Source organism: Peptostreptococcus porci (assembly GCF_009695815.1).
Taxonomy (GTDB): Bacteria; Bacillota; Clostridia; order Peptostreptococcales; family Peptostreptococcaceae; genus Peptostreptococcus; species Peptostreptococcus porci.
Genome location: NZ_VUNE01000003.1, coordinates 173015 through 230685 on the forward strand (window position 1 = coordinate 173015; position 57671 = coordinate 230685).

Sequence of the window (57671 nt, forward strand, 5' to 3'; positions counted from 1 at the left end):
TTCCCAATTTTCCGTAAAAACCAACTACTCCAAGTTTCATAAGTTCCTCCTTCGAAATATAATATTTAATATCTTATACTATCTACCATATATTATATAATATTTGTCCCACTTAATAAATGAAAAACCTTTCTTTTATATAAAAACGATACTTTTAAAAAAAAATAGCGAGGCAGCCTAGCTGTCTCGCTAATAAAGTCTAACTTTTTGGGTTCACATCATTCGTGGATAATGTGGGTATACCTTTTTATTTGGGACTCTTATGAGTCATCCCTTTTTTAAGTCACTATTTGAGATGAACAGCCTTGCAGATGCCATTCTTCAATTCATATTTAATATTTTTTATACACATTTGACCAACAAATTTTTCTTTTCCAACCAAATACGAGCATACTTCTCCGTATCTCATAGACGACGGTAACTCAATATCAACAAATTCTGCTTTTTCGGTTCCAATAAGTGAAAGCGTCGTCTTTGGACATAGTAATATCAATGCTCTATCTCCAGTTATCTCCTGCATTTTCTTTAGGTATTCATATGTAAATAATTCTACAACCTGTTCAGCCATCTTTGGTCCCAAAATGTTCACTCCACCTGAGGAATCAGCATAGCTTATCATGGTTACACCTCTATTCACTGCCTCCTCTATAATTTTTAGAACCTCATTACCTAGTTTCCAAAAAACCTCTTTCATCAAATCTGGTTTTTTTCTCATTGCTTTAAATACATAAACAGGATCAATTAATACATTCATTATTGTAAATGGACCTGCAACCTCAAGTACAACGTCTTCACCTTGCTCCCTAAGTATTTTACAAGCCTCAAGTACCTCAAAAATTCTACCAGAATTAAAGTCTATTTCCTTTAAGCCCAAAATTTCCTCTGGCTTTGTACAAATATACTCTTTGGCTCTAGGTCCTGCCTTTTCATCACCATAGTTTACAATTCCACCCATTGCCTCTGCTTCTACAGTATGACAAAATGGTAATTCACAAAACGTCGCCTCATCATATTCTTTTATTGCTTTAGCAATCTCAACCATTGATTCTCTTTTCATATAGGCATCAGGAAACTTCAAATCCAAGCTTTTTGTCACATTCTCATTTATACCAACAGAATTTTGAAAAGTACATTTGAAGTCGACAATCTTTGCCATAAAACCACTACCTTTCTAAAATCAATCCACAATTTCTAATAAATTTTCAATATTCTCTTATACGCAAGCAGCAAATTGCTATGAAAAAAATGAAAATTTATATAGTAGTATCTTTTTATCAAACTTTTGGGAATATCAGGCAATCAGAAAATAATCTTTCGTAACCTTTAACTGCACCTAATTCCATATAATCCATATTTATGGATAATTTTTCCATATTTTCTTTAACATCTTTTGACATAAGCGCCATATATGCACCGACCTTGGATGAATTACCGACATATTCAAGCTTGTCACTGATATCATCGGGCAGTATTCCAGTTCCAGTCAAACTATCTGCTGGCAAATGTGCCCCAAATTGACCAGCTATTACTACTTTATCCAATTCATCCATTGTTATTTCAGCTTTTTCCAGCAGTGCCAAAAATCCAGACAAAATTGCCCCCTTTGCCAATTGAACTTGTCTGACATCTCCTTGGGTAATGAGTATTTTCTCGTCTGATTTTCCATTTGAGTAAACTATAAACTCTCTCTTTTTTCCATTCATCTGTATCAGTTTGTTTCTAAAGTCATCTTCTTCCAATTTTTCTAGCTTAATAAAGGCTCCATCTTTTTTTATAATCTTAGACTTAACAAGCTCTCTGACGGCAGCAAGAATACCACTTCCGCAGATTCCAATTGGCTCCTTATCTCCAATAACCTTTAACGAAATATTTCCCTGTTCATCAATTTCAATATCTTCTATTGCTCCATCAGCAGCCCTCATTCCAGAACTGATATTCATTCCTTCCAGTGCTGGACCAGCAGCACACGAACAACACAGCAGTCGTCCAGATTTCGATAGTACGATTTCTCCATTTGTTCCAATATCTATAAATAAAATATTACCTTTTCTATTTTCCAAATTACACACATATGCACCTGAAACTATATCTGCGCCAATATAAGCAGACACTGAAGGTAGGCAATGAAGTCTCCCAAATCTAGAAATATCTATTCCAATATCATTAGCTGGAATATTTTTTGAAGAAGTGAAAATAGGTGCATATGGAGATTTTCCAATAGTTTTTGCACTCACGCCTAAAAGCATATGCATCATCGTGCAGTTTGCACTTACAACCATCTCATATATAGATTTTCTAGAAATCCCCTCTTTATTGCAAATATCTTCAATCATATCATTAATAGACTTCACAATTGCCTCTTGTAACTTTTCTTTTCCATCGGCTTTATTTTCTATCTCATAAGTAATTCTAGTCAAAACATCAAGCCCAAAATGTTTTTGAGCATTTATCATTGAAGAGTTAGAAAGCTCTTTTCCGGTATTCATATCTACAAGCTCGCACACAACAGTTGTAGTACCAATATCTACAGCTAAACCGTACAAGCTTTCCGTAGTATCTCCCACTTCAACTCCAATTACTTTCTCATCATACAGAACAACAGTATAAACCCCGTCATCATACTCAATTGATTGTAGATTATCAAACTGTATAGATTTTAACCCAGTAGCTTTTTTTAATTGTTCTTCAAATGGAGTCTGATTTTGCAAGCTCGGCTTCTCTATTTGAACTAATACCTTTTTTATATTGGTATTGAAATCAAACCTTGGTTTGTATCCTGCCGTCAAAACCTTATGCTCTCTTTCCTTTTGCAAAAGTTCAACTTTCAAATTTCCACTTGGTTTAACCATGCATGAAAGCCTTACTCCACTTTCAAGCTCACCTTCACTCAAAAGTTTCCTTTCAGTAACGGACGGTGATTCTACAGCACCATCGATAATTTTTACCTTACACTTTCCGCAAGTGCCTTTACCATTACATGGGTTATCCACAAAGTGACCCGATTCTAGCAGAATATCCAATAAATTTTCATTAGGACGGTATTCAATTTTTTCTTTTACATTTTTTACTTCGATACTAGGCATTATCTAGCTCTCCTCTTGATAATCTTCTTGCATAATCGCTTTAATTAGCGATTGTATATTCGCTATAGGTGATCTCGTTCCAAGCCCACAGGCAGGCGAAATAATATTTGAACCGCTCCTAATGCACGCCCTAGTCAAAGCCTGAACCTTTTCTTCAGTTGCAAATTCAAGAGCATATGTACTTACATTGCCCATCAAAACTCTATCACCCAAATGTTTTCTAGATTCCTTGATGGAAACTATGGAATCAAAGCTCAGCGCATCACTTGTAATCTTACCAACTTCATTATAGACATTTTTCATCTGACCACAAATATGGACAATCGTGCCTACATTTCTGTCCTTAATACCATCCAAAATCCTATTGATATACCTTACCACAAATTCATCAAAAAACTTTGGACCCAATATTTCACCTGTTCCACTCGGATCAGAAATAGCAATAACATCGGCACCGGCATCAATCTGAGCATTTGCAAATTTTATTATTTCATCTGTTACAAATTCCATATATTCATGCACTGTCTTGTTATCTTTTCTAAGACTCTTGTAAAAACTTACTGGTTCTATCACAGAGCTGGCAGTACTTATTGGACCTGTGATATTTCCAACAATAGGAGCGTCCAAGTTTTTTGATTTTAGAATTTTTATCGCATCCAAAACTACCCTTGCTCTTCCATTACTCAAGTCTATTGGTTTTAATTTTCTCCATTCGGATACGGAATCATATGCATAACCAGTTACGTGAGGTTCAAAAACCTTCGATCCCATTGTAACCTCTGCCCCCATTTCTTCAGCTTCTATGGTCATGCAAAATGGAACGCCAATATTTTCGAAGCATCCATTTTCATAGCTAGCCAAAGCTAAATTTGCCATCATCACTGGATCAAGATGAGCCTCAGGCCATGATATTCCAGATATGTCCATCAAATCTGTAGTTATCATATTCATCATTCCTCCAGGACAAATACAGGCGACCCTATCCGTTTTTTCTTTATTTAGTATTTTTAACAATCTTTCCTTGTCTGTAGTCATAAAAATCTCCCCGAAGCTCTAAGCTATCCCCACAAGCCTCTTGGCAAGCTTTACAGCTTCCACAGCATTTGATGAATATCCATCTGCACCTATTTCATCTGCAAATTTCTGTGAAATAGGACTTCCTCCTATCATGATTTTTATATCATCTCTAATTCCTCTATCTTTAAGCTTTTGAATGACAGTACTCATTCCATCCATAGTTGTCGTCATCAATGTCGACATACAAATAATTTTTGCATCGACTTCAATAGCTTTTTCAACGAAGCTATCCAATGGCACATCTCTTCCCAAATCATACATTTCAAATCCAGCAGTATCAAGCATTATTTTTACAAGGTTTTTTCCTATATCGTGAGTATCTCCTTCAACAACTCCTATCACTACCTTTATCTTATCTCCTTCATTATCTTGTGAAGGAATATGTGGCTTCAATATTTCCAGCCCTGCGTACATCGCATCTGAGCAAAGAAGTAAATCTGTAACAAAATACTCTTCTTCATCATATAGTACTCCAGCCTTGTTCATACCGTCTACCAAACCATCCATAATTCCCTCTAATGCAGGATATCCAGCTTCTATATATTCATTTGAAATATCGACAACATCTTCATCTTCCATTTCCAAAACACAATCTGATAATAATTTCAATAATTCTTCTTTTGATCTTGTCATAATAATTTCCTCCATTTAATTAAAAAACAATTTCTTATAGTTAAAAACAATAAAGATTATTATTAGTTTTTTCGTCACACTCAATCAAAAATCAGCCTTTAACAGCTAAATCTCAACTGCAAATAATGCGTCAAAAATCACTATTCCCAATTGCTCGAATTTAATGGATATTTTCCATATTTTCTCGCAGCATCCATAAATGCCTCCAGGTTTTCTAATGGAATATTCCCATTTAAGTCGCAGCCTGTGCACAAAATATATCCATTTTTACTATCATATGCTTCCTGAATACATTTTTTTACCGAATTATCAACATCCTCTGGTGTTCCAAGTATCATAGTTCCCACTGGATCTACATTTCCTACTAGCGGCATATATGGTTCAATCAATTCTTTTGCATAGCCTATTGGAACTCTATTGTCAATACTTATCATATCAGGCTTGGTTAATATCATCTCAGAAATAATTTTTTTAGTATCTCCGCAAATATGGTAACAAACTATACCATTATGTGCATGAATATTATCCATTAATTCTACAGTGTATGGAAGGACAAACTCCTTATATGTTTTAGCAGATATAATAGATCCCGATGCAATAGGCTCACAAAATAATATCATTGATCCAACAGAGATAAATTCGTTATGTATCTCTTTAAGTACATCTGTACAAAGCCTCATCAATTTATGAATATCATCAGGTCTTTTTATAGTACCCTTAAGCAGCTTTTCAACAGGATAAATACTTGCTGCGGCAGTAAATGGACCTGAAATCAAGGTTCCTGTTGGAACTTCTTGTCCCATTTTATCTACCAATATTTTTGCACAATCAAGATGTTTTCTGAAATCTTCACTATTTTCAAGCTTTGCCTTATTAAAATCAAGTGAATCTATATCAGACAAATCCTTTAATACATGATCGATTATTGCCGGAACAGCATCCTCTGGATCACTCATCTTGCTACCAAGTGCTTTTCCAACTGTGTGTAAACCATATTCTGCAATCAAAAGGTCGTTTCCAAATTTTCTATAGGCTTCTATTTGACATTGCGCCTCGCTTTCCGCAGTAGCTCTTTTCTGCCTGTGAGTCATACCTGCACATTTTCCAGACATCGAGCATATTAGTGGCATTGCCAAAATTCTGTCCATTTCTTGACCATTTAAAAAGCATCCCAATCTTTCAATAGGTGTCATTTGATCCCCTTTATGCATAACCATATCCTCCTAATTAGTAATAAATAGTTAGTAATAATAAAAAAGTGAAAAAAAGCGACTCAAAAATATAAAGTCATAATTATTCTCAAATCAGTCATTTATCCAATAACAAATATTAAAAATATATAACATAGCCTTATATTTTCGTATCATCCTTTTCCCACCAAAAGATCATGACAGTTATTATATAGCAGGTCTCCTGACTTAACTTCAACCTCTGATTTCGCCTTCCCCGAACACAGGTGGCATTTGAAATCTTCGTCTGTAACACAGTAGAGTGAGCTGTTCCGGATTCAAACCGTATTCCCTTTTCAACATCGTTCAATGTCACTATATAAAATATGAAAACAATTAAAACAACGTTTTCAATAAAATATCAAAATATTTACTAAACTTCTTTTCACGTTAATATTATCACACTAAAGTGTTCTAGTCTAATTGTTATTATCTATAGTGTAATATACGAATTATCAGTTTTTTCAATGGAATGTATTCTTTGATCAGTATTATTTTCATATAAACATCCCTAGGCTCAGACTCTATTTTAGAAAATTTATTTTTTTATTTACATTTCGTATTTACAAAACTCAAAATATACTTTATAATGAATAACTAACCGATAGATAGATAATATCTACCTATTAATATAACTAAATACGATTGGATAGAGGCGCAAATGACATCAGTAGTTTCAAACAATGAGAGCAATCAGTTTGATTCGAAAGGGGATTTTGCCGAAATGATATTGGTATTGCTCGACTGATATCGTTGGAATACTTGTTAACAGCAAGTGTTTTGTCATTATCATAAGATAATGGAGTGCTAACCACATTTTGACTATAATTGTATCAGCCCTATAGGATTTATTAGACGAATGTTTGGTTAACCACATTTGTCTTTTTTAACATAATGGAGTGCTAGCCAGATACATTGTCATAATTGTCGATAAAAATATACACGCTAAATCAAAGGACAAATGTAGTGAGCTGCTACACTTGTCCTTTTTCAGTATAAATTTTGTTTGGAGGTAATCATGAATAAAACAACGGTACTAAAATTCGGTGGATCATCAGTGAGCACTATCGAAAAAATCAAGTCAATTTCGACCAGTCTAAAGGATAGGGTTGAAAAAGGAGAAAAGCTTATAGTTGTCGTTTCAGCAATGGGAAAAACCACTGATTCACTGCTAAATCAAGTAAATCAAATAACCTCAAATCCCGATGTCAGAGAGCTAGATACTCTTCTAGCAATAGGTGAACAGACCACCATTTCACTAATGGCAATCACCTTAAACGACATTGGTGTTAAATCCAGATCTTTAACAGGTTTACAGGCTGGAATAAAGACATTTGGTCAGCATACAAAAAGTAAAATTGCCGATATAGATTCAATATTTTTGAAAAATGAATTAAACGAATTTGATGTTCTTGTAGTAGCAGGATTTCAAGGGTACAATGAAAATTTAGAAATAACAACTCTTGGTCGTGGCGGTTCTGATACGAGTGCCGTTGCATTGGCGGCATCATTAAACGCACCATGTGAGATATACACCGATGTTACCGGAGTTTTTAGCACAGATCCTAGAATTTTTCCGAATGCAAAGAAGCTTGAACAGGTAAGCTATGAAGAAATGTTGGAGTTGTCTGCTCTGGGCGCAGGCGTCTTAGAAACTAGATGCGTTGAAATTGCGAAAAATTACAACGTACCACTATATTTGGGAAAAACACTATCAGAAGAAAAGGGGACATGGATAATGGAAAGTTCAAATTTATTAGAAAAGAAAATAGTTACAGGAGCGGCTTTGGATAAGGATATTTTACACGTTACCCTGTCTTGTAAAGACTGTTCGACAATGTTTGTAAAGGATTTATTTGACAAGCTTGATGAGTTTGGAGTAAATATAGATATGATTAGCCAAGTAATTTCAAATAATATTATCAATATTTCATTCACTTGCAAGGATACAGATAGAAATTTCTTAAATAGATCGCTGGAAAATCTATCTACTAGCTATCCAAATATAGACTGTTCCATCGATTCAAGCTGTTGCAAGGTATCTATAGTTGGATCAGGTATGAGAGATGTAAGTGGTGTGGCTGCAAGAGCATTTAGAACTCTTTGTAAAAATGGTATAGAATTTTTACAGGTGACAACTTCAGAAATATCAATATCATTTGCACTAAAAAAAGACGATGGAAAAGAAGCAATCAGACTTCTGTGTTTAGAGTTTAATATATAAAAATCAATCAGCTTTGAAAGGAGAAAAAATATGGCAATATTTGCAATAGTAGGTGCTACAGGCGTAGTCGGAACAAAAATGATAGAAAGATTAGCAGAGAGTGAGTTAAAGGTTGACAAACTATATCTAATGGCTTCTGCCAGATCAGTTGGAAAGAAAATAAAATTTAGAGATATTGAAATAGAAGTAGAAGAATTAAATGAAAATTCTTTTGATAAAGATATTGACTATGCACTATTTTCAGCAGGAGGAAGCACATCTCTAGAGTTTGCTCCTATAGCAGAGAAAAATGGTGTAATCGTAATAGACAACTCTAGTGCGTGGAGGATGGATCCAGAAATTGATTTGATAGTGCCGGAGTGTAATAAACCGACTCTTCAGAGAAAAATTATTGCAAATCCTAACTGCTCAACAATTCAATCAGTTGTTCCTCTTAGACCACTTCACGACGCTTTTGGTCTATCACATATTACATACACAACTTATCAAGCAGTTTCTGGCTCTGGTAAGGGTGGTATAGATGATCTTTTAAATGGACAAGAAGGAATTGAGCCAAAGAAATATCCACATCCAATTTACAACAATGTGTTGCCACATATTGATGTATTTCTTGAAAATGGATATACAAAAGAAGAGATGAAAATGGTAAACGAAACTAAGAAAATTCTATCACTAGACGACTCTGTAGGCATTTCGGCAACTTGCGTTAGAGTTCCTGTATTAAATTCACATTCAGTTGAAATCGATGTAGAATTCAAAAAGGAAACTACTGTTGAAGAAATAAGAGAAGTATTAAAAAATGCCCCTGGTGTAATTTTGGTGGATAACGTTCAAGAAAATGAATATCCAATGCCTATCAACGCAACAGGAATTGATGAGGTCCTAGTAGGAAGAATAAGAAGAGATATCTCTAGACCTAATGGATTCCACATATGGTGTGTGGCAGATAACATTAGAAAGGGAGCCGCTAGCAATGCAGTTCAGATTGCAGAGATGATAGAAGCAAGCAAATAAAAAGAAAATATACTTGTAGAAAAGGAGAATATTATGACAAAGTTATTTTCGGGAGTTGCAACCGCACTTGCGACGCCAATGTTGACAAATGGTGATATAGATTTTAAAGCATATGAAAATTTAGTAAAATTTCAACTTGAAAGTGGAATAAATGGATTGGTTGTTTCAGGAACAACTGGGGAAGGATCTACTCTTACAATAGATGAAAAACTAGAGCTTCTGAAAATGACTCTGGCTTTAAGAGGAGATAAGTATGATTGTCCTGTTATTTTGGGAACTGGTGCGAACAACACTAAATCTGCAATTCAACAGACTATTCTAGCAAAAGAAAATGGTGCAGATTTTGCCTTGGTTGTTACTCCATACTATAATAAGACAAGTCAACAAGGATTAATCGCTCACTACTATGCAATTGCGGATGCAGCTGATATTCCTATTATTCTATATAATGTTCCTGGTCGTACTGGAATGACAATACAACCAGAAACCGTTGTGGAACTAGCAAAGCATAAAAATATAGTGGCATTAAAGGATGCAACTGGCGATATGAAGTACCTTTCAAAATTAAAAGCTTTACTAGGTGAAGATTCTGATTTCGTTCTTTACAGTGGCGACGATGGTACTTTCTTCGATTTTCTTACTCATGGTGGAAACGGAGTAATAAGCGTCGTTTCAAACTGCACGCCAAAAGCCTTTATAAATGTCTTTAAGCAATACAACAAAGGAAATATAGTCGATAGTAGAAATCTACAAAATGCATTAAATCCTTTCATCTCTGCTCTATTCTCGGATGTAAGCCCTACTCCATTGAAGGCTGTCTTGAAATATATGGGCTATGGCGATGAAAACTTTAGATTACCGCTTATTCCAACTAATGAAAAAGTTAGAAATAATGTAATTGCCGAATATAATTCGTGTTTAAAACATGAAAATAACCTTTAATCGGAGGAAAAAATAATGAAAATAATTTTGAGTGGATATGGCACAATGTCAAGAATTGTTGAAGCTCTTGCAATAGAAAAAGGTCACGAAATAGCTGGCATATTTTCACTTCAAGAAATAGAAAACCCACCATATCCTGTTTATAACAAGGTTGAAAATATTCATTCTGCAGACGTAATAATAGATTTTTCTCATCCAGACAATGTTGCTCCACTTCTTGAAGGTGCTTCAATTCACAAGACGCCTATTGTTGTAGCAACGACTGGTGCCAGAGAAAGACTACAAGATTTGATGGACGAAGCATCAAAGAGTTGCCCTGTGTTTTTCAGTGCCAATATGAGCTACGGAGTTCACGTATTGACAAAAGCACTTGAGTTTTTAACTCCTCTATTGTCAGATGGGTTCGATATAGAGATAATAGAAAAGCATCACAACAAGAAGATTGACGCTCCGAGTGGTACCGCAGTGAAGCTACTTGAAGCAATACAAAATTCATATACAGCAAGCAAAAAAGATAGTTCAGATACAACAGGAAAAACTTACTCACCTATCTATGACAGATCTACTGGCGAACACAAGAGAGATAAAATGGAGATAGGAATGAGCGCAGTTAGGGGCGGAACGATTGTCGGTGAACATGAGGTTCTTTTTGCAGGAACTGACGAGGTTATTGAAATAACACATAGAGCACAGTCGAAAAAGCTGTTTGCTGATGGCGCAATTAAGGCGGCAGAAAGTATCTCAAATAAAAAACCGGGATTCTATACTTTCGACACAATATAATAATCAATAAATAAGGAGAATAATATGGCAAGAAACTTTACTTCAGAGGAAATAATTAATTATATAGCAACATCAACAAAAACTACACCCGTAAAAGTATACATTAAGGGTGATTTGGAAAACATATCTTTACCAGTAGGTGTAAAGGATTTTGGAGATGAAAACTCAAAAACTCTTTTTACAGACTTAAAAACATGGGAAGAAATACTTGAAAATAATAGAAAAATCATTGTAGATTTCGTCGTTGAAAATGATAGACGTAATAGTGCTATTCCACTAATGGATCTAACAGCTGTCAATGCAAGAATTGAACCAGGCGCATTTATCAGAGAGCATGCCGTTATCAAAGATAATGCTGTGGTAATGATGGGTGCAATAATAAACATCGGTGCAGTAGTTGGAGAAGGAACAATGATTGACATGGGTGCTGTTCTTGGTGGACGTGCGACAACTGGAAAAAATGTTCATGTTGGAGCTGGAGCTGTATTAGCCGGAGTAATAGAACCGGCAAATGCAAACCCTGTTGTTATAGAAGATAACGTACTTATCGGAGCAAATGCAGTTGTTCTTGAAGGAGTTAGAGTTGGGAAAAATTCAGTAGTCGCATCTGGTGCGATTGTAACAGAGGACGTTCCAGAAAACTGTGTAGTTGCTGGAGTTCCTGCGAAAATAATCAAGAGAACTGATGAGGTTAATAGTGAAAAAATAAGTATTGTCGAAGCGTTGAGAAGCTTGGACTAAATAAAAATAAGGTTATAAATACTTAGAATAAAGGTTATATATTTAAGAAGAAAAGTGATATAAATGAAATTTACAAAATTAGAACAGATAAAAAATTGGAGAAGATTTCTACACGAAAATCCTGAGCTATCTCTTAAAGAATACAAGACTACAGAATTTATACGCAATGAGCTGGATAAAATGGGATTGGAATATGAAGCCCCGATGGATACAGCAACAGTGGTAAAGCTATATGGAAAAGGCGAAAAATACATTGTATTAAGGGCCGATATAGATGCTCTACCTATCAAAGAAATGAATGATATAGAGTTTCGATCAAAGAATGATGGAGTCATGCACGCTTGTGGTCATGATGCCCATGCAACTATGCTATTGGGTGCGATAAACGAACTATCTGAAATATCTAAATCCAAAGACTTAGATATTAATATACTAGCAATTTTTCAACCATCTGAGGAGTCCTTTGGCGGCGCCAACCTTTTGATAGAAAACTACAATTTTGACAAATACGAGATAATCGGTTCCTTTGCTCTTCATATTAATCCAGACTATGAAGAAGGTACAATAATTTCTAGGATAGGACCAATAATGGCTAGCTGTAATGAATTTGCAGTCAATATAAAGGGAAAGTCTGCTCATGTCGGAAAAAGAGAAGAAGGCATAAATGCACTGAATGCTGCGATTCAAATTTATAGCCAAGTACAAGCAATACCTACTTACGATTTGGATAGCAAGCACACGAATATAATACATACTGGAATTGTGAGAGCTGGAGAGGTTATGAACTCAGTTCCTGAAAATGCATTTTTAGAGGGTACAATAAGAACATACGATAAAGATGATTTTGAAATTATCGAAAAAAGGATTGTTGAAATATGTCAGGGTGTATCACTATCCACAAAATGTGAAGTAGTGCCTGAAATACGAGCTGGGTATCCCGCCGTAATAAACTCAGAAATCTTGTATGATAAATCCGTCAATGCAGCGAAAAAAGCAAAAGCAAACCACATCACGAGAAAAGATCCGTATCTTCTAGGTGAAGACTTTTCGTTTTTTGGTAAAATTGCTCCGATTAACTACTCCTTTATCGGTGTCAGAAATAACGAATTGGGATATACAAGTGGATTACATACACCAACACTTCAGTTACGTGAAGAAGCTCTAATATTTGGTATCGATTACTTTGTAGAAATAGCTAAAAGCTTCGGAAAGGAATAAAATATGAAAGGTGCGAAATTGACCATAAATCTCTTGGCCCTTCAGAATAACGCAAAATATCTCGTCGACAATATAAAAAGAAATTCCACAGAAAACAATAATGGTGTGATTGCAATGGTAAAAAACAACGCATATAATCTTGGATTATGTGAGGCTGTCGAAAGTTTTTACGATGGTGGAATTAGGTTTTTCGCAACAACCTCTATTAAAGAATGTAAGGCTATTAGAGATATGTATTCTGACGTCCATATACTATGTGTAAATCCAAATACCGAATTCGATTTTATAAGGGAGTATGGTATTACAGCTACACTCCCTTCATTCGAATACATTCAAGAAAACCATGAGAAAATGAAAGATATTTCCTGGCATATTGAATGGGCTGGTCATATGAGAAGATCTGGCTGTAGAAGCGAAACAGAGCTTAGAAATATTCTTGAATTTGCAAAATCAAAAGACATAGAAATAGAAGGCTTATGGACTCATTTTTCATGGGCAGATACATTTGACGAGGAAAAAAACTACGAAAAAGAAAGAGATGAATGGATTGCTCTCTTAAAAAATATTACGAAAGACTACAGTTTCAAATATATTCACTCTCAGAACAGTGCATCTTTTTCGAGAGATGGCATCCTACCTAATCACACTCATATCAGACCTGGTATACTGTTGTACGGATACTATCCACATGACAGATATGAAAATGACAAAATCATACCTTCCATTGAGCTTTCAGGAGAAGTTATTTCAATAATTAAGCTATCTGCTGGAGAAAGCATTGGATACTGTTCATCATTCGTTCCAACAGAGGATACTTTGGTTGCAGTTGTGAATCTTGGATATGGAGATGGATTACTTAGAAAGCGTGGTATAGGTCATGATGTAATAATTAACGATAAAAAATACAAATTAGTCTCTTTTATGATGAGCCACACTGTAGTGAAAATTGACGAATACGTGCATATGGAAGATAGCTTTGATGCATCGGAGAAAATAATAAGTGTAAACATTGAAAATTCAGAAGTGAAGATCGGCGACACTGTATATTACTACAACAAAGAACTTCCATTACATGAATTTACAAAAAAAGGAGTGGGATCATGCTCTGAGCAAATGAGTCCACTCAACTACTCTACTCTTGAAGTTGAGTATATTAGGTAATGCTAAATTAGGGTAGTATGTTTGACATTGAACACAAAATAAAAGTCATGGCATATATCTAAATCGATTATATACCATGACTTGGGATTTTCCCTTAAAAACACATTCATTTTTCTATTCAGAAATGTACAGCTCTTTCTTATAGTGATAATATAAAATGAATGATATCACCAGACACATAAAAAACAAAAGTACAGAACGTAGTTTCGGATTATGAAATCTATTTTTAAAAGCATTTGGAATAATATATAGCAAAAATACTATGCTTACTTTATCTTTGTATACACTTATTTTATTTTTGTCTATTTGTTTTTCCACCATGTACTTTTTAATATAAATCCATGTATTAACAATAAATAAGTGACCTACACTTATTAGTACCAAAAAAAACGATGGATAAATTATATTAATGGATAATGCTATTAGAATGGACAATACAGAATAATGCTTTACGAGATATGTATTATTGCTATCGATTCTATTGTTAAATAATATTGCTGCAATGGCAATCGATAATAAAATAAATACGTGTAGAGTGAAGCTATCGTAAATATGAACATTGAATCTATATAATATTGACACGATTACTGCTATTAATCCAATGATATAGATTTCTAGTACTGTTTTTTTACCCTTATTCATAAGAAATCCCTCCTAAAAGCATAAAAATATATCTACATACTACAACGATATCATAATGGCAAAGCGTTGTCAATCAACATATAAATCAAATGAATTGAAAGGATACAAAATGAAACTAAACGGAACTGCAAAAATTGAAAAAAATGGCATTTTGTCAATTGGCGGATGCGATTCTATAGATTTGGCAAAGACTCATGGAACTCCATTGTTTGTCTATGATGAAGAATTAATCAGAACTCAGTGTAAAAGATTTCACAATGCTCTATCAAGCACAGGCTTAAAATACCATATTTCATATGCAAGCAAGGCATTTTTATGCAAGGAAATGGCAAGGCTGGCAAAGGAAGAAAATCTTGGGCTAGATGTCGTTTCAATCGGAGAAATATATAATGCATTATCTGCAGATTTTCCTGCTGAGAATATGCATTTTCATGGAAACAATAAAACTGATCAGGAAATAATGTACGCTATTGAAAAAAATATAGGATTGTTTGTAATTGATAGCTTTTCCGAAATAGATAGGATTGAAGCAATTGCAGAAAACAACAATAAAAAAATAAAAGCTCTATTAAGAATTACACCAGGTGTTGAGGCTCACACTCACGAATTTATTACGACTGGAAATACTGATTCAAAATTTGGTCTAAACATCGACAATGGACAGGCTAAAATCGCAATTGAAAAAATATTACAGACAAAAAATATTTCTCTACAAGGTGTCCATTTCCACATAGGTTCCCAAATATTTGGAACAGAAGGAACAAGACACGCAATTGACAAGGTATTTTCCTGGCTTAATACTCTAAAATCGGAGCTAGGCTTTTCAGCGAAAGTTCTAAACATCGGAGGTGGATTTGGAATTAGGTATACAGAGGAAGATGTGTCATATCCAATTGAAGATGCTATAAATGAAATCGCTGAATCGCTAAAATCGTCATCAGAAAAATTCGCACTTGATATCCCTGAAATTTGGATTGAACCCGGTAGATCAATTGTCGGTGAAGCTGGATACACATTATACAAGGTTGGAACTATCAAAGAAATTCCAAATGTTAGAAACTATGTTTCCATCGATGGAGGTATGAGCGATCATATAAGAACTGCCTTGTATGATGCAAAATACGAGGTTGCCATAGCAAATAAAATGGATTCCTCAGCCAACTATTTGGCAACAATAGTCGGTAAGTGCTGTGAATCTGGTGATATTATTGCAAAGGACGTATATATTCAAAAAACTGAAATAAATGATATTGCCGTTGTAAGCTGCACAGGAGCTTACCACTACTCAATGGCATCAAACTACAACCAAATGACTAGACCAGCAGTTATATTTGTAAGAGATGGCAAAGATAAGGTTGTCATAAAAAAGGAAAGCTTGGAAGATTTGCTAAAAAATCAAATATAGCAAATAATATTTAGATTATTTCGAAAATTATTATAGATATTATACTAATCTGTAATTAAATTGTAGAAAAATAAATAATCAAATTATGGCATTTATTTGTTGTAATAAGCTTTAAAAAGTGGTAAAATATCAAATAACTCAAGTTTTCTGAATTTCAGAAAACTTGAGAATATGCCAAATAAGGAGGTAGCAATTTGAAAGCATTAAAATTAGGAATATTTGGACTAGGGACAGTTGGGTCCGGTACCATGGATATTTTGACAACCAACGGCGATACCATTGAGCGAGAACTTGGTTGCAAAATCCAGACAAATAAAATATGTGTGAAAGACTTAGGTAAGAAAAGAACGATTGACGTTGATACCTCCATGTTGACCACGAACCCTGACGACATTCTTAAAGATCCAGATATAGATATTGTAGTTGAAGTTATGGGTGGTATAGATGAAGCAAAACGAATTGTTGAATCTGCACTCAATAACAAAAAACATGTAGTTTCAGCCAATAAAGATTTGGTTGCCCTCTACGGAAAAGAATTAACAGAATTAGCTAAGAAAAATAATTGTCATTTCTTTTATGAAGCCGCCGTTGCTGGTGGAATTCCAATATTAAAATCATTACAATTTGCTCTAACTGGAAATAATATCAAAAAAATAAGTGGAATAGTAAATGGTTCCACAAATTATATTCTTACAAGAATGGAAGTCGAAAAATTATCACTAGAAGAAATAATTGAAGATGCAAAGCGATTAGGATTTTTAGAAGCTGATCCAAGTGCTGATTTAGAGGGGCTTGATGCAGCAAGAAAATGTGCGATTCTAGCAAGCATCGGTTTCCATAGTTTGGTCACAACAAATCAAGTTTATGTATCAGGAATTACAAATATTACATTAAAAGATATCGAATACGCATTAAAATTAGGCTATAGAATTAAGCTACTAGCCGTTGCAGAAAATAAAGAAGATGGAATAGTAGCAAAGGTCCATCCTACAATGCTACCGCTTGATCATCCATTGTCATCAGTTAAATACGAATTGAATTCAGTATACGTTGAAGGCGATATGGTTGGAGAGACGATGTTTTATGGTAGAGGTGCCGGTGCACTACCAACGGGTTCGGCTGTTGTGAACGACATAATAACAATTATAAAGAGAATATTAAATGGCACAAAACCTGAATACGCATACAACTTATTTGAACAAAAGAGCGTACTACCAATAGAATCACTAGATTTTTCTTATTATTTAAGACTGCAATTTAAATCTGGTGAAATTGAGGGTACAAGATTATTGAAATTATTTGAAGATAATAATATTGAAATTGAAGAAATAAATAAATATAGCTTCATTGAAAACAACACAAACGAGCAAATAGATGAGTTTGTTTTAGTTACAGAGCCTTGTGTAGAAGAAAAATTCAATGAAACAATAGAAAAATTATCAAAATTGGAAAGCGAACTAAGATTGATAAGAACTATTAGAATAGAAAGTGGGTTATAATATGGCATGGAAAGGACTCTTAAATCAATATAAAGAATATTTACCAGTAAATGAAAACACTCCAGTAGTAACTTTGTACGAGGGAAACACGCCTCTCATTAAAAGTGAAAACATTGGTAGAGATCTAGGCATTGACCTATACTTTAAATACGAAGGTCTTAATCCTACAGGCTCATTCAAGGATCGTGGTATGGTAATGGCAATAGCAAAGGCACTAGAAAGCGGTTCAAATACGATTATGTGTGCAAGCACAGGCAATACCTCTGCCTCTGCAGCCGCATATGGAGCAAGATATGGATTAAATTCAATCGTACTTATTCCAGATGGATACGTTGCACTAGGTAAACTTGCACAGGCACTTCAATACGGTGCGAACGTAGTAGCAATTCAAGGAAACTTTGATGATGCTTTAAATCTGGTAAAGGAGATTACTACAACTCACCCAATAACACTTGTCAATTCTCTAAATCCATTTAGATTAGAGGGTCAGAAAACAGGAGCATTTGAGATTGTCGATGCTCTTGGAGATGCACCCGACTACTTGGCAATTCCAGTCGGAAATGCAGGAAATATTACTGCGTATTGGAAAGGATTCAAAGAGTACAAGCAAAATAGCAAATCTACAAAGCTACCAATTATGAAAGGTTATCAAGCTGAGGGAGCCTCTCCTATCGTTCAAAATAGGATATTTGCCGATCCTCAAACTGTCGCTACTGCAATTAGAATTGGAAACCCAGCATCTTGGGAAAAAGCCTTAAAGGCAAGAGATGAATCAGGAGGAACTATAAAGGCTGTTTCAGACGAAGAAATTCTTCAAGCATACAAGCTTCTATCCTCACAAGAAGGAATATTTGCAGAGCCAGCCTCATCTGCTTCACTTGCAGGAATAATAAAATCAGTAGAAAACGGAGATATAAAGAAAGGATCGAAAGTGGTTGCTATCTTGACCGGAAATGGATTAAAGGACCCAGATACTTGTTTGAGTCTTGCAAACAAACCTAAATCCATTCCAGGAACTTTGGAAGAAGTTCTTAAATTAATAGAAAGATAGGTGACACTTATGTACAGAATCACAGTACCAGCAACAACAGCGAATTTAGGTCCAGGATATGATGTGCTTGGAATGGCATTATCACAATACTCAGTTTTTGAGTGTGAATTATCCGATGAAATTGTCATAGAATTGGATGGTTTAGAAAAAGAGAAATTAACCATTGAAAATAACCTGGTAATAAACTGTATGAACAAGCTTTTTGAAAAAATTGGAAAATACCCAAGCGGATACCATATTAAAATCACAAATGGAGTACCTCTCGCAAGGGGAATGGGCTCAAGTGCAACAGCCATTATAGGTGGATTGCTTTCGGCAAATGCCTTGATAGATTTTCCACTTTCCAAGGACGCTATTCTAGAACTGGCTACTGAAATCGAGGGACATCCCGACAACGTTGCTCCAGCACTTCTAGGTAATCTAATCGTTTCGACAAAAATAGATAATGGAGAAATTGTATACAAAAGCATAACTCCTTTTGATGAATTGATGTGTGTGTTGTTTATACCAGATTATGAAATTTCAACAAGCAGTTCAAGAGGTGTTGTCCCAAAATCTTTTGAGATAAGGGATGCCATTCATAATATGTCTCATTTGACACTGATGATTATGGGATTTATGACTGGTGATACAAATATCATATCTAAAACTATGAATGATGTAATTCATGAACCATATAGAAAATCATTGATACTCGGATTTGATGAACTAAAAAAATCCGCATTAGATGCAGGGGCATTTGGATTTGCTCTTAGTGGAGCTGGATCAACAGTAATCGCATTTTGTGACAAAGCCGATGTCGAAAGGGTCAGCGAATCACTACAAGAAACAAGAAATATGCTAGGTATTGCAGGAAAAGTAAAAAAAATAGAACCTTGTAGAAATGGAGCTACCTGCGAAAAAATAGATTAACCACCTGATAGAAAAATAAAGTCATGAAAAGATATAAGGAATTTTAAATAATATTATTATTTCTCATATTTTTACATAACTTATAAACATATTAAAAGCAAATAACTATTGATATAAAAACATCTATAGCTATTTGCTTTTTTGTATTATATATTGGCAAATATCCTGCACCTTTTATGCCAATAACTTATTTAATAAATAATAGATTTCATACAACATCTCAAAGATAACTATAATCCTAAATATCGCCATATTCTTGGCAAAATAAAGCATATAAAAACAATCAAACACAAATACACAAGAAGCAAATAAGTGTTGCTAAAAAACACTTCCTTAAAACTCTTTCTATAAAGAATAGAATATGCAAAAATAACTATGATAAATACTATCAATTGAATAGAAAATGTAAAAATAACTCTAAATACTTCATTATTAAACATAAGTCATCTTCCTTTCAGTAACCATAATTATTTTAAACCTATAAATATATCATTTTTAATGCAATTATTTCATCCCAATAATAACATAAACTTTAATTTTTGTAAAGTTTATGTTATTTTAATAAAATGATATTATTTTATAATTTTGGCTAAATAATATCATTTTATAATACAAATCATTGACACAGAATAAATAAAAATATATTTATATGAAAAAAACAAAAAACTTCAATATAAAATGTCAATAAGCATATGATTCTGGCTTTAGTAAATTTATTATATAAAAAATAGCTTCTTAGATAACTATTACAATTATTCTAAGAAGCTATATGTTGATATTAATAGCATCTTTTACAAGAGTAATAAATAAAGTTACTCCCAATTTACCTAAAATTTAGTAAATCTAAAAATCTGGATACTATTAATTCATTTTCTGTTAACTCTGCATTTTCTTTTAGCTTATCTTTTACATCAAGTGGATTGTCGGTGATGACCCCATCAATCTCCAGCTTTGTCATATTTTCAATGGACTCCTCTGAGTTTACAGTCCAAGCAATTACCTTTTTCCCAATTTCATGTATTGAATCAACGTTCTTGTCAGTAATCTCATTTTCCTCCAACATAAAATAGTCTACATTGATATTTGTATAGTCACCTATTTTTAAATAATTAATCAAACCTGTATTAAAAGTCACATCCTTATTTTCAATATATTCGACATTTGATTTTGTCAAAGATGTAAAAATTACCTGCTCCTTCATTCCTTTCTTGTCGACAATATCCATTAGGTCGTCCATCATTTTTTGATCGACATTACCTTTTAACTCCAAATTTATTCCTATTTTGTCCTTGCATAGATCCAATACCTCTTCAATTGTTGGAACTTTTTCATTCTTGTATTTATCTCCAAAACCCTTACCAAGTCTTATTTCTTTGATTTGGTCATATGTCAAATTCAAAACATCTTCATTTATGAAAGTATTATTAGAACTAGCAACTCTTGCAAAATTTTTATCGTGATTTAGTACATATGACCTATCCTTAGTTCTTTGAACATCTATTTCAATATAGTCTATTTTTTCTGATATAGATTTTTTTATCGAACTAATACTATTTTCTGGAACTCCATCTCCGAAGCCTCTATGTCCCATTATCATTATTTGACTGTTGTATCCAAGAAATTCCCTTGTAAAAACCCCCAGAAAAACTGATATCGGAATTAAAACAACTAGGCAAATGGCTATGAAGGTTTTTTTTCGCATAAATAGTTTATCCAGAATCGATTTTTTCTTTTTTTCTTTTATCTGCACAAATACATGCTCTTCACTCGGAACTAATTGGTAGAATATCTTTGTAAAATGTAAGCATTCGAATGGAACTACAAGCATGGATATCAATAATATCACTATACTATGAAGCTGAAGCAGAAATATCGCCAATGACTTACCAAAAAATCCACTAGATGAACTAAAAAATAACATCAATGCAAGTGCCCAAATTAGCAATCCCAAGGTTATTACCACTGTATTTATAATAGTTATTCCGACAATATCAACGAAAAACTTCTTTTTATTTTTCACAACTAATTCAAAGCTCGACTTGATTGCCTTCGTTGAATTTTGTCCATAAATAATCATAAAATGGAATGTAAATATCATAAATACACTAGATATAAGCACAATACCTACAATTATGTAGTATATCGTTTTAAAAGTGCTGTTTGTCTGTATCACACTCATTACGAAATTGGGAACATAAAAACCTTTCAAGAAAGAAAGCTTTAATCCAAACCCGCTGAGTGGAGCAAGTATTAGCAAATATATTACTATCAGTACTCCACCAAAAGACATCATCTTTGGAAGCATATTCCAGTTATACTTCAATAAATCTAAATACCCCGACTCACTTTGTCTGTCTTCAATTTTCGAACTTATCGCAATGTATCCACCAATTTCTAACACTATTTCAACTACAACAGTAAAAACCATCATCATAAGAAAAATAAACCCTCTAGCTGAAAATAGAAAATTTAACACATCTCCATTACTAAGTAAATTATACCCCTTGCTTTTTATCAAAAATCCACTTATCAACCCATACGAAGGGATTATAATCATAGATAATATGAACTTTGTAACAAGTTGATATTTTATAAATTGAGTCACATTAGAAAAAAAGCTTCTAATAAACTCAAAATATACCCTAAATAAACGCCTCAATTAAACACCCTCCTAAATATCTTATTAAATTATTCCAAAAACAGACAATATCATAGGTATGAACACAGCCGGTGCAATATTTGCAACCCTAATATTTTTGTCCAATACCAAATTTATTGCTATGCCCAAAATCGCAATGCCTCCTATACTACTGACAGATGCAATGACTGGATCACCCAAATATTGACTGATAATTGTCGCCAACAACACAAATAGCCCTTGATAAATAAATACGCTTACTGATGAAAAAGCGACACCAATCCCCATTGTCGCTGCAAACACTGCACTGATGATACCATCTATTATACCTTTGGCAACTAATGTATCTCCATTCCCTGTCAAACCCGCATCCAATGCTCCAACAATTCCCATCGCACCAGCACAAAAGAGAATGCTCGCTGTTACAAAACCCTCGGCAAACCTAGATTTTTCTCCCTTGCTAAATCTACTTTGTAAATAAGCTCCCAGCCTATTCACCTTTGCATCAAAATCAAAAAATTCACCGATTACAGTTCCTATAGCAATAGAAATAATAATCAATAAGGTATTTTCGCCCTTAATGGCAAGTGTAATTCCAATGTAGAATACACATAACCCCATAGCCTTAATCAAGGTTTCCCTTATCCTATCAGGTATTCCCTTCTTTAGAAAAAGACCAATAATCGCACCTGCTGCGATGCATAATGCATTTATCAAATTGTAAAGCATCAAATTTCCTCCCATATTCGAAATTATTTTCTTCTTTATTTATCAAAAATCTTTCTGTCCATCAACTTCAGATTTTCTGATATTCTTGTTCTGAAATCCATTACACCAAATATTTCACTTTCTATATCAATTCCTGGAGCGACCTCAGTTAAGATTAAGCCTTCATCATCATATTTGAACACACATCTTTCAGTAACTAAAATAACATTTTGCCCATTGATCCTGCTCTGATGTGCACTAAATGTAACTTCATCAATACTATTTTTAAATTTTTTAGTCTTACCTTCACTCAATATTACAAGCTTTCCATTTTCAAATTTCGTTTTTAATCCATTGGAAGTCATCGTTCCGCAAAATACAATATTCTTTGTCGATTGCGTTATATCAATAAATCCTCCACAACCACCAATTCTATCTCCAAACCTACTTACATTAATATTGCCATTTGAATCAATTTGTGCGAAGCCCAAGAAAGATTTATCCAATCCACCACTATTATAAAAATCAAACTGAGATGCCATAGGTAGAGATGCCCATGCATTCACAGCAGAACCAAAATTCGAACCACCCAAAGGTATTCCTCCGATAAGCCCACTTTCAACTGTCAAAACTATATCAGAAATTCCTGCTTCGACTGCTGCAGAAGATACGGCTTCCGGTATTCCAATTCCCAAATTGACAACAGATCCACTCTTCAATTCCTCTATAGCTCTCCTCGCAATTATTTTTCTCTCATCAAAAATCACGCCTGATATTGAAAATTCATTGGAGTTGTACTTTCCTGCAATAACTGGACTATAGAAGGTGCCCGGTGTCTGTCTATGATATATCTCAGGCTCCTCAGATATGACGACAGCATCTACAAACACACCTGGAATTACAACATCTTTTCTATTGATAGATGCAGAAGACACAATATTTTTTACCTGAACAATAACCTTTCCTCCGCTGGCCTTGACCGCCATAGCGATATCTAATGAATCGATTATTGAAGACTCGTCCTCCATCGTAATGTTTCCATGCTCATCTGCAGTCGTACCTCTTATTATACCTATATCGTACTTGGGAACTTTGTACTTTAGATATTCAACATCATCTATATGTATCAGCTCCACTAAATCTTCCTTTGCAGCCTCGTTTACCTTTCCACCCTTAAGTCTCGGATCGCAATATGTATTCAAACCTATCCTCGTTATTTCAAAAGGCTTTTTCCCCGCCGCTTGTCTATACAGATGGGATATTACACCCTGAGGAAAATTATATGCCTCAACCTCATTATTCAACGCCATTTTTATCATTGGCTGATTGTTCGCAAAGTGTGCTGTAACATACCTCTTTATCAAGCCTGGAAAACTCATTTCACATACACCTTGATCTCTGTTATTTCCTATTCCAGCACCTTGATAAACAGTTAAACCTCTGGGGCTTCCAGTATTTTTAAACCTTTCACCAATGCCCACCATTATTTCTCTGGCTGCAGTCGCCAACATAAAACCAGACAGCGCAACTGTATCACCGTCTTTTATAAGATTAATAGCCTCATCCAACTTCACGTTCTTATTCATACTTCCCCCAAAAATAATAGAGTGAGAAATTAAATTCTCCCACTCTATTTTATCATACTTTTAACTAAAAAAATAAATATTTATTATTCTAATGTCAACTATTTTAAATCTGAAAAACAAATAATATCATCGCTTTTATTTCTCAAATTCCGGTAATGGATATTTCTCAGTTAATCCCACAACAATTTTCTGTGCAGCTTCTATATCTCTATAAGTTATTACCAAATCAATAGCTTCAGCGATCTTTATCATATCATCGCCATTCATACCTCTTGATGTGACAGCAGGTGTACCAATTCTAATTCCACTAGTTTCTACAAAGCTTGCCTTATCAAATGGTATGGAGTTTTTATTCACAGTTATATACGCCTCGTCCAAAAGAGTTTCAGCCTCTTTTCCAGTCATCTTCTTTGAAACTAAATTCAGCAGTATCAAGTGATTGTCCGTTCCTCCTGAAACCAAGTCAAATCCTCTCTTTTTCAACTCATCAGCTAGGATGGAAGCATTTTTGACGATATTTTTCTGATATTCTATAAAATCATTCTGCAAGGCTTCTTTGAAACACACTGCCTTTGCCGCAATAATGTGTTCCAGAGGACCACCTTGAATTCCTGGAAAAATTGCCTTATCAACTTTTTTTGCATATTTTTCCTTACAAAGTATTATTCCACCTCTTGGTCCTCTCAAAGTTTTATGAGTAGTACTAGTCACAAAATCGGCAAATTCGACTGGATTATTATGTAATCCAGCAGCAACCAAGCCTGCAATATGAGCCATATCCACCATAAAATATGCATCCACTTCCCTTGCGATATCAGATATCTTCTTGAAATCAATCTCTCTCGGATAAGCACTGGCTCCAGCTACTATCATCTTTGGTTTTTCTATAAGTGCGATTTCTCTTAATTTATCATAGTCTATCATTTCAGTTTCCGGATTTACTCCATAAGCGACAAAATTGTAGTTAACACCAGACATATTCACTGGAGAACCATGTGTCAAATGCCCACCCTGAGACAAATCCATGCCTAAAACCTTATCTCCATAATCCAATACAGCAAAATACACTGCTTGATTTGCTTGTGATCCAGAATGAGGTTGAACATTGGCATGCTCAGCACCAAAAATTCTTTTCAATCTTTCTATTGCAAGATTTTCTAACTCGTCGACGTGTTGGCAACCTCCATAGTATCTTTTCGAAGGATACCCCTCTGCATACTTATTTGTAAAATAGCTTCCCATAGTTTCCATAACAGCGTTGGACACAATATTTTCAGAAGCTATCAATTCAATATTTCTCTGTTGCCTATCGTATTCCTTGACCAAAGTTTCATAGACTTCTTGATCTGCTTTCTTTAGATACTCAAATTTCATGGTACATAACCTCCTTCATAAACTACTATTTCACCATATGAATCTACCATATAGTCTTTTTTTATGACCTTTTTATTATTATACCAAAAAAATCTCTATTATAACACATTCTATTAGTCTGCAATGATTAAATTTATCCCCATTTTATTTATAATCTCTACCCACTCGTCACTGATTCCTCTGTCGGTTATGATATTATCTATGTAATCAAGCTCACATATAAAAGCAGATGCCACATTGCCAAATTTGGAAGAGTCTACTAGCAAAAATACTTCTAGTGAATTATTAATCACCTCTTTTTTCAGCAATATTTCGTAGGAATATGCACATGTTATTCCTAGCTTTTCGTGAACGCCCGCAGCCGACAAAAACAATTTATTAGTCCTCGTATTCTTTACAAGCTCCATATCTATTGATGGTTCAAACATTCCTGTATCCCTATGAAATTTTCCTCCAGATACAATTATTTCTGCATTTGGCTTTCCAAGAAGGTGAATCAGGTTATTTGCACTAAACACCAACGCCGTAAAGCTCAATTCGTTATCTATGTTTTGTGTTAATTTTTCAGTTGTAGTTCCTGTATCAATCACAACAACATCGTTTTCACACACAAATTCAGCCGCTTTTTTTCCAATACAGTTCTTTTGATATTCCATTTTATGAGAATTTATACTTATACTATATGAAAACTCATCAGACTTATTTACTGGATTGTCTTCTCTGGGATTAAAAACAGCCGCACCATAAAAATTATCTATTATATTTTTCTCTTCAAGAGTTTTTAAATCTCTTCTAATTGTCATTTCAGATACATTTAGTTCATTTGCCAAATCTTTTACCGATGAACCATTTGAACTTTTTAAAATAGATATTATATTATTAATTCTATCTTCTCTTTTAGACAAAATGCCACCTCCGTTCCTGTGTATAAAATCAATTTTAGATAATTATATCATAATATCAAAAAAAAATCTAAATATAAAGGTAATTTTTGTTACTTTTTGAAAAAATCTATAAAGAACACCCCATTTTATGATTGAATTATAACATTTTTGATATATTTTTGAAAAAATATAACCTATTTTTGATTGATAACTAACAAAATCGTTGACAAAAAATGTTTTCAAGTGTATTATTATAGTCATAGAGTTAAAATGTTCGAGAAAGAACATAAAAAACAAAAATCTAACTCATTTGAAAGGAGTAATAATGGAAAAAGAATTTATACTAAGCCATATTGACCACACGCTTCTAAAGGCGTATTCAACGTGGGAAGACATCGTAAAATTGTGTGATGAAGCCGTAGAATTTAAAACTGCATCGGTTTGTATTCCACAAGCATACATCAAAAGAGTACATGAACGCTATAATACAAAGATAAATATTTGTACGGTAGTTGGTTTTCCTTTGGGATATAACTCTACCGAATCAAAGCTGTTAGAAGTAAAAAATGCGTTAGAGGATGGTGCCAATGAAATAGATATGGTAATCAACATCTCAGATGTAAAAAATGGAGATTACAAAAAGGTAGAGTCCGAAATCTGCGAACTGAAAAAAGCTTGTGGAGATAAGGTTTTGAAAGTAATTATAGAAACTTGTTATCTTACTGAAGAAGAAAAAATAGAAATGTGTAAGGCCGTAACAAATGCAAAAGCCGACTATATTAAAACTTCTACAGGATTCGGCACTGGTGGCGCAACAATGGAAGATATTTTATTGTTCAAAAATCACATCGGACCAGAGGTAAAAATCAAGGCTGCAGGCGGTGTGAAAAGTATCGATGACCTAGAAGCATTTATCGATGCCGGATGCTCAAGAATAGGAACTAGCTCGGCAGTCAGTATGCTAAAAGGAGAAAAAAACGATTTAGGATATTAAAAGCTTATAATTATTGAGGGATGAATTATGAAAAAGAATAAAGTAAAAAGAGTTTTTCTGATCGTGTTAGATAGCTTTGGAATTGGAGAAATGCCTGATGCAGAAAAATATGGGGATAAAGGTAGTAATACACTTTCGGCAATAGTTAAGTCTGAAAAATATAACACTCCTTGCTTACAGAAAATGGGACTTTTTAATATTGAGGGTGTACAAGATCTCAATATGGCAACAAAATCTCCAATAGGCAGCTTTGCAAGATTAGCAGAAGCTTCTAATGGAAAAGATACGACAATCGGCCACTGGGAAATATCTGGGATAATTTCAGAAAAACCACTACCAACCTTCCCAGATGGCTTTCCGAATGATTTTTTGGAGGAATTTTCTAAAAAGGTTGGAAGAGGTTATCTTTGCAACAAACCATATTCTGGAACTGATGTTATCAGAGATTTTGGTGAGCAACATATTAATTCTGGTGACTTGATAGTCTACACTTCAGCAGATTCAGTTTTTCAGATTGCGGCTCATGAGGAAATTGTTCCTCTGGACGAATTGTATAGCTACTGTGAAACTGCTAGAGAAATGTTGAAGGGCGATAAACTGGGAGTTGGAAGAGTAATTGCCAGACCTTTTGTTGGCGATATTGGCAATTTTACTAGGACATCAAACAGACACGACTACTCTCTACTACCTCCATCAAAAACAATTATGGACGAATTGATAGAAAATGGATATCAGACAATTGGAGTTGGAAAGATTTTTGATATTTTTGCCGGCAAGGGAATACAAAAAACATATAAAATGAAAGATAATTCTGATGGCATGAATATAACTTTGAGCTTGATGGACGAGGATTTCGAAGGTCTATGCTTTGTCAATCTTGTTGATTTCGATATGAAATATGGTCATAGGAACGATGTCGATGGATATGCAAATGCCGCAACTGAGTTCGATATTCAGCTCGAAAAAATGATAAAAAAAATGAACAAGGATGATGTTTTGATTGTTACAGCTGATCATGGCTGCGATCCATCTACACCTAGCACAGATCATTCAAGAGAGTACGTACCAATGATGATTTATGGAGACACCATCAAACCAGGAGTAAATCTTGGAACTAGAGATAGTTTTTCAGATATAGCAAAAACAATCTCAGAAATTTTGTCTACAAAAGGTGATTTTTGTGGAAATAGTTTTCTAAATAAAATAGTCAAAAACTAGGAGGACATATGAAAATTTTATTAAACATTTTAGGAATTATTGTTATCTTGGCATTAATGTTTGCCATATCGTACAATAGAAAAGCCATCGACAAAAAGCAAATAATAAAGGCTTTGATTGTACAATTTATTATCGCAGCACTTATCGTAAAGCTTCCCGCTGGTAGAAGTGTTATTTCAAGCGTAAGTGATGCAGTTGCAAAGGTATTAGGTTACGGTAGCGAGGGAATACAGTTTGTTTTCGGATCTCTTGGTCTGTCTAGTGCACCAACAGGATTTATTTTCGCATTCCAGACTTTGGGTAATATAGTGTTTATCTCTGCGTTAGTAGGAGTATTGTATTATTTAGGAATTTTGGGATTTATCGTTTCAAAAATAGGTTGGGTTCTTGGAAAAGTATTTAAAACTTCTGAGGTGGAAAGCTTCGTTGCAGTTGCAAATATGTTCTTGGGTCAGACTGACTCTCCAATATTAGTAAGTAAATACCTTAATCTAATGACTGACAGTGAAATAATGTTGGTTTTGGTTTCTGGTATGGGAAGTATGTCAGTTAGTATCATAGCTGGATACGTTGCGTTGGGCATACCAATGGAGTCGTTACTTATTGCATCTACTCTAGTACCAGTCGGATCAATAATCATTTCAAAGATTGTATGCCCTCAGTCAGATAAAGTCAATGAAATTGATGAAGTTAAAATGGACAGAAAAGGTAATAACGAAAATGTAATCGATGCACTTTCTGCAGGCGCAATGGACGGTATGCAGATGGCAATGGCTATCGGTGCTGCACTTATCGCCATAATTTCAATAGTTGCACTTATCAACGGTATTTTGGGTAACTTTGGTCTATCACTTGAGGGAATTTTATCATATATATTCGCACCAATTGGTTATATGATGGGACTTGATGGTGGAAATATACTAAAAGCAGGTGAACTATTAGGTTCAAAGCTTGTTTTAAATGAATTCGTAGCATACGGAAAACTTGCTCCAATCTTGGCTGGAATGGATCAGAGAACAGCCCTTATGCTTTGTATCTCATTGGCTGGATTCGCCAATGTAGGAAGTATAGGTATGTGTGTTTCTGGTATTTCTATACTTTGTCCAGAAAAAAAATCTACTCTTGCCAGACTTGGGGTCAGAGGAATGATAGGCGGATTCTCAGTTAGTTTATTATCAGCACTAATAGTTGGATTATTGATGTTGATATAACCACTTCAGAATTCGATCTACTCTACAGAGATTCGATTATATCAAATAAAAAACATAGCTACTATTATGTATTTTGACAAGTAAATTTAAGTTTTAGAAAGAGGCAAATTATGAGATTTTTAGATATTATAGAGAAGAAAAAAAATAAACTAGCTTTGACTGATGAAGAAATTCAATTTTGGATTGACGGTGTAACAAATGACACAATTCCTGACTATCAGACTAGCTCACTATTAATGGCGATAGTATTGAATGGAATGGATGAAAAAGAGACTGCAAAGCTTGCTGAAGCAATGATGAATAGTGGAGATGTCCTTGATTTATCAGGCATACCAGGTATTAAGTCTGACAAACATTCCACTGGTGGTGTTGGTGACAAAACCTCTTTGGCACTTGGAGCCATGGTTGCAGCTTGCGGCTTGAAGGTTGCAAAAATGTCAGGAAGAGGGCTTGGACACACTGGTGGTACATTGGATAAACTAGAATCTATAGAAGGATTCAATATATTCCTTACTGAGGATCAATTCAAGAAACAGGTTAGCGAAATCGGACTTTCAATAATTGGTCAAACTGGTGAATTAGTGCCTGCTGACAAAAAGTTATATGCACTTAGAGACGTAACAGCAACAGTAAACTCTATTCCACTGATAGCATCCTCAATTATGTCTAAGAAGCTTGCATCTGGTTCAAATACTATTTTGCTAGACGTGAAATATGGTGAAGGTGCTTTCATGCAGACAATTGAAGACGCAAAAACTCTTGCTAATGCCATGATTTCTATCGGAAATAGACTAGGAAGAAACACAATGGCGATGATTACAGATATGAATCAGCCGTTGGGAAATACAATCGGAAATGCACTAGAAGTTGAAGAAGCAATCGAAACAGTAAAAGGAAATGGTCCAAAAGACTTTACAGAGCTTTGTATGTGTGCTGGCGAAATAATGCTTATGCAGGGAAAAATAGCAAATTCTAAAGAAGAAGCAAGAAAAATGCTTCAAGAGGCAATCTCTTCTGGAAAAGCATTTGAAAAACTACTTCAGATGGTTGAATACCAAGGCGGAAATGTAGAACAGATCAAAAACACAAAGCTTCTTCCGCAGGCAAAATTTGTAACTGAAATGAAATCTAGAGAAGCTGGATATGTTGAACATATTCACTCTCAGCAGTTGGGAATACTTGCAATGCATCTTGGTGCTGGTAGAGCAACAAAGGAAGACTCAATAAACTACGCAGTCGGCTTGAGAATGAACTCTAAAAAAGGTGACAAAATAGAAACTGGAGACCTACTTTGCACTGTTTACCACGACGAAGAATTAAAGCAAGAATGGATAGAAAACTTCTACAAAACATTCTCATTTACAGATAATAAGGTTGATCCTATACCAATAGTTGAAGAAATATTGGGATAATATATAGAATTAAACGACCCGTATACTCTTAAAATTAATAATAAGAGTATACGGGTTTTTGCATATGAAAAAACCATAACATACATTGATATACTGGAGTTAGGATAGTTATAATGCTATTCATTTCAGTTGCTAAGAATAGCCCTTCGAGGTTATTCTTTTTTTACAAAAAATTAGAGGAGCTATTGCCCCTCACTTTTAATAATTTTATTTTAGACTTTATTTTTTTATTTTCTTTTATTCTTTATTTCATCTACAGCATAAGTTCCTGATGCCACTAACATAATAGCATATAATGCCCTTCTCAGAATATCGCCTTTTATTTCTGGATCACTTAATGCTAAAGAAAAGAACGCAAAACATAACATAAAATATACTATTTTCATATTTTTTTTCATAAACTCATTCACCTTTTATTAGCCTGAAGTGTTAAAAGTGACGCTAAACAAATTGGTATGATTTTTTTCTTTTTCATTTTTCCCCCTATATTATCTAAAATAAAATTAAAAAAACACTAATAAATATACCTAATATTAAGAAAACATTTTTCTTTGTTAAATTCTAACATTATAGAAATTGAAAATCAATACTTTTTTCATAATATTTAGATTTATTAGTATTTTATTTTGATTTTGTTTTTTTCCTCTTTATTTTCCTTTTAATATCTCTTTATTTTCTCTTTAAATCCCACTTGTTTAGACAAGGATAACGTCCTATCTTTGTCTATTCAATTGTCAAAGATTAAATCGAAAAACCCCGAATACATTGCTGTATCGGGGTTTGATAATTGTCTTAAAATTGGATATTCCCTATTTTTTTAATAAAACACATAATATTTTTCAAAATATTATACTAAAAGTTAGAATTAATTACCCTCCAAAACATAGTTATAAAAGTCTTTATACAAATCATTACTACTGTCATAATTTAACGACAACTCGATATAATAAGTCGAAAGAAAAACGGACATTGGTGGAGTCCATAAAACAAATATAAAGTAAGAAATTAAAAACGAAATTTTAGCAACCACTCTACTATTATTCATTTTTTTATAATAAATTAAGTTACTTAATAATAAAATATAAACATCATGACAATTAAAATCATCATAAGAAAATAAATCACCCAAATCTGTTTCATTGAAAATTAAAATATCATCTTCATCGATAAAACAATCATTGGAATAATCACTAGTCATAATATCTAAATAAGTTTTTAATGTCTTCATTTTCTCACCACCCAAGCAGTACTAAGAGCCTGAACTAAACCTTTAGAATCTTTTATAAATCTGACAGAAATTTGTTCACCCTTATAATATATAGTTCTTAAATAAACATTCGATTTTTCATGTTTCTCTGAACCCTCTTTTAATGCTTTCGCAATCAATGGAGAAACGTTTGACCAACTAGGCTTTTTAAAAAATTCATTCCAATCATCCTTTTGTTTTAATATATGACCTTTCTTATTACAATTGCACTTAATAATAGCATTATCAACTGACTTATTCCAATTATATTTAACTATAAAGGAAGTTATTTTTTTCCATAAAATAGTGCCAACAGAAACAACAGTTGAACCAATAATTATAGTTTTTGCAGCTGTAACAACAATTTTTCCGATACCTACAACATAATATATACCAGGAAGAAGAAGTAGTATATCAGGAGCAACTCTAGGAGTAATTGTTGCGTATTCTAAATTACTAATCGAATCAAATTCAGAATAATCAACATTATTAGAAATTAATTCAATATTTTCTAAAACTGAATCAAGTTCTTCATCTTTGTATACATATCCATCAACTTCAATACTACTATCATCGACTATGACATTATTATCTGAATAAGAATGCTCAGAAGAGTATTCAATATCTAAAGCATGAATAAGTGGGGAAGAAAAATTAAAAAACATAACCAAAGATAAAGCAAAAAACAAAATTCTTTTTTTCATAAAAGTACCTCCAAAATTTATAATATTTATAAAAATATTTTTCTTTCCTAAATTCTAACATTATAAAAATTAAAAACCAATACTTTTTTCATAATTTTTAGATTTCTTAGTGTTTTCTTTCAATTTTATTTGTTTTTTCTTTATTTTCCCTTTAATATTCTAACTTATTTATAAATAGTATTCTTAGAGGTACTATTATCCAAATAATCGAAATAAATATAAAATTAAATATACTTTTATTGTCGTATATAATCAAAAATTATTAAATATAAAAATATCTGATAACTAAAAAAGAGGGGAAAATGCCCCTCCATTCATTTACAATAAATTATCCTTCTTTGCTATCTGCATAAAACTGTCCCATATATCTTTTCCAGAGCCAACATAGACAATCTCATACTTATCCTTACCGTCGTATTTTTCAGTGTGAATTGTACCATCATCCGATATCATCTCACAGTTTAACTTCCATGCAATCAAACTAGCGCCATCTTTGTCGCCTTGTGATTTGTATATTACGATTTTAGGCTTATTTACTTTATTAGACTCCTTAATTGTTTCTTTATTTTCTTTAACGTTTCCAACCAGACCATAATATATTGCTTTGGCTATTTTCTCATATCCTAGCTCATTTGCTAAATCACAGTCTTTTTTATTGTCACAGAAAAACGATTCAAATAATACTGCTGTTGGATTAGTTTGTGCAATAATATACAAATCTCCCCTAGATCTTTGCCCCTCTATTTTTAAATCCTAGCTTAGATAAAGCACTAACTCCCCTAACAGCTATCTCAGAGCCCTTTTTATCTCCAGAATAATATAAATCTGTCCCTGTCCATTAGAAGCGTTTAGGTATAGTTCACATATCAAATCATATTTAACTGAATTTGCTATTGGAAGTTTATAGCTTTTTTCTTGTGTCCAGTTGGTAAATCTGCCTTCAGGGCAAACTACTGCATCACAAGTGCACTCTAAATTTCTCTTTGCAGTAATTTAGATATATCTTTTAAATAAATGGCAAATACCAAAAAAATATCGCATTATGATAAAGGCAGCTAAGTATTCAAAAGAAAATGGGTATATAATAGAGCTAAAAGATGGTTACATTAATAATATAACTAATACAAAAATAATTCATGTTAGAAAACTTGATGAACTAAGATTAGCAATAAACAAGAGCAAAAAAATTTAAAAAATTTGAGTAAAAGTGTTATCCGGATAACACTTTTTTTCTATAAAAATTTTGTTACTAACGTGTTACTAACGTAAATAAAAACAGGCGCTTTTATACGAACGTATTCAAAGATTGCAAATACCTACAACCATTGAAAAACCCCGAATACATTGCTGTATCGGGGTTTGATAATTGTCTTAAAATTGGGTATTCCCTATCTCTTAGAGAACTGTGGAGCTCTTCTGGCAGCCTTAAGACCATATTTCTTTCTTTCTTTCATTCTTGAATCTCTTGTCAAGAATCCTTCTGCCTTTAAAGTTCCTCTTAATTCTTCATCAGCTTTTAACAAAGCTCTTGAAATTCCGTGTCTAATTGCACCAGCCTGTCCAGTGAATCCGCCACCTTCAACCTTTACGATCGCATCATACTTGTTTTCATTTCCAGTCAAAACAAGTGGTTGCTTTACGTCTCTTATCAAAGTTTCATAGTTGAAGTATTCTTCAAGATCTCTACCGTTTACTTTTATGTTACCTTCTCCAGCTACAAGTCTAACTCTAGCTACAGAATGCTTTCTTCTTCCTGTTCCGTAATATTGTACATTAGCCATTAATTAATTCCTCCTCTCGATATCCTACTTAACGTTTAAAACCTGTGGGTTCTGTGCTGCATGTGGATGTTCAGCGCCTCTATAAACTCTTAGTCTAGTCATCATTCTAGCTCTTAGTTTGTTTTTTGGAAGCATTCCGCTAACTGCATGAGCAACAACTTCTTCTGGCTTCTTTTCCATCATTTCTTTGTAAGAAATTTCCTTTAATCCACCTACATAACCAGTGTGATATCTGTAGAACTTCTGAGTAAGCTTCTTTCCAGTAAGAACAACTTTATCAGCATTCAATACTATTACAAAATCTCCACCATCAACGTGTGGTGTAAATGTTGGTTTATTTTTTCCTCTTAATACTAGTGCTATTTCACTTGCCAAACGACCTAATGTCTTTCCTTCAGCATCAACTACATACCAGTCTCTCTTAACTTCAGCTGGCTTAGCTATAAAACTCTTCATAAAGACCCTCCTTAACTTTTCCATTGTCTAATCTTATAATGTCTATGTAAAGTCCGGGGCAAAAGTGGACTTATTAACGCATTCTTGTATATTTTACTATCCAAACGTGTATTTGTCAATACTTATGGCTATTATTTTAAGAATATTTTTCCATCGAATTTATATCCAAAATATCCGCTATTCCAGATAACAATCTTCCACTACGTCATAAAGCCCGTTTGTCGTTATTCTAACTTCCGGTATAACTGGTAATGCTATAAATGATAATGAAATAAACGGCTCAATTCCAGCCTCTACTCCCATTTCATGTGCTTTTTTTATCATTCTATGCAATCTTTCATTTACCTTATCACTATTCAAATCACTAATCAATCCCATTATTGGTAGAGGCAGCCTTTCATATACTTTTCCATTTTCAACCAATACATACCCGCCATTCATCTCTTTAATACATTCCAGTGCAATCATCATATCTTCATCATTATCTCCAACGACAATAATGTTGTGCGAGTCATGTGAAACACTTGAAGCAACTGCTCCATTTTCTATTCCGTATCCAAATACCATTGAAGAATGATATTTTTTTGTATCATGATGCCTTTCAACTACTACAACTTTATTACTCTTACTTTGAGTATGTTCAGAAACCTTTACCTTTTTTGTCAATAATTCGTTTTTCACTAGCTGAATTCCATATGTGCTATTTTTAACCTTGAGCATAGATTTTTCAAACCAATCCGCATGAACAGTTTCAACTATTGATTTTGGAAGATTTTCAATATCCTGAGTATACCCATAATCATAGTCTTCTCTGATAAACCTTCCATTATATAAAACTGAATTTATTTTTACATTCTCAAGATCATCCAAAATTACTAGATTTGCTTTTTTTCCTGGCGAAATCATACCAATATCTTTTAAAGAATAACACTGAGCGGGGTTATACGTTGCAATTTTATACGCAGCTATTGGTGGCATTCCCAAAGAAATTGCTTTTCTAATATTAAAGGAAATATGACCGTCCTTTTTGATATCTTCAATATGCTTATCATCCGTACAAAATGTAAATCTCGTCGTATCTGTATTATTTTCTATTATTCCTTTAACAATTTTTTCAAGATTTTTAGCTGCCGATCCCTCTCTAATATGTGCAAACAGTCCATTTCTAACAATTGCTATAGCTTCTTCATATGTTGAACACTCATGATCCGATGAAATATTTGCCATTGCATAAGCAGATAGATTTTTTAGCTTTAGTCCCAGAGCGTGTCCATCTATTGGCATATTTTGAAAAAGCTCCAGTTTATTCAACATAGATGGCTTTAGATTAATAACTGAACCGCAATCCATTACCTCGCCTAATCCAAGAATTCTAGGATGATACATCAATTGCTTCATATCTTGAGCATTCATTACGAAGCCGGAGTCCTCACTATCTTTTGCCGGAACACAAGAAGGCATCATTATGTATACGTCAGCACAAGAATTCTCTGTAGAATCTAGGATATATTTTATACCTATTGAGCCACTGACATTTGCAGCTTCGTGAGGATCAGCTATAAATGTTGTCGTTCCACTCAAAGATGCATGATACACTAGCTCATTTGGATTTGTCATTGTTGATTCAAAATGAAGATGCGAATCCACAAACCCAGGAGAAACAAATTTATCAGAACCGTCAAACTCAATCTCTCCGCTATATTCTCCTATTCCAACTATATATCCATCTTGAATCGCTAAATCTGATTTAATTATTTCTCCTGATTGAACCATTAAAATGTTTATATCTTTTAAAACCAACTCAGATTTTTTATTGCCCAAAGTATAATCCACTAGCTTTTTATAATCCGTAATCTTCATAGCATACCTCCCTTGTTATTTTTTCTAATTCTAGTTAAAAAGATTATAATAAATAATAGGTATTTTTTCAATCCTTAAGATTAATAAACCATATACAATGCATAGTTCTGGTTCACAATTATTATTTTTAATCAATATAAATAATTCTTTATTTTACAACTATATATTCGTATAAATATCCTATTTAAAAACAGTGTTTCAAATATATTTTTAGAAAATAATATTGTACCAAGCAGATATATTTTTATATTATTGAGTAAACAAGTGGAATTTTATGAGAAACAATCTGAAATAGGAAAGGAATACATCGATAAAATAAGAAAGATTAAACATTATACGAATAATACTTGAAAATAACATAGTTAATCCCAAAATAATAGAAATTCTCCTACTCGTTTTCATAAATCCTCCATAAAATATCATTAAATAATATTCGATACATATTGTTATTATAATATCAATTTAACTATATCACTCAAAAACTATTTTTCAATACAATGGCAAAAAATGCTTTTAAATCGGAAATTTTTGCATTATTTCTCAAATTTCCATTAAAATGGGGCGCATATTTTTATACACGCCCAAATTACTTATAGCTTTATAATCTATTTGATCTCTTTCATTGAAGAACAAATGTCAACCGATTTATCTTTTGATATCTTTCTACCTCATACAAAAATCATTGGATTACAACATATGTAAAAATAATCCACATCTTACTTTTGGCTCAAACCACGTTGATTTTGCAGGCATTACATCATCCATATCCGCAATTTTCATCAGTTCTTCAATTGATGTTGGGTACAATGAAAAACCTACTCTCATGCCACCATCTACTCTTTTTTGTATTTCCTCTACACCTCTAATTCCACCGATAAAGTCTATTCTATTATCTTTTTGAGGCTGATTTATTCCCAATATTGGCTCAATCAAAAAATCATGCAATACACTAACATCTAATCTCGCTTTTGGATTGTCTAGCTTGTCAGTATTTTTGAATCTCAGCCTATACCAATCTCCATCTAAATACATCCCATAATTGTACTTGTTTGAAGGCTTATACGGTGTTTTTTCCTTAAATATTTCAAAGTTTTCTTCTATATAATTAATAAAAGTTTTAGCATCCAATCCATTAAGATCCTCGACAACTCTATTGTAATCCATGACATATAGATTTTCCTTTGGAGCTATCATCGCCAAATAGAAGTTAAATTCCTCAGTTCCATCAAAATTTGGATTTTCCTTTCTTTTTTCTAGTGCATACTCTTGTGCTGCTTTTGATCGATGATGACCGTCAGCAATATACAGATTTTTCACTGTTTTAAATGCGTTCTCAACCATGTCAGTTTCCTTCTCATTTAACATCCAGACTGTATGTCTAATTTTATCGTTTGAAATGAAATCATATTCTGGAGCTTCTTTTAGTTTCAATTCGACTATTTTATCTATCGTATCATTTTTGTCGTATGTCAATAGAATTGTTCCAGTATTCGCCCCACAATATCTAATATGATTGATTCTATCCTGAACCTTATCAGGCTTTGTATGTTCGTGTTTTTTTATGATGCCATTTAAGCTGTCATCTACAGAAACACAGCCAACTATTCCTATCTGCTCTCTTGAACCCATAGTTTCTCTGTATATATATAAATGCGGCTCTTCATCTTGAATAAACACACCCTTTTTTATAAATTTTTCCAAGTTTTCTCTAGCTTTTTCATATACCTTTGCAGAATGTATATCCGTATCAGGGGGTAATTCAATCTCTGCTCTATCTATTCTCAAATATGAAAACTCGTTATTTTTAGCTATCTTAAGAGCCTCTTCAGTATTCATCGTATCATACGGTAATTCTGCCACCTTATGAACTATTTTCTTATCGGGTCTTAAAGCTCTAAAAGGTTTTACTGCTACCATTACATCACTCCTCCAACAACATTATTTATTTGAAAGTAATCCTCTATTATCGTGACTATTTCTTCAGCTATTCGTGCTTGTGCCTCCTCTGTTGATGCTCCAATGTGTGGAGTGACAGTCACTTTTGGATTTGTAATCAGCTCCCTCAAAGGCAATGGTTCATTTTCAAAGCAGTCTAAGGCTGCTCCTGCAATACTTCCAGCATCGATTGCTCGTAGCAAATCATTTTCCTCTACTATTCCACCTCTCGCACAATTGATAAAAAAAGCAGTATCTTTCATCATATCAAAGCAATTTTCATTAAACATATATTTCGTATCCGCTGTCAATGGAGTATGAACAGTTATATAGTCGGCATTTTTTAATATTTCTTCAAACGTTGCGAATTTGAATATATCTTCTTTTTCTTCACATCGTACAATATCTGTGTATATAATATCCATACCAAGTTTATGTGCTTTATCTGCAAGAGCTCTGGCAATATTTCCAAATCCGACAAGTCCCAAAGTTTTTCCATTAATTTCACTGCCTTTTAGATTTTTCTTATCCCAAATACCCTCTCCTAATTTCAAATTTGCTATCTTTACATTCCTTGCCAAGACAAGCATTTCGCATAGCACTAGCTCGGCAACTGCATTTGCACTTGCAAAAGGAGTGTTTCTTACTACGATACCTCTATTTCTAGCATATTCTACATCAATATTATCCAAACCAACGCCACCTCTTATTATCAATTTCAATCTACCAGTTTTGGCAGCCTCATCAATAATATTTTCTCTTATTTTTGTTGCAGATCTAACTACAATAACATCTATATTTTTTATTTTTTCTTTTAATTCTTCTTCGTCATAAAATCGTTGTTCAACATCATAACCCATTTCCATCAAATTATTTACTGCATTTATGTCCATTCCGTCTGTTATCAATATCTTTTTCATTTTAAAATCCTCCGTCTAATATAAATTGTTTAAAAATCTAGAATTTAATCATATAAATTAATTAAAATCCTAATATCTCATCAATTGTATTTAATAAATTTTGAATATCTTCAATTTGATAGTCTCCCATATGTGATATTCTAAATGTTTTTTCTTTTAAATCGCCATATCCATTGGCAATTTGCATTCCTTTTTCCATTAATTTTGAATTTAGCTGTGATACGTTTATATTTTGATTGTTCTCTATGACTGTTAAAGTGTTAGACAAATGATTTTGATCAGTAAAAATTTTAAAATGTTTGATAGCCCAAGCTCTTACTGTTTCTGCCATCGCTTGATGCCTTTCGAATCTGTTATCCAGACCTTCATTTAAGATATTGTCAAGTTGATAATCTAATGCGTACATGTGAGATATTGAAGGAGTTGACGGGTATTGATAATTTTTCTTTTTCAAATATTTATAGATATCCAGCAAGTCTAAATAAGTACCTCTAAATTCTACTGTTCCAGCTCTTCTAATAGCCTTTTCAGAAAAAGTACATATTGACATACCGGGTGGTAGACCTAATGCTTTTTGAGTTGATGTAATCAAGATGTCTATTCCAAGCTTATCAACCTCGATTTTTACACCACCTGCAGAACTTACTGCATCGACACAAAATACAATGTTGTCGTATTTTCTTACAACTTCGGCGATTTCCTCAACTGGATTTGTAATCCCTGTAGAAGTTTCGTTGTGCTGAATTGTTATCAAATCGTATTCGCCAGTTGCTAGAACCCTGTCCACCATTTCTGGATCTATCGCTTTTCCCATATCCACTTTGTACAAATCAGCCTTGACATTATTAGTCACTGCCATTTTATACCATCTGTCGCCAAATGCGCCACAGGAGAACACAGCTGCTTTCTTGGATGTGCAGGATCTTATTGCACCTTCCATCAAGCCAGATCCTGAGGATGTGGATAGAAGTATTTCGCTTTCTGTATAGAATAATTTCTGTAACTTTTTGCTAATTGATTCTTGAAGAACACTAGCATCTTTGCTTCTGTGACCTATCATCGGTGTCGCCATCTTTTGAAGGACGTCATCTCTAACATCGATAGGCCCAGGAATAAACAACTTCCTAGTCATTGTTTCGCCTCCTTTTTTCGATAAATTATTTACATGATACATCAATAAAAAAATAATGTCAATAGTTTTTTATATGTTTTTCACAAAAAAATCGACATTATTTCTTGAAAATATTTTTAAACAAAATCAAAATCATTCAAAAATAAGGTATTTTATATTCAATTTTCATTAATATCATTAATACTCCACATATTTTAAAAATAGCCCCTGTGGTGGTGCGGTATGTCCAGCCCTTCCTCTATCTTTGGACTCTATTATTTGTTTCATGCTCTCATCTATTTTTCCCCTACCTATATCAACCATTGTTCCCGCGATAATTCTAACCATATTATATAAAAAACCACTTCCACAGACTTCAATAATCAACAGCTCATCCTGTTCAAAAACGCTGGCATCAAATATTTCTCTCACAGTATTTTTTATTGACGAACCGGAACTCATAAACCCACAAAAATCATGTTTTCCGATTAGAAACTTGACTTCTCTTTTCATCTTTTCAACATCGAGGTCATATTTTACCTGATACGATATATCCTTCAAGAAGGGACTTCTAATTTTCGATCTGTATATTTGATACCTATATGTTTTTCTTTTTGCAGTATGTCTGGAATGGAAATCCCCAGCCACTTCTTCAGCACTTAACACTGATATATCTTTGGGCAGTCTGTTATTCAATATCTCTGGAAATTTTTCAGTCGGAATTGTCGTATCAACCTTAAAATTTGCCACTTGACCCAATGCGTGAACACCTGCATCGGTTCTACCAGATCCAATAACTTCGATATCCTTCAAACTGAATACAGATTTGCAAGCAAATTCCAATTCACCTTGAATCCCCAAACTATCCTTTTGCTTCTGCCAACCATTAAAATTTTTACCATTATATGCAACTATTATTTTGATATTTTTTTCACTCATATATTCTATCCATTTCCCAAATTTATTTACTTCTCTCTTTTTATTTGATTCTAATCGTATAGTTTTTATTTGCTTCTCTTTATTTTATTTGATTCTAATCGTATAAATTTTTTTCTTCTCTCTTTTGCTTTATTCTCGTTGTATAAGTAATTATATCTCATTTAAGACTGTTTTTTTAGTATATTTTTAAAAATACTGTATATTTAACATAAATTTCTGTATCTGAATAGGTTCTAACAATGATATAATAATATTTATAAATAAACTAAAAATATTTTCACGAGAGGCAAAGGTATGAAAAAAAATATGTTGTTTGGGAGTACTCTTTCTCATTCGCTATCACCAGAAATTCATAAATATATCTACAATATTATCGGCTATGAGTCCACCTATGAATTAGCTGAGTTTAGAGAAAATGAGCTTCAAAAATATATTGAAAAATTATCAAAATTTGATATCAACGCAAATGTTACAATCCCTTACAAGGAAAAGGTCTTGCCCTACCTAGATTTTTTGGATGAAAAAGCACAAAGAATTGGATCAGTAAATACCATCAAATCCGAAAATGGAAAGCTGTTTGGATATAATACAGACTACTATGGACTTTCTGAAACACTGAAACACTACAATATTTCTGGCAAATCTTTTTTGGTTTTGGGATATGGTGGTGCTGCGAAAACCGTCATACAGTATCTCATAGACAATAATGCTGAAAGAGTTTTTGTAGCGACAAGGAAAAAAGAATTGCATAAAAAATTGATTGATAATGAACAAACAAAACTATATGAAAATACACAAGCAAAATCGTATGAGAATGCGCAAATAAAAGAGTGTAATATCAATGAAAAAATAGAGTTCATTTCCTATTCTGACATATATAATATAAGTGGCTTCGGTATTATAAACACAACTCCAATAGGAATGCACCCAAATATACGTAACTGCCCAGTATCACCATATGTTTTCAAAAATTTCAAATTGGCTCTCGACTTGATATATATGCCTATACGAACATCTTTTTTGATATGTGCAGAAAATGCCGGACTGACTGTAATTAATGGCTTGAAGATGCTAGTTTATCAAGCCATAAAAGCCATAGAAATTTGGACTGGAATTGAAATGACTATCTCACAAAAAAATGATATTTTTGCACATTTCGACTCAAAGTTTTCCGTAATTTCAAAGATAAAGGGAGATTCGGATTTAACCAAAGACCCCATATTCATTATAGGGCTTCCAGGCTCTGGAAAAACCACACTAGGCAAGTCACTATCAAAAAAATTAGACTTTAATTTTATTGATTTGGATGACTATATCGAATCGAAAACAAATATGAAAATATCTGAAATATTTTTACTCGGTGAGTCTGAATTTAGGAAAATTGAAAAATTGTCACTACAAGAGGCTTCAATGGCAAAAAACACTGTAATTTCCACTGGCGGTGGCGTAGTTGTCACACCTGAAAATAGAGAGCTTTTGTCAAAAAAGTCAAACGTAATATATATCGATAGGTCTTGTGAGGACATATTGTCAGATGTAAATTTACAAGACAGACCTTTATTAAAGGACAACCCCAATAGAATTTATGAAATTTATAAAGAAAGGAAGGACTATTATTCTTCGCTTTGCAACTACAAAATAGTAAATGATGGTTCTATAAACGATTTGGTAGAAAATGCATTGAAAGTGTTGGCTAGCAAAGAGGAAGATTATTAAGTTAAGAATATATGAACGATATCAATAAGAAAAAAGGAATTTTAATGATGATTTTTGCCACATTATTTTGGGGCATTATGGGGATTTCAAGTAGATTTTTGAACCAAATATCCTATACGTCAATGGAAATAGCATTTATCAGAACCTTTACCTCTGCCATACTTACAACTTTTTTTGTCATGGCAACAGATAAGAACAGCTTCAAGATAAATTTCAAGGGTTTATTATTTTGCTCTTTTTATGGGCTGCTGACATTTTCATTTGGAATCTCTCTATACAGCATATCGGTCTCTAGAATTCCGATTTCTGTAGCTACAATACTAATGTTTTCAAATCCGATTTGGGTAACATTTTTTAATTATGTATTTTTTAAAGAAAGGATTTCAGCCAAAACTACAGTGATAATTGGATTTTGCATTTTTGGCTGTATGTGCATTATAGATATTTTTTCAACAGGTGGAAATAATCTAGATATGATTGGAATAATCACCGGTGTTGGAAACGGGATGACCTTTGCACTTCAGATTGTATTGCCAAAGTTTGTCGAAAATAAGATATCTAAATCATCAATCTTACTTTATGGTTTCTGGAGTGCCTCGATTTGTCTGTTGTTTTTTATAGATCCAGCAAAAATGATAATGAAGGTTACAACGTCATCCAATATGCTTTTCTACTTGGCAAATATACTATCTATTGGTGCACTATCTACATTTGTAGCGAATACCTTCTATGTGAAATCGACGCAATATATAGGCACTGCACTTCCAAGCATGATGGTAGCACTGGAACCTGTTTTTGCCAGCATAATAGCATTTTTCGTATTCGGTGAAAATATGAAACCGATACAATTTATTGGAGCTTTTATTGTCATATTGTCCGTATTTGCTATGGAATTGGATATCAAACAATTAGCGTCACACCTTACTAGAACTACCTCGTAGACAAAAAGTAAGTATAAATTAAGTTTTATTTGTAAAATATTAAGTGGACAAGTCTATTTATAATTATTTTCTAAAAAAAGAAAATAATCTAAAGGTAATATTATATTACCTAGCGCCATACTGGTCGATACCAGTTAACGAGGACGAAGTTTTCGAATTTTAGGCGGGTGCTTCGCGGTGTTCTACCATCGTCAGGATTTCAACAAAACCCAGAGTGATCTAGGCACAAAGTGAAATTCACGTAGCAGACTTGTTCCAAAAAAATATATTAAAAAGTTTTGGAGGAACAAAATATGTGTGGAATCGTTGGTTATTTAGGAAAAAGAAATGCATCTGACGTTATCGTGGATGGATTGGCTAAATTGGAGTACAGAGGTTATGACTCGGCTGGTATTGCAATCAATACTGGAGATAATTTAGAAATAAGAAAATTCAAGGGAAGACTTGCTGTTTTGGCTGACAATCTTGAAAAAGACAATGTAATCGGTAATGTTGGTATAGGTCATACTAGATGGGCAACTCATGGTGAACCATCAGATGCGAATGCGCATCCTCATTTCAATAAGGATATGACACTAGCAGTGGTTCACAATGGTATTATCGAAAACTACCTGCAACTAAGAGAGCAATTAGAAGCTGAAGGTGTTGTTTTTAAATCAAAAACTGATACAGAGGTGGTAGTTCACCTTTTAGACAAATATTACGAAGGAAACCTATTGGATGCTGTTTTTAAAACTATTTCCGATTTAAGAGGAGCTTATGCACTTTGCATAGTTTCGGCAGACCACGACAATGAATTGGTAGCTGTAAGAAAGGATAGCCCTCTTATAGCTGGATTAGGGGAAGATGAAGCATTTATTGCGTCAGATATTCCTGCCCTATTAAAATATACAAGAGACGTATATTATCTTGACAATGGAGAAATCGTCCATGTAAAAGATAACAAAGTCAAGATTTACGACTCTGAAAGAAATGAAGTAGATAAACCGCTAATTCATGTTACATGGGATATAGAATCGGCTGAAAAAGGTGGTTATGATTGCTTTATGGAAAAGGAAATCTTTGAACAGCCGGACGGAATTAAACATACACTGGAAAGAAGACTTGATGAGTCTGGAAAAATAGTATTAGATGACATTCATATAGACAAATCATACCTTGACTACATTAATAAGATTTATATAATAGCTTGTGGTACGGCATACAATGCAGGAATTTTAGGAAAAACTGCTATGCAAAAATGGATGGGAATACCTGTAATTACTGATATAGCATCAGAATTTAGATATAACCAAAACTTTGTAGACGAAAAAACCTTGGTTATTTTGGTAAGTCAATCTGGTGAAACTGCCGACACACTTGCAGTTTTAAGAGATTCCAAAAAGAAGGGTGCAAGAGTTCTAGCAGTTACAAATGTAGTAGGATCATCTATTGCCAGAGAAGCAGATGATGTATTCTATACTTGGGCTGGTCCAGAAATTGCCGTAGCATCAACAAAGGCATATACTACTCAGATAGTCGCACTATATATGATAGCCTTAAACTTTGCCCTTGAAATGGAAAAGATTTCTGAAGCAGAATACTTCGATATTATTGATAAAATGAAAGAAATACCATCAAAGGTTCAAGAAGTATTAGACAACAGAGATTATATCAACGTAATAGCAGATGAAATAGTGGGTTCTGAGCACGCTTTCTTCTTGGGAAGAGGCGTTGACTATGCTCTTGCAATGGAAGGTTCTTTGAAACTAAAGGAAATATCTTATATTCATGCAGAAGCATTTGCTGCCGGTGAACTGAAACATGGTACAATTGCATTGGTCGAAGATGGAACACCGATTATTTCGATAGCAACTCAGCAGAATCTTTTTGAAAAAATGGTTTCAAATATGGAAGAAGTGAGGGCAAGAGGTGCATATGTAGTTGCTATTTCTCAAAAGCACAACAAAGAGGTTGAAAAAGTATCCAATAGAGTTATTTACATACCAGATAGTGAGGATATACTTTCTCCAATAATTGCTGTTATACCTATGCAGCTATTGGCGTTGACAGTTTCTTCAAAGAGAGGATTGGATGTGGACAAGCCTAGAAACCTTGCAAAGTCAGTAACTGTTGAATAAATTTACAATATAAAACAAAAATTGAACTAAAAATTGATATCAGTTTTTGATACAAAAAAATATTAAAAATCAAAAAAGTAAAAAAACTTATTATAGATAATTTAATTAACTTTTTTAAGTAGTATAAGGGTCTTATTGCTCTAAAGTTATTTATTATTAGTAATCTAACTAATAATGATAAACTCTGCGCAATTTGACCCTATTTTTTTTATATTGTATAATGTTATAAATTGTTTTCAATTATTTTTATCGATACAATTTAATATTTTTGAGGAGGTTCCATTATGAGAAAAGCAATAAGAATTTTTTTTACACTGATAGTCGTCAGTAGCTTTCTTTTACTGCCAAATATTTTTTCAAGAGCATTTGCCGAAGAAAAGGAAATTGTTTTCGCTGATTCAGGGTGGGATAGTATAAAGCTACATAATGCTATTGCAGGGTACATATTGTCTGAGTTGTATGACTATTCATGGAAAGAAATACCGGGTTCATCTACAATAATGCACGAATCTCTGAAATCTGGTGAGATTGACGTAATAATGGAGGCATGGACCGACAATATTTCCGATTACAAACTTGATAAAAAAAATGGTAAATTCAAGGAGCTAGGAACAAATTATGCAGACAACCGTCAAGGGCTGTATGTTCCAAGATATGTTATTGAAGGAGATAAGGATAAGGGTATCAAACCACTGGCTCCAGAACTAGAATATGTATGGGATCTGGAAAAGTATTCAAGTATTTTCAAAGATTCTGAGGATTCTTCAAAAGGTCGGATTTATGGTGCCATTCCTGGCTGGGATGTAGACACCATTCTATACAACAAATACAAACACTATAAGCTTGATAAAATGTATAATTATTTTAGACCGGGTTCGGACTCAGCTCTATCAGCGGCATTGACATCTGCCTATGACAAAGGTGAACCGATTGTGGCATATTATTGGGAGCCAACTTGGCTAATGGGTAAATATGATTTCGTCTTGCTAAAAGACAAGGACTATTCAGAATCTGGATATAGAAATGGTGAAACAGCTCTTCCTTCAGTAAACGTAACGGTCGCTGTTAGCAACGAATTCTATAAAAATAACAAAGATGCTGTCAGTTTTTTAAGCAAGTACCAAACATCGAGTGATCTTACAAGTGAAGCATTGGCACATATGCAAGATACAAAGGAAAATTATGAAAATACTGCAAAATGGTTTCTAAAAAAGCATCCCGAATTGTTGACAAAATGGCTTAGCAAAGATAATGCAGAAAAGATAAAATCATCACTTGGCGAGTCGAATAACAATAATTTGACATCACTGTTGTATGATTTTCCAATTAGAATAAATTTTGATATTAACAGCATTGACAATTCAGTCAGAAGCTTCAGCGTCAAGCATAAAGGATTTTTTGATGGTATTCGAATATTTTTACTAAGCTTTGTTACTCTTATTCAAAAGATATTGGATATAATACCATGGCCAGTACTGTTGTGTTCAGTATATTATGCGTCTTTCAAGGCTTCAAGAAAGCATAGAAAAGCACTAATGTACGTGCTATTTCTATCTCTGATAGGTATCTTTGGATTATGGTCACATATGAATGAAACCTTATCTATTGTCATAGCTTCAGTAGTAATCTCGCTATTACTTGGTTTCCCTATAGGTATCTTGGTATCTATCAGTGATAAGCTAAACAAAGTAATGAGACCGATCTTAGACACTATGCAAACAATGCCTGTGTTTGTTTACCTTATACCAGCTCTACTATTCTTTGGTTTGGGTAAGGCTCCGGCAGTTATTTCAACAACCATTTATGCCATAGTACCTGTAATAAGAATGACATCTCTTGGAATCAGACAGATAAATAAGGAAGTTATTGAGGCTTCTCAATCATTTGGTTCAACAAAACTCCAATCTCTAGTAAAGGTTGAAATTCCACAAGCTCTACCTACGATTATGACTGGTATCAATCAGACAATCATGATGGCTATGTCAATGGTTGTAACAACGTCTATGATAGGTGCCACTGGTCTTGGAATGGATGTTTTGATTAGTGTAAATAGAGTTGAAATAGGCAAGGGAATTATCTCGGGTTCGGCAGTTGTAATAATTGCTATTATCCTAGATAGATTAACACAGGGTCTAGTTAGAGATGAGGTGAAGAAATAATGGGAAAAATATTAGAGGTAAGAGACTTATATAAGCTTTACGGTGGAGAAAAAAAGCAAGCTGTAAAACTTGGAAAAGAAGGTAAAGACAAGGCTGAAATATTTAAAGAAACAGGAGTTACAACGGCTTTATGGAACATAAATCTCGATATTAACGAAGGTGAAATCTTCGTAATTATTGGACTCTCCGGCTGTGGAAAATCTACACTAATCAGATGCTTCAACTTATTAAATAGACCTACCTATGGTTCGATAACATTCAAAGGCAAGAACATAAATAAGATGAGTAAAAAAGAAGAGTACGAATATAAGAGAAACCATATTGCTATGGTATTTCAAAATTTCGGATTACTCAGCCATAGAAATGTAATTGGCAATGTAGAATATGGATTGGAAATAAAGGGTGAGAATAAAGAAGAGAGAAGAAAAAAGGCACTAGAAATGATACATCTTGTCGGACTAGATGGCTTGGAAAATACTCCTATAAATAACCTATCTGGTGGTATGAAACAAAGAGTTGGTATTGCCAGAGCATTAGCGAACAGTCCTGATATATTGTTGATGGACGAACCATTCTCTGCTCTAGATCCATTGGTAAGGAAAGATTTGCAGTTCCAATTGCTCAGAATAAAGAAAAAAGTCAATAATACAATAATATTCATCACTCATGACATAAATGAGGCTTTTAAAATCGGAGACCGAGTCGCCATAATGAAAGACGGAAAAATCATTCAAATTGCAACGCCAGAAGAGATGACCACCTCTCCAGCAAACGAATATGTACAAAACTTTATTGAAAATGCTGACAGGAAGAAGGTCATCAGCGTAAAGAACATCATGATATCTCCAAGCTCATTGATAAAGGTAAAGGATAGTCCTTCATTTGCAATTTCTGTCATGAGAAACAATAGTATATCTTCAGCTTATGTTGTTTCAGAGGATATGGAATATCTTGGCGTAATCACTATTGAAGAAGCCATAAAGGCAAAAAATCAGAATTTAAAGATTGCTGATATCGTAAACGGAAACGTGGATAAAATATCTCCAGATACAAGAATTAGCGATATTATCGAGTTATCAGCAAATGCCAAATATCCGATTGGTGTGGTCGATGATGACAATACACTTGTAGGCATCGTGACAAAAGCTGACGTGCTATCAGCAGTATAATATGGCTGTATAATATTTGTTAAATAGCAAGGTACAAAAGGCTCGTATCAATAGCTTAAGCACTATTAATACGAGCCTTTTTAATAAACATATATTACTGAACGAGTATATATACAATTTTGTTATAAGTATCTTTATTTATGCGTAGAAACAATGCACATATTGCCCACTATTTCGAGGCTTTTTTCACCAGCTGGTACAATAAATGAGTCAGCCAAGTTGACTTTATACTCATGACCATTCAATATTATCTTTCCATCCCCCTTAATGACATTCATCAGATAATATCCATCTTCAAGAGATACCTTCAATCTATCCTTACAATCGTATTTTGAAACTGAAAAGAATTTTGTCTTCAAAAAATCTGTAATAGTATTTTTACCGATTTCTTTTACAGCATATTCTAGCTTTGGAGCATCTCCTGGTATATTAGAAACCTCGATAGATTTCTCTATATGTAGCTCCCTCTTATTTCCATAGTCATCAACTCTATCATAATCGTACACTCTGTACGTGGTATCTGAGCTTTGCTGGACTTCAAGAATCACAATTCCCTTACCAATTGCGTGCACAGTTCCATGAGGCACATAGAAAAAATCGCCCTCTTTTACCTCGACACGCCTCAGTAAATCATCCCATTTTCCACTCTCACACATCTGAGCTAGCTCTAATCTTGTTTTGGCATTATGACCATATACTATCTCTGCACCTTCGTCCGCAGAAACAATATACCAACATTCTGTCTTACCTAATTCATCTCGTCCCTCATGTTTAGACGCAAAATCATCATCGGGGTGAACCTGAACCGATAAATTATCAGAGGCATCGATCAATTTTATCAACAGAGGAAACTTTTTGTCTACAGATAAACTATCATTACCATCAATTTTTGAGTTGAATATTTCTGGATTAGTTGCGAAAATCTCATCCAAGCCTTTACCCTTCAACCATTTTGGAGAAGTAACCTCAGTTATTCCATTTTTGTGAGCACTTATCAGCCATGCCTCTCCGACATGATTGCTTTCAGTTTTCATCAACAATTCCTCACGCAGCTTTCTGCCACCCCAAATTTTATCCTTCAAGACAGGTTTTAAAAAAATTAATTCCATTACTCTACCTTTCTCTTATTTTCCAAAAAGGCTCTTTATTCCTCTCGCCATTATTTGAATAACAGATTTAGACCTTAATATCCTATCCACGCTTACATACTTACTTACGGTTCTTAGTAGGAGCTTGTTATCCTTCGCTGAAAATGAATATTTTCCATTGTTTTTTGTAAAAATAACAAACCTGTTAATATGCTTTCCAAAAATAACTGATGCTGATATATAATCTATTTCATTCCAAGGAATTTGAATATTATCCTCTACATTTCTGTCATTATAGTATTCAAAGGATTTATCGCCTATCATTATTTTCCCATAATTTGCCAACCCCGTATAGGAAGTTGCTTTCATAGTTAGATCAACTCTAGTATTCAACGACTGTGCCATAATTTTTCCCTCTAATTATATTTCCCATAGATAAAAGCTCGGAAAAACCGAGCCTATCTTTATTACATTATTCCTAATACACGTGAAATTATTCCAACACCAAATAAAGCAAGTATTATCACAATAGGAGATACCTTCTTTTTCAATAACCAACAGCAGAACAAAGTCAATAGAACTGCTGCAAAACCAGGGATCAATGAATCCAAGTTTTGTTGTAGTGTTGTAACCTTATCAGGGTTTAAACCAGTTGCACCTAGAGAACTATACTGTTCTAGAGCAGCTTTGATACCGTCTGTACCAGCTGGAAGGCTTGCCCAGTCAATATAAGCACCCTTAGACTGCTTTACAGTTGAAACTACTGATGTAAAACTGATACTTACCCATCTTTGAACAAGAGCACCTATAATAAACATACCTAGAATTGATGCCCCCTGAGTTATCTTTCCTAACAGACCACCTGACAAGTCTTTTGTGATTGTAGTACCAACTTTATAACCGAATTCCTGAGTGTACCACATAAATCCAAAACGCATAATATTCCACACAAAGAAGAATAAAAGTGGACCTGCAATACTACCACCTAATGCAAGAGATGCTCCCAATGCACCAAGTATCGGACGAGCAGTAAACCAGAATACAGGATCACCTACACCTGCCAAAGGTCCCATCATCCCTATCTTAACACCCTGAATAGCAGCATCTTCTACTGGAACACCATTTGCTCTTTCTTCTTCAAGCGCTAATGTTACCCCCATTACTGGTGAAGACACATATGGATGAGTATTATAAAATTCAAGATGACGCTGCAAAGCTGCCACTTGATCTTCTTTATTTGGATATAGCTTTTTAATGGCTGGTATTATTGAGAATGCCCAACCACCATTTTGCATACGTTCATAGTTCCAAGATCCTTGAAGATATTGGTGACGTAATGCAACTGAAAAACGTTCCTTTTTTGATAACTGAATTTTCTTTTCCATATTCACTTCCTCCTTCAAGTCTAATAATCGTTTAATATATCACCAAGTGGATCACCCGAACCTGATCCTCCACCTGAAGAACCAACTGAATCCTTTAAACCAAGGTATATTAAGGCAATACTTACACCGATTGCTCCAAGTGCAATTAATGTCAACTGGTTGATAGCAGCCAAAGCAAAGCCTAATACAAAGAATGGCCACACTTCTTTTGTTGCCATCATATTTATAACCATTGCATAACCAACTGCGGCAATCATTCCACCACCTACAGCCATACCGCCCTTTAACCATTCAGGCATCAAGTTTAGAGCCTCTGTAACAATATCTGGTGGCACAATACAAAGAGCCAATGCAGGTATTGCTATACGAAGACCTTGCATACATATTGCTACAATATGCCACATTTCAATTCCCCTTATATTCCCTTTTTTGGCATTAGCATCCATAAAGTGAACTATAGGAATTGACAAAGTACGGCAAATCATTGTCAAGAAAAGACCTGCTACTGATAGCGGAACTGCAAGAGCTATTGATGTATTAATAGCATTTTGAACATTTACATCTCCACCCTGCAAACCTAATACCATAATTATTGCTGATGCTACAGAAGCAAGAGCCGCATCTGGCGCAACTGCTGCACCAACATTTGCCCAACCAAGAGCAATCATCTGAAGTGATCCACCAAGTATAATTCCTTCTCTAAGATGTCCACTTACCAATCCAATTAATGTACAAGCCACTAGTGGTTGATGGAATTGGAACTCATCCAATATACCTTCAATACCAGCTAGAAAGGCAACTAAAACGATTAATACTATCGTAATTCCAGACATAATTACACCCTCCTATTATTTAGATAACTCATTTTTCGCTTTTTTCAATATATGTTCGATGCTTTCAGGTGAGTCTGAAGGCACTTTACGAACATCTATTTCCACACCTAACGAAATCAATTTTTCAATTGACCTAACATCTTCCATATCCATTGCAACAGATCTAGTTATTGCGACCTTTCCAGTAGAGTGTGCAATTGAACCCAAATTCAATGTTTTAATGCTTACTCCACCTTCAATTGCCCTTAATGCATCCTGTGGATTTTCGAACAATAGCAATGCCTTCGTATTACCAAAACGAGGGTCCTTGTCAACCGCTATCATCTTGTCAATCGGAACGACATTTGCTCTAACACCTGGAGGTGCAGCCTGTTCAATCATATTCTTTCTTAAATCATCCTTTGCAACAGCATCTGAAACAGCTATAATCCTATTTGGTCCTACTGATTTTGTCCATGCTGTGGCAACCTGTCCATGCAATAAACGAGTATCAATACGAGCCAATACATATTTAATCTTTCCATCTCCAATAACAGTTCCTTCTGGAATAGATCCCTGTGGTGCTACAGGTACATTACTTGCCACTTCTTCAACCTTTGGCTCTAACGAATCCGGTTTCGCTTTTACGCCATCTCTACCAGCACCTAAAATATAACTCGCAATTTCGTGTGCTGTTTCCATTGAAAAACGCGCGCCATAAGCCTCGATCAGCATAGGTAAATTCATACCTGAAACGATCGCCCACTTATCTTCCTTTCCTTCAAGAAGTGCACTTGCCTGATTAAAAGGTGTTCCTGACCATAAGTCAGTTAAAAATAACACTTCATCTTGATTCTCAAATGAAGCGATGGCTTCTTGCATTTTGACTTTGATATCTTCAGGACCTTCACTTGGCATTAAAGTACAAGTTTTTACATTTTCCTGTTCCCCAAAAATCATTTTTGAAGTTTGATACAGTCCCTCTGCAAATTCACCATGACTAGCAATAATAATTCCTACCATAATCAACTACCCTTTCTAGAAAATTACTAAAAAACTAATAAAATATATAAAAAATAAATTCCACTTTAAAAATTAAACTTTAAAAAAATTACAGAAAAATTTTTAATTAATATTTTATCAATTTTACACATGCCTCGATACTTATAAAATTTTTTTCAGAAAAATTACACTTGGCAAACGTACTGTAATAAACATTTTCCCAAATATGTTTTAAAATGAAAATGATAAACTTTTATATTCGTATCATAATCATTATATTACAACCTTGAAATTAAGTCAACAGGCTATTTTTTCTTTAAGAATAAAATTACATCAGCCAAATTTTGTCCCACAAACTCCACCATCGACAAAACAATTTCATTTGGTTCAATCAAATCTGGAATCATTATCGATTTCATTCCTGCTCTATTGGCACCTATTACACCATTTAATGAATCTTCAAGGACCAGACAGTTTTTAGGCTCAATATTCAGCTTTCTTGCCGCCAATAAAAATACATCTGGATTAGGCTTTCCTAATTCAACTTCTTCACCACTCGCAATGGCATCAAAAAAATGCTCCAATCCATGCTTTTCCAAATTGTTATAAATATCTGATATTCTTCCAGATGATGCCAAACCAATCTTATAATCATTATCCTTCAAAAATTGCAATACTTCATCAACAAAAGGCTTTTTCTTCGATCCTACAGTCTTCAATATATTTTCAACATATTTTATTTGTTCATCAACCAAGATTCTCCCGTCAATTTTAGGATTGTCTTTATAATATTCTGCATAAAATTCACGTGCATCCTCTGTCGTCTTTCCAATTACATGGTATGTTTCTTCAATTGACATATCGATTCCACATTTTGATGCAGAATATATTAACCCCTCACTGTACAATAACTCTGTATCAAAAAGTAATCCATCCATATCAAAAATAACTGCTTTTATCATATTTGCCTCCTAATGATTTGTATCTATATAATAAGCTCATTCTTATTATTCACATATCTTATAATAACTCTCAATTATTATTCATATAGCGCCTCTTGTATATCTCTTGATTTTTGAATAATAAATGAGATTATCTCTGTTATATAATTCTCATACTCACTATTTATCACCGCTGATTTTACATTCTCCAGTACACGTTTTTCCCTCTCTGCGTCATAAACATTGGCGTCATTCTTCATTTTTATCCTTCCAATTTGGATAGAATTATTCATTCTATCTTCAAGTAATGATACTATCTCTCTATCTATTTTTTCTATGTTTTTTCTACATTCCGACAATTCTTCTGGTATATTAGCTTTATCGGTTACAGCTCTTTTTTTCATCATATTTCATATCACTCCCATTTTTTATATAAAACTCAAAACATTTAAACCATCATATTTCAAATTCTTAGAAATGCAACATATTATAACCATCACATACGACTTTACTTGGCTATGCGACGTAATTGCAACGTAAGTACAACATAATTGATATATATACATATATTTTTTTTATTTATTTACAACATATTTACAATATCATATCCAGAATTGCGATTGCCGTCACTGCCTCAACAACAGGTAACACTCTTGGAACAATCACAGCATCATGTCTTCCATTTATCGATAATTCAACATTTTCTTTTTTTAAAAAATCTATTGTCGACTGAGCCTTTGAAATCGATGGTGTCGGCTTTACTGCCACTCGAAAAACAATAGGCATACCGTTTGAAATTCCACCATTTATACCGCCATTATAGTTTGTTTTGGTTTTTACTGCTTCATCTTCAATAAATATTTCATCATTTGCCTCTGAGCCCAACATTTTCGATATATCAAAGCCAGCACCAAACTCTACTCCTTTTATTGAAGGAATTGAAAAAAGAATACTAGACAGCACCGACTCTATTGATTCAAAAAATGGATTGCCCACTCCTGCACTTAAACCAATAACTGAACATTCTATCATACCACCCAAGGAATCTCCTGTAGACCTTGTATTTTCAATTTCAGAAATCATTTCCTCTCGCAGACTTTCTCTCAGTATTGGAAAATCAGCCTTTGCCAATTTATCAAATGATGCTTTACACATATCCTCTGAGTTAAATCTTCTATCCTCGATCTTTCCAATGCTATTGATATGAGCTCCAATAAAAATACCTCTCTTTATCAGTATTTGCTTTGCAATTGCCCCTGCGAAAACAATTGGAGCTGTCAATCTACCTGAAAAATGACCACCACCTCTATAATCATTAAATCCAGAATACTTTACAAATGCTGTGAAGTCTGCGTGACCAGGACGTGCTATCGACTTCATCATATCATAGTCTCTCGATATTTTATCAGTATTTTTTATTATTACAGTCATCGGCGCTCCCGTTGTCTTTCCATTGAAAATCCCTGTTACAATTTCAGTTCTGTCAGGTTCCCTTCTCCCCGTTGACATACTTCCACCTTTTGATGAACGTCTCGACATTTCAAAGAATATCATTTCATCATCCAGTTCAACACCACTAGGAATACCATCGATAACGATACCTATACACTCTCCATGCGATTCTCCAAATATCGTTATTTTAAAGTTTTTCCCCCAAGTCGCACTCACTGATATCACCTCCAAGTATTTTATAATCCTTCCAAAAATATGGGTAAGATTTAGAAACACATTGTGCATTCCTTATTAT

The 57671-nt window shown here is 33.8% G+C and carries 53 protein-coding genes and 2 riboswitches (2 of these 55 running past the window's edge); of the genes, 21 read left to right on the forward strand and 32 right to left on the reverse strand.

All coding sequences use genetic code 11. The features are described 5' to 3' along the window. From dapB (FYJ71_RS06495) to FYJ71_RS06520, 6 genes are all read right to left on the reverse strand, one after another. A protein-coding gene (gene dapB, locus FYJ71_RS06495) for a 4-hydroxy-tetrahydrodipicolinate reductase (protein WP_154537987.1) crosses the window boundary here: on the reverse strand, nt 1–40 show its beginning. The gene continues 725 nt to the left of window position 1, outside the view; 40 of the gene's 765 nt are visible here — the first part of the coding sequence; the start codon lies at nt 38–40; its stop codon lies beyond the left edge, outside the window. A gap of 246 nt (nt 41–286) precedes the next feature. Continuing rightward, entirely contained in the window at nt 287–1156 is an 870-nt protein-coding gene (locus FYJ71_RS06500) for a uroporphyrinogen decarboxylase family protein (protein ID WP_154537988.1), read from the reverse strand. Between the two features lie 118 nt (nt 1157–1274). Further along, nucleotides 1275–3083, reverse strand: coding sequence for an ASKHA domain-containing protein (locus tag FYJ71_RS06505; RefSeq protein ID WP_154537989.1), 1809 nt, complete (start codon nt 3081–3083; stop codon nt 1275–1277). 3 nt (nt 3084–3086) lie between these two features. Beyond that, a complete protein-coding gene (locus tag FYJ71_RS06510; RefSeq protein ID WP_154537990.1) occupies nt 3087–4118 on the reverse strand; it encodes a methylcobamide:CoM methyltransferase MtbA in 1032 nt (343 codons plus the stop codon). 18 nt (nt 4119–4136) lie between these two features. Further along, nucleotides 4137–4793, reverse strand: coding sequence for a corrinoid protein (locus tag FYJ71_RS06515; RefSeq protein ID WP_154537991.1), 657 nt, complete (start codon nt 4791–4793; stop codon nt 4137–4139). A 140-nt stretch (nt 4794–4933) separates the two neighbouring features. Further along, the gene (locus tag FYJ71_RS06520; protein WP_154537992.1) at nt 4934–6004 is read right to left on the reverse strand and encodes a uroporphyrinogen decarboxylase family protein; all 1071 of its coding nucleotides are present in this window, start codon (nt 6002–6004) and stop codon (nt 4934–4936) included. Between the two features lie 175 nt (nt 6005–6179). After that, nucleotides 6180–6357, reverse strand: a riboswitch (cobalamin riboswitch). 307 nt (nt 6358–6664) lie between these two features. Further along, nucleotides 6665–6840, forward strand: a riboswitch (Lysine riboswitch). Nucleotides 6841–7040: 200 nt separating this feature from the next. Between FYJ71_RS06520 and FYJ71_RS06525 the strand changes: the two genes are divergently transcribed. The 7 genes from FYJ71_RS06525 (at nt 7041) to FYJ71_RS06555 (ending at nt 14105) form a co-directional block, all read left to right on the forward strand. Continuing rightward, nucleotides 7041–8246, forward strand: a complete 1206-nt coding sequence (locus FYJ71_RS06525) for an aspartate kinase (RefSeq protein WP_154537993.1) — start codon at nt 7041–7043, stop codon at nt 8244–8246. A 30-nt stretch (nt 8247–8276) separates the two neighbouring features. Next, a complete protein-coding gene (locus tag FYJ71_RS06530) occupies nt 8277–9260 on the forward strand; it encodes an aspartate-semialdehyde dehydrogenase (protein WP_154537994.1) in 984 nt (327 codons plus the stop codon). Between the two features lie 33 nt (nt 9261–9293). Next, on the forward strand, nt 9294–10202 hold the full coding sequence (gene dapA / locus FYJ71_RS06535; RefSeq protein ID WP_154537995.1) for a 4-hydroxy-tetrahydrodipicolinate synthase: 909 nt from the start codon (nt 9294–9296) through the stop codon (nt 10200–10202). Nucleotides 10203–10217: 15 nt separating this feature from the next. After that, nucleotides 10218–10985: a 4-hydroxy-tetrahydrodipicolinate reductase gene (gene dapB / locus FYJ71_RS06540; RefSeq protein ID WP_154537996.1), complete on the forward strand. Its 768-nt coding sequence runs from the start codon at nt 10218–10220 to the stop codon at nt 10983–10985. Between the two features lie 24 nt (nt 10986–11009). Further along, nucleotides 11010–11726 (forward strand): 2,3,4,5-tetrahydropyridine-2,6-dicarboxylate N-acetyltransferase, encoded by a 717-nt coding sequence (dapD, locus tag FYJ71_RS06545; RefSeq protein ID WP_154537997.1) that lies wholly within the window; start codon nt 11010–11012, stop codon nt 11724–11726. A 63-nt stretch (nt 11727–11789) separates the two neighbouring features. Further along, nucleotides 11790–12944 carry a M20 metallopeptidase family protein gene (locus FYJ71_RS06550; RefSeq protein WP_154537998.1) on the forward strand — a complete coding sequence of 385 codons (1155 nt, stop codon included), beginning with the start codon at nt 11790–11792 and terminating at the stop codon, nt 12942–12944. Nucleotides 12945–12947: 3 nt separating this feature from the next. Next, entirely contained in the window at nt 12948–14105 is a 1158-nt protein-coding gene (locus FYJ71_RS06555) for an alanine racemase (RefSeq protein WP_154537999.1), read from the forward strand. Nucleotides 14106–14219: 114 nt separating this feature from the next. Here the strand turns inward: FYJ71_RS06555 and FYJ71_RS06560 are convergent, their stop codons facing one another. After that, a complete protein-coding gene (locus tag FYJ71_RS06560; protein ID WP_154538000.1) occupies nt 14220–14747 on the reverse strand; it encodes a hypothetical protein in 528 nt (175 codons plus the stop codon). Nucleotides 14748–14802: 55 nt separating this feature from the next. Here FYJ71_RS06560 and lysA point away from each other — a divergent pair, with 55 nt between their 5' ends. The 4 genes from lysA (at nt 14803) to thrB (ending at nt 19614) form a co-directional block, all read left to right on the forward strand. Then, nucleotides 14803–16152 carry a diaminopimelate decarboxylase gene (lysA, locus tag FYJ71_RS06565; RefSeq protein ID WP_235899095.1) on the forward strand — a complete coding sequence of 450 codons (1350 nt, stop codon included), beginning with the start codon at nt 14803–14805 and terminating at the stop codon, nt 16150–16152. A 194-nt stretch (nt 16153–16346) separates the two neighbouring features. Continuing rightward, nucleotides 16347–17651 carry a homoserine dehydrogenase gene (locus FYJ71_RS06570; protein WP_154538001.1) on the forward strand — a complete coding sequence of 435 codons (1305 nt, stop codon included), beginning with the start codon at nt 16347–16349 and terminating at the stop codon, nt 17649–17651. 1 nt (nt 17652) lies between these two features. Next, complete coding sequence (gene thrC, locus FYJ71_RS06575) at nt 17653–18702, forward strand: threonine synthase (RefSeq protein WP_154538002.1); 1050 nt, start codon at nt 17653–17655, stop codon at nt 18700–18702. A 9-nt stretch (nt 18703–18711) separates the two neighbouring features. Beyond that, on the forward strand, nt 18712–19614 hold the full coding sequence (gene thrB / locus FYJ71_RS06580; protein WP_154538003.1) for a homoserine kinase: 903 nt from the start codon (nt 18712–18714) through the stop codon (nt 19612–19614). An 823-nt stretch (nt 19615–20437) separates the two neighbouring features. Here thrB and FYJ71_RS06585 read toward each other — a convergent pair. From FYJ71_RS06585 to FYJ71_RS06605, 5 genes are all read right to left on the reverse strand, one after another. Continuing rightward, nucleotides 20438–22273: a glycerophosphodiester phosphodiesterase family protein gene (locus FYJ71_RS06585; RefSeq protein WP_154538004.1), complete on the reverse strand. Its 1836-nt coding sequence runs from the start codon at nt 22271–22273 to the stop codon at nt 20438–20440. A 24-nt stretch (nt 22274–22297) separates the two neighbouring features. Beyond that, nucleotides 22298–22981 carry a DUF554 domain-containing protein gene (locus FYJ71_RS06590; protein WP_154538005.1) on the reverse strand — a complete coding sequence of 228 codons (684 nt, stop codon included), beginning with the start codon at nt 22979–22981 and terminating at the stop codon, nt 22298–22300. A gap of 35 nt (nt 22982–23016) precedes the next feature. Then, nucleotides 23017–24546 (reverse strand): acyl CoA:acetate/3-ketoacid CoA transferase, encoded by a 1530-nt coding sequence (locus FYJ71_RS06595; RefSeq protein ID WP_154538006.1) that lies wholly within the window; start codon nt 24544–24546, stop codon nt 23017–23019. Between the two features lie 135 nt (nt 24547–24681). Beyond that, nucleotides 24682–25920, reverse strand: coding sequence for a serine hydroxymethyltransferase (locus tag FYJ71_RS06600; RefSeq protein WP_154538007.1), 1239 nt, complete (start codon nt 25918–25920; stop codon nt 24682–24684). A 113-nt stretch (nt 25921–26033) separates the two neighbouring features. Then, nucleotides 26034–26825 (reverse strand): DeoR/GlpR family DNA-binding transcription regulator, encoded by a 792-nt coding sequence (locus FYJ71_RS06605; RefSeq protein ID WP_154538008.1) that lies wholly within the window; start codon nt 26823–26825, stop codon nt 26034–26036. Nucleotides 26826–27129: 304 nt separating this feature from the next. Between FYJ71_RS06605 and deoC the strand changes: the two genes are divergently transcribed. The 4 genes from deoC to FYJ71_RS06625 all read left to right on the forward strand — a co-directional run bounded on the left by deoC (nt 27130) and on the right by FYJ71_RS06625 (nt 31639). Then, a complete protein-coding gene (gene deoC, locus FYJ71_RS06610; protein ID WP_154538009.1) occupies nt 27130–27798 on the forward strand; it encodes a deoxyribose-phosphate aldolase in 669 nt (222 codons plus the stop codon). Nucleotides 27799–27825: 27 nt separating this feature from the next. Continuing rightward, a complete protein-coding gene (locus FYJ71_RS06615; RefSeq protein WP_154538010.1) occupies nt 27826–29016 on the forward strand; it encodes a phosphopentomutase in 1191 nt (396 codons plus the stop codon). Between the two features lie 8 nt (nt 29017–29024). Then, on the forward strand, nt 29025–30227 hold the full coding sequence (locus FYJ71_RS06620; protein WP_154538011.1) for a NupC/NupG family nucleoside CNT transporter: 1203 nt from the start codon (nt 29025–29027) through the stop codon (nt 30225–30227). Nucleotides 30228–30337: 110 nt separating this feature from the next. Beyond that, the gene (locus FYJ71_RS06625) at nt 30338–31639 is read left to right on the forward strand and encodes a pyrimidine-nucleoside phosphorylase (protein ID WP_154538012.1); all 1302 of its coding nucleotides are present in this window, start codon (nt 30338–30340) and stop codon (nt 31637–31639) included. 227 nt (nt 31640–31866) lie between these two features. On the opposite strand, the gene FYJ71_RS06630 is transcribed toward FYJ71_RS06625, so the two are convergent. The 4 genes from FYJ71_RS06630 to FYJ71_RS06645 all read right to left on the reverse strand — a co-directional run bounded on the left by FYJ71_RS06630 (nt 31867) and on the right by FYJ71_RS06645 (nt 34306). Then, nucleotides 31867–32007, reverse strand: a complete 141-nt coding sequence (locus tag FYJ71_RS06630; protein WP_154538013.1) for a hypothetical protein — start codon at nt 32005–32007, stop codon at nt 31867–31869. 497 nt (nt 32008–32504) lie between these two features. After that, on the reverse strand, nt 32505–32867 hold the full coding sequence (locus FYJ71_RS06635) for a hypothetical protein (protein ID WP_154538014.1): 363 nt from the start codon (nt 32865–32867) through the stop codon (nt 32505–32507). Further along, complete coding sequence (locus FYJ71_RS06640; protein ID WP_154538015.1) at nt 32864–33589, reverse strand: polymorphic toxin type 35 domain-containing protein; 726 nt, start codon at nt 33587–33589, stop codon at nt 32864–32866. The genes FYJ71_RS06635 and FYJ71_RS06640 overlap by 4 nt, the downstream gene beginning before the upstream one ends. Before the next feature lie 318 nt (nt 33590–33907). Continuing rightward, on the reverse strand, nt 33908–34306 hold the full coding sequence (locus FYJ71_RS06645; protein ID WP_154538016.1) for an N-acetylmuramoyl-L-alanine amidase: 399 nt from the start codon (nt 34304–34306) through the stop codon (nt 33908–33910). Nucleotides 34307–34631: 325 nt separating this feature from the next. Here FYJ71_RS06645 and FYJ71_RS09925 point away from each other — a divergent pair, with 325 nt between their 5' ends. Next, nucleotides 34632–34781 (forward strand): hypothetical protein, encoded by a 150-nt coding sequence (locus FYJ71_RS09925; protein WP_154538017.1) that lies wholly within the window; start codon nt 34632–34634, stop codon nt 34779–34781. A 196-nt stretch (nt 34782–34977) separates the two neighbouring features. On the opposite strand, the gene rpsI is transcribed toward FYJ71_RS09925, so the two are convergent. The 7 genes from rpsI to truA all read right to left on the reverse strand — a co-directional run bounded on the left by rpsI (nt 34978) and on the right by truA (nt 42591). After that, complete coding sequence (gene rpsI / locus FYJ71_RS06655) at nt 34978–35370, reverse strand: 30S ribosomal protein S9 (protein ID WP_091994045.1); 393 nt, start codon at nt 35368–35370, stop codon at nt 34978–34980. A 24-nt stretch (nt 35371–35394) separates the two neighbouring features. Further along, on the reverse strand, nt 35395–35826 hold the full coding sequence (gene rplM / locus FYJ71_RS06660) for a 50S ribosomal protein L13 (RefSeq protein ID WP_091994047.1): 432 nt from the start codon (nt 35824–35826) through the stop codon (nt 35395–35397). A gap of 177 nt (nt 35827–36003) precedes the next feature. After that, complete coding sequence (gene ade, locus FYJ71_RS06665) at nt 36004–37686, reverse strand: adenine deaminase (RefSeq protein ID WP_154538018.1); 1683 nt, start codon at nt 37684–37686, stop codon at nt 36004–36006. 687 nt (nt 37687–38373) lie between these two features. Next, nucleotides 38374–39603 (reverse strand): DUF1015 domain-containing protein, encoded by a 1230-nt coding sequence (locus FYJ71_RS06670; protein WP_154538019.1) that lies wholly within the window; start codon nt 39601–39603, stop codon nt 38374–38376. Continuing rightward, on the reverse strand, nt 39603–40541 hold the full coding sequence (locus tag FYJ71_RS06675; RefSeq protein ID WP_154538020.1) for a D-2-hydroxyacid dehydrogenase: 939 nt from the start codon (nt 40539–40541) through the stop codon (nt 39603–39605). The genes FYJ71_RS06670 and FYJ71_RS06675 overlap by 1 nt, the downstream gene beginning before the upstream one ends. A gap of 61 nt (nt 40542–40602) precedes the next feature. After that, nucleotides 40603–41673, reverse strand: a complete 1071-nt coding sequence (locus tag FYJ71_RS06680; RefSeq protein ID WP_154538021.1) for a pyridoxal-phosphate-dependent aminotransferase family protein — start codon at nt 41671–41673, stop codon at nt 40603–40605. A 177-nt stretch (nt 41674–41850) separates the two neighbouring features. Further along, nucleotides 41851–42591 carry a tRNA pseudouridine(38-40) synthase TruA gene (gene truA / locus FYJ71_RS06685; RefSeq protein WP_154538022.1) on the reverse strand — a complete coding sequence of 247 codons (741 nt, stop codon included), beginning with the start codon at nt 42589–42591 and terminating at the stop codon, nt 41851–41853. Nucleotides 42592–42885: 294 nt separating this feature from the next. On the opposite strand from truA, the gene FYJ71_RS06690 reads away from it, so the two are divergent. From FYJ71_RS06690 to FYJ71_RS06710, 5 genes are all read left to right on the forward strand, one after another. Beyond that, entirely contained in the window at nt 42886–44307 is a 1422-nt protein-coding gene (locus FYJ71_RS06690; protein ID WP_154538023.1) for a shikimate kinase, read from the forward strand. Between the two features lie 11 nt (nt 44308–44318). Continuing rightward, the gene (locus FYJ71_RS06695; RefSeq protein ID WP_154538024.1) at nt 44319–45248 is read left to right on the forward strand and encodes a DMT family transporter; all 930 of its coding nucleotides are present in this window, start codon (nt 44319–44321) and stop codon (nt 45246–45248) included. Between the two features lie 293 nt (nt 45249–45541). Beyond that, nucleotides 45542–47368 carry a glutamine--fructose-6-phosphate transaminase (isomerizing) gene (glmS, locus tag FYJ71_RS06700; RefSeq protein WP_154538025.1) on the forward strand — a complete coding sequence of 609 codons (1827 nt, stop codon included), beginning with the start codon at nt 45542–45544 and terminating at the stop codon, nt 47366–47368. A 284-nt stretch (nt 47369–47652) separates the two neighbouring features. After that, the gene (locus tag FYJ71_RS06705) at nt 47653–49527 is read left to right on the forward strand and encodes a glycine betaine ABC transporter substrate-binding protein (protein WP_154538026.1); all 1875 of its coding nucleotides are present in this window, start codon (nt 47653–47655) and stop codon (nt 49525–49527) included. After that, a complete protein-coding gene (locus FYJ71_RS06710) occupies nt 49527–50696 on the forward strand; it encodes a quaternary amine ABC transporter ATP-binding protein (protein WP_154538027.1) in 1170 nt (389 codons plus the stop codon). Before FYJ71_RS06705 ends, FYJ71_RS06710 begins: the two co-directional genes overlap by 1 nt. Before the next feature lie 134 nt (nt 50697–50830). On the opposite strand, the gene manA is transcribed toward FYJ71_RS06710, so the two are convergent. The 9 genes from manA to FYJ71_RS06755 form a co-directional block, all read right to left on the reverse strand. Continuing rightward, nucleotides 50831–51805, reverse strand: a complete 975-nt coding sequence (gene manA / locus FYJ71_RS06715; RefSeq protein WP_154538028.1) for a mannose-6-phosphate isomerase, class I — start codon at nt 51803–51805, stop codon at nt 50831–50833. A gap of 15 nt (nt 51806–51820) precedes the next feature. After that, complete coding sequence (locus FYJ71_RS06720) at nt 51821–52189, reverse strand: DUF956 family protein (RefSeq protein ID WP_154538029.1); 369 nt, start codon at nt 52187–52189, stop codon at nt 51821–51823. A 62-nt stretch (nt 52190–52251) separates the two neighbouring features. Next, nucleotides 52252–53169 carry a PTS system mannose/fructose/sorbose family transporter subunit IID gene (locus FYJ71_RS06725; protein WP_154538030.1) on the reverse strand — a complete coding sequence of 306 codons (918 nt, stop codon included), beginning with the start codon at nt 53167–53169 and terminating at the stop codon, nt 52252–52254. 20 nt (nt 53170–53189) lie between these two features. Next, a complete protein-coding gene (locus FYJ71_RS06730) occupies nt 53190–54002 on the reverse strand; it encodes a PTS mannose/fructose/sorbose transporter subunit IIC (RefSeq protein WP_154538031.1) in 813 nt (270 codons plus the stop codon). A gap of 15 nt (nt 54003–54017) precedes the next feature. After that, nucleotides 54018–55004: a mannose/fructose/sorbose PTS transporter subunit IIA gene (locus tag FYJ71_RS06735; protein ID WP_154538032.1), complete on the reverse strand. Its 987-nt coding sequence runs from the start codon at nt 55002–55004 to the stop codon at nt 54018–54020. A 284-nt stretch (nt 55005–55288) separates the two neighbouring features. Next, nucleotides 55289–55945, reverse strand: coding sequence for an HAD family hydrolase (locus FYJ71_RS06740; RefSeq protein ID WP_154538033.1), 657 nt, complete (start codon nt 55943–55945; stop codon nt 55289–55291). A gap of 77 nt (nt 55946–56022) precedes the next feature. Next, nucleotides 56023–56331, reverse strand: coding sequence for a chorismate mutase (locus FYJ71_RS06745; RefSeq protein WP_154538034.1), 309 nt, complete (start codon nt 56329–56331; stop codon nt 56023–56025). 187 nt (nt 56332–56518) lie between these two features. Then, complete coding sequence (gene aroC / locus FYJ71_RS06750) at nt 56519–57592, reverse strand: chorismate synthase (RefSeq protein ID WP_320641153.1); 1074 nt, start codon at nt 57590–57592, stop codon at nt 56519–56521. Beyond that, nucleotides 57564–57671: the end of a 3-phosphoshikimate 1-carboxyvinyltransferase gene (locus tag FYJ71_RS06755; RefSeq protein WP_207707222.1), read on the reverse strand. The gene runs 1254 nt beyond the window's last position; 108 of the gene's 1362 nt are visible here — the last part of the coding sequence; its start codon lies off the right edge, out of view; it ends in the stop codon at nt 57564–57566. Before FYJ71_RS06755 ends, aroC begins: the two co-directional genes overlap by 29 nt.

Coding starts and splice junctions, on each gene's coding strand:
- FYJ71_RS06500 (WP_154537988.1), bottom strand. CDS start 1,156: ATGGCAAAGATTGTCGACTTCAAATGTACTTTTCAAAATTCTGTTGGT.
- FYJ71_RS06505 (WP_154537989.1), bottom strand. CDS start 3,083: ATGCCTAGTATCGAAGTAAAAAATGTAAAAGAAAAAATTGAATACCGT.
- FYJ71_RS06510 (WP_154537990.1), bottom strand. CDS start 4,118: ATGACTACAGACAAGGAAAGATTGTTAAAAATACTAAATAAAGAAAAA.
- FYJ71_RS06515 (WP_154537991.1), bottom strand. CDS start 4,793: ATGACAAGATCAAAAGAAGAATTATTGAAATTATTATCAGATTGTGTT.
- FYJ71_RS06520 (WP_154537992.1), bottom strand. CDS start 6,004: ATGCATAAAGGGGATCAAATGACACCTATTGAAAGATTGGGATGCTTT.
- FYJ71_RS06525 (WP_154537993.1), top strand. CDS start 7,041: ATGAATAAAACAACGGTACTAAAATTCGGTGGATCATCAGTGAGCACT.
- FYJ71_RS06530 (WP_154537994.1), top strand. CDS start 8,277: ATGGCAATATTTGCAATAGTAGGTGCTACAGGCGTAGTCGGAACAAAA.
- dapA (WP_154537995.1), top strand. CDS start 9,294: ATGACAAAGTTATTTTCGGGAGTTGCAACCGCACTTGCGACGCCAATG.
- dapB (WP_154537996.1), top strand. CDS start 10,218: ATGAAAATAATTTTGAGTGGATATGGCACAATGTCAAGAATTGTTGAA.
- dapD (WP_154537997.1), top strand. CDS start 11,010: ATGGCAAGAAACTTTACTTCAGAGGAAATAATTAATTATATAGCAACA.
- FYJ71_RS06550 (WP_154537998.1), top strand. CDS start 11,790: ATGAAATTTACAAAATTAGAACAGATAAAAAATTGGAGAAGATTTCTA.
- FYJ71_RS06555 (WP_154537999.1), top strand. CDS start 12,948: ATGAAAGGTGCGAAATTGACCATAAATCTCTTGGCCCTTCAGAATAAC.
- FYJ71_RS06560 (WP_154538000.1), bottom strand. CDS start 14,747: ATGAATAAGGGTAAAAAAACAGTACTAGAAATCTATATCATTGGATTA.
- lysA (WP_235899095.1), top strand. CDS start 14,803: ATGGCAAAGCGTTGTCAATCAACATATAAATCAAATGAATTGAAAGGA.
- thrC (WP_154538002.1), top strand. CDS start 17,653: ATGGCATGGAAAGGACTCTTAAATCAATATAAAGAATATTTACCAGTA.
- thrB (WP_154538003.1), top strand. CDS start 18,712: ATGTACAGAATCACAGTACCAGCAACAACAGCGAATTTAGGTCCAGGA.
- FYJ71_RS06590 (WP_154538005.1), bottom strand. CDS start 22,981: ATGCTTTACAATTTGATAAATGCATTATGCATCGCAGCAGGTGCGATT.
- FYJ71_RS06595 (WP_154538006.1), bottom strand. CDS start 24,546: ATGAATAAGAACGTGAAGTTGGATGAGGCTATTAATCTTATAAAAGAC.
- FYJ71_RS06600 (WP_154538007.1), bottom strand. CDS start 25,920: ATGAAATTTGAGTATCTAAAGAAAGCAGATCAAGAAGTCTATGAAACT.
- deoC (WP_154538009.1), top strand. CDS start 27,130: ATGGAAAAAGAATTTATACTAAGCCATATTGACCACACGCTTCTAAAG.
- FYJ71_RS06615 (WP_154538010.1), top strand. CDS start 27,826: ATGAAAAAGAATAAAGTAAAAAGAGTTTTTCTGATCGTGTTAGATAGC.
- FYJ71_RS06620 (WP_154538011.1), top strand. CDS start 29,025: ATGAAAATTTTATTAAACATTTTAGGAATTATTGTTATCTTGGCATTA.
- FYJ71_RS06625 (WP_154538012.1), top strand. CDS start 30,338: ATGAGATTTTTAGATATTATAGAGAAGAAAAAAAATAAACTAGCTTTG.
- FYJ71_RS06630 (WP_154538013.1), bottom strand. CDS start 32,007: ATGTTATGTTTTGCGTTCTTTTCTTTAGCATTAAGTGATCCAGAAATA.
- FYJ71_RS06635 (WP_154538014.1), bottom strand. CDS start 32,867: ATGAAGACATTAAAAACTTATTTAGATATTATGACTAGTGATTATTCC.
- FYJ71_RS06640 (WP_154538015.1), bottom strand. CDS start 33,589: ATGAAAAAAAGAATTTTGTTTTTTGCTTTATCTTTGGTTATGTTTTTT.
- FYJ71_RS09925 (WP_154538017.1), top strand. CDS start 34,632: ATGATAAAGGCAGCTAAGTATTCAAAAGAAAATGGGTATATAATAGAG.
- rpsI (WP_091994045.1), bottom strand. CDS start 35,370: ATGGCTAATGTACAATATTACGGAACAGGAAGAAGAAAGCATTCTGTA.
- rplM (WP_091994047.1), bottom strand. CDS start 35,826: ATGAAGAGTTTTATAGCTAAGCCAGCTGAAGTTAAGAGAGACTGGTAT.
- ade (WP_154538018.1), bottom strand. CDS start 37,686: ATGAAGATTACGGATTATAAAAAGCTAGTGGATTATACTTTGGGCAAT.
- FYJ71_RS06670 (WP_154538019.1), bottom strand. CDS start 39,603: ATGGTAGCAGTAAAACCTTTTAGAGCTTTAAGACCCGATAAGAAAATA.
- FYJ71_RS06675 (WP_154538020.1), bottom strand. CDS start 40,541: ATGAAAAAGATATTGATAACAGACGGAATGGACATAAATGCAGTAAAT.
- FYJ71_RS06680 (WP_154538021.1), bottom strand. CDS start 41,673: ATGACTAGGAAGTTGTTTATTCCTGGGCCTATCGATGTTAGAGATGAC.
- truA (WP_154538022.1), bottom strand. CDS start 42,591: ATGAGTGAAAAAAATATCAAAATAATAGTTGCATATAATGGTAAAAAT.
- FYJ71_RS06690 (WP_154538023.1), top strand. CDS start 42,886: ATGAAAAAAAATATGTTGTTTGGGAGTACTCTTTCTCATTCGCTATCA.
- FYJ71_RS06695 (WP_154538024.1), top strand. CDS start 44,319: ATGAACGATATCAATAAGAAAAAAGGAATTTTAATGATGATTTTTGCC.
- glmS (WP_154538025.1), top strand. CDS start 45,542: ATGTGTGGAATCGTTGGTTATTTAGGAAAAAGAAATGCATCTGACGTT.
- FYJ71_RS06705 (WP_154538026.1), top strand. CDS start 47,653: ATGAGAAAAGCAATAAGAATTTTTTTTACACTGATAGTCGTCAGTAGC.
- FYJ71_RS06710 (WP_154538027.1), top strand. CDS start 49,527: ATGGGAAAAATATTAGAGGTAAGAGACTTATATAAGCTTTACGGTGGA.
- manA (WP_154538028.1), bottom strand. CDS start 51,805: ATGGAATTAATTTTTTTAAAACCTGTCTTGAAGGATAAAATTTGGGGT.
- FYJ71_RS06720 (WP_154538029.1), bottom strand. CDS start 52,189: ATGGCACAGTCGTTGAATACTAGAGTTGATCTAACTATGAAAGCAACT.
- FYJ71_RS06725 (WP_154538030.1), bottom strand. CDS start 53,169: ATGGAAAAGAAAATTCAGTTATCAAAAAAGGAACGTTTTTCAGTTGCA.
- FYJ71_RS06730 (WP_154538031.1), bottom strand. CDS start 54,002: ATGTCTGGAATTACGATAGTATTAATCGTTTTAGTTGCCTTTCTAGCT.
- FYJ71_RS06735 (WP_154538032.1), bottom strand. CDS start 55,004: ATGGTAGGAATTATTATTGCTAGTCATGGTGAATTTGCAGAGGGACTG.
- FYJ71_RS06740 (WP_154538033.1), bottom strand. CDS start 55,945: ATGATAAAAGCAGTTATTTTTGATATGGATGGATTACTTTTTGATACA.
- FYJ71_RS06745 (WP_154538034.1), bottom strand. CDS start 56,331: ATGATGAAAAAAAGAGCTGTAACCGATAAAGCTAATATACCAGAAGAA.